General features: G+C 55.5%; 53 protein-coding genes (1 of these 53 only partly in view). 13 read left to right on the top strand and 40 right to left on the bottom strand.

Features of this window, described 5'->3' with window-relative positions:
* Nucleotides 1–385: 385 nt before the first annotated feature.
* Complete coding sequence (gene oprI / locus PSH81_RS08245; protein WP_003172710.1) at nt 386–637, top strand: outer membrane lipoprotei OprI; 252 nt, start codon at nt 386–388, stop codon at nt 635–637.
* Nucleotides 638–772: 135 nt separating this feature from the next.
* Here oprI and PSH81_RS08240 read toward each other — a convergent pair whose 3' ends face one another.
* The 3 genes from PSH81_RS08240 to PSH81_RS08230 form a co-directional block, all read right to left on the bottom strand.
* On the bottom strand, nt 773–1,741 hold the full coding sequence (locus PSH81_RS08240) for a L,D-transpeptidase family protein (protein ID WP_192298734.1): 969 nt from the start codon (nt 1,739–1,741) through the stop codon (nt 773–775).
* 85 nt (nt 1,742–1,826) lie between these two features.
* Nucleotides 1,827–2,117, bottom strand: coding sequence for a hypothetical protein (locus PSH81_RS08235; RefSeq protein ID WP_192298733.1), 291 nt, complete (start codon nt 2,115–2,117; stop codon nt 1,827–1,829).
* 58 nt (nt 2,118–2,175) lie between these two features.
* Nucleotides 2,176–2,781 (bottom strand): arylesterase, encoded by a 606-nt coding sequence (locus tag PSH81_RS08230; RefSeq protein ID WP_192298732.1) that lies wholly within the window; start codon nt 2,779–2,781, stop codon nt 2,176–2,178.
* Between the two features lie 10 nt (nt 2,782–2,791).
* On the opposite strand from PSH81_RS08230, the gene PSH81_RS08225 reads away from it, so the two are divergent.
* Nucleotides 2,792–3,475: an ABC transporter ATP-binding protein gene (locus tag PSH81_RS08225; RefSeq protein ID WP_192298731.1), complete on the top strand. Its 684-nt coding sequence runs from the start codon at nt 2,792–2,794 to the stop codon at nt 3,473–3,475.
* Entirely contained in the window at nt 3,475–5,985 is a 2,511-nt protein-coding gene (locus PSH81_RS08220) for an ABC transporter permease (protein WP_226455392.1), read from the top strand. The genes PSH81_RS08225 and PSH81_RS08220 overlap by 1 nt, the downstream gene beginning before the upstream one ends.
* A gap of 45 nt (nt 5,986–6,030) precedes the next feature.
* On the opposite strand, the gene greB is transcribed toward PSH81_RS08220, so the two are convergent.
* Nucleotides 6,031–6,504, bottom strand: coding sequence for a transcription elongation factor GreB (gene greB, locus PSH81_RS08215; protein WP_192298729.1), 474 nt, complete (start codon nt 6,502–6,504; stop codon nt 6,031–6,033).
* Between the two features lie 113 nt (nt 6,505–6,617).
* Nucleotides 6,618–7,604 (bottom strand): hypothetical protein, encoded by a 987-nt coding sequence (locus tag PSH81_RS08210; RefSeq protein ID WP_226455444.1) that lies wholly within the window; start codon nt 7,602–7,604, stop codon nt 6,618–6,620.
* 255 nt (nt 7,605–7,859) lie between these two features.
* Here PSH81_RS08210 and PSH81_RS08205 point away from each other — a divergent pair, with 255 nt between their 5' ends.
* The 3 genes from PSH81_RS08205 to PSH81_RS08195 are packed head-to-tail and all read left to right on the top strand — an operon-like array spanning nt 7,860 to nt 11,230.
* Nucleotides 7,860–8,786, top strand: a complete 927-nt coding sequence (locus PSH81_RS08205) for an ABC transporter ATP-binding protein (protein ID WP_192298728.1) — start codon at nt 7,860–7,862, stop codon at nt 8,784–8,786.
* Entirely contained in the window at nt 8,783–9,508 is a 726-nt protein-coding gene (locus PSH81_RS08200) for an ABC transporter permease (RefSeq protein ID WP_305392306.1), read from the top strand. Before PSH81_RS08205 ends, PSH81_RS08200 begins: the two co-directional genes overlap by 4 nt.
* A 12-nt stretch (nt 9,509–9,520) precedes the next feature.
* Complete coding sequence (locus PSH81_RS08195) at nt 9,521–11,230, top strand: Gldg family protein (RefSeq protein WP_305392305.1); 1,710 nt, start codon at nt 9,521–9,523, stop codon at nt 11,228–11,230.
* Here PSH81_RS08195 and PSH81_RS08190 read toward each other — a convergent pair.
* From PSH81_RS08190 to PSH81_RS08180, 3 genes are all read right to left on the bottom strand, one after another.
* A complete protein-coding gene (locus PSH81_RS08190; protein ID WP_226455389.1) occupies nt 11,227–11,535 on the bottom strand; it encodes a class I SAM-dependent methyltransferase in 309 nt (102 codons plus the stop codon). The two genes, PSH81_RS08195 and PSH81_RS08190, sit on opposite strands and share 4 nt — an antisense overlap.
* Before the next feature lie 282 nt (nt 11,536–11,817).
* A complete protein-coding gene (locus PSH81_RS08185) occupies nt 11,818–12,252 on the bottom strand; it encodes a DoxX family protein (protein ID WP_192298724.1) in 435 nt (144 codons plus the stop codon).
* A 103-nt stretch (nt 12,253–12,355) separates the two neighbouring features.
* The gene (locus PSH81_RS08180) at nt 12,356–13,777 is read right to left on the bottom strand and encodes a transglycosylase SLT domain-containing protein (protein ID WP_305392304.1); all 1,422 of its coding nucleotides are present in this window, start codon (nt 13,775–13,777) and stop codon (nt 12,356–12,358) included.
* A 236-nt stretch (nt 13,778–14,013) separates the two neighbouring features.
* Between PSH81_RS08180 and PSH81_RS08175 the strand changes: the two genes are divergently transcribed.
* From PSH81_RS08175 to PSH81_RS08165, 3 genes are all read left to right on the top strand, one after another.
* Nucleotides 14,014–14,820 (top strand): TatD family hydrolase, encoded by an 807-nt coding sequence (locus PSH81_RS08175; protein ID WP_305392303.1) that lies wholly within the window; start codon nt 14,014–14,016, stop codon nt 14,818–14,820.
* A 96-nt stretch (nt 14,821–14,916) separates the two neighbouring features.
* Nucleotides 14,917–16,398, top strand: a complete 1,482-nt coding sequence (locus PSH81_RS08170) for a methyl-accepting chemotaxis protein (protein ID WP_226455386.1) — start codon at nt 14,917–14,919, stop codon at nt 16,396–16,398.
* Between the two features lie 108 nt (nt 16,399–16,506).
* Entirely contained in the window at nt 16,507–16,869 is a 363-nt protein-coding gene (locus PSH81_RS08165) for an Mpo1-like protein (protein WP_305392302.1), read from the top strand.
* Nucleotides 16,870–16,872: 3 nt separating this feature from the next.
* Here PSH81_RS08165 and PSH81_RS08160 read toward each other — a convergent pair whose 3' ends face one another.
* The 3 genes from PSH81_RS08160 to PSH81_RS08150 form a co-directional block, all read right to left on the bottom strand.
* Complete coding sequence (locus tag PSH81_RS08160) at nt 16,873–17,670, bottom strand: acyl-CoA thioesterase II (RefSeq protein WP_305392301.1); 798 nt, start codon at nt 17,668–17,670, stop codon at nt 16,873–16,875.
* Between the two features lie 90 nt (nt 17,671–17,760).
* The gene (locus PSH81_RS08155) at nt 17,761–18,522 is read right to left on the bottom strand and encodes a CHAD domain-containing protein (RefSeq protein WP_305392300.1); all 762 of its coding nucleotides are present in this window, start codon (nt 18,520–18,522) and stop codon (nt 17,761–17,763) included.
* A gap of 42 nt (nt 18,523–18,564) precedes the next feature.
* The gene (locus PSH81_RS08150; RefSeq protein ID WP_017734442.1) at nt 18,565–18,843 is read right to left on the bottom strand and encodes a hypothetical protein; all 279 of its coding nucleotides are present in this window, start codon (nt 18,841–18,843) and stop codon (nt 18,565–18,567) included.
* Between the two features lie 197 nt (nt 18,844–19,040).
* On the opposite strand from PSH81_RS08150, the gene PSH81_RS08145 reads away from it, so the two are divergent.
* Complete coding sequence (locus PSH81_RS08145; RefSeq protein WP_305392299.1) at nt 19,041–20,078, top strand: patatin-like phospholipase family protein; 1,038 nt, start codon at nt 19,041–19,043, stop codon at nt 20,076–20,078.
* 121 nt (nt 20,079–20,199) lie between these two features.
* On the opposite strand, the gene PSH81_RS08140 is transcribed toward PSH81_RS08145, so the two are convergent.
* From PSH81_RS08140 to kdpF, 6 genes are all read right to left on the bottom strand, one after another.
* Entirely contained in the window at nt 20,200–20,889 is a 690-nt protein-coding gene (locus PSH81_RS08140; protein WP_226455382.1) for a response regulator, read from the bottom strand.
* A 37-nt stretch (nt 20,890–20,926) separates the two neighbouring features.
* Nucleotides 20,927–23,578, bottom strand: a complete 2,652-nt coding sequence (locus tag PSH81_RS08135) for a sensor histidine kinase KdpD (protein WP_226455381.1) — start codon at nt 23,576–23,578, stop codon at nt 20,927–20,929.
* A gap of 124 nt (nt 23,579–23,702) precedes the next feature.
* Nucleotides 23,703–24,248 (bottom strand): potassium-transporting ATPase subunit KdpC, encoded by a 546-nt coding sequence (gene kdpC / locus PSH81_RS08130; protein ID WP_226455380.1) that lies wholly within the window; start codon nt 24,246–24,248, stop codon nt 23,703–23,705.
* 136 nt (nt 24,249–24,384) lie between these two features.
* The gene (gene kdpB, locus PSH81_RS08125) at nt 24,385–26,442 is read right to left on the bottom strand and encodes a potassium-transporting ATPase subunit KdpB (RefSeq protein ID WP_305392298.1); all 2,058 of its coding nucleotides are present in this window, start codon (nt 26,440–26,442) and stop codon (nt 24,385–24,387) included.
* A gap of 12 nt (nt 26,443–26,454) precedes the next feature.
* The gene (gene kdpA / locus PSH81_RS08120; protein WP_305392297.1) at nt 26,455–28,149 is read right to left on the bottom strand and encodes a potassium-transporting ATPase subunit KdpA; all 1,695 of its coding nucleotides are present in this window, start codon (nt 28,147–28,149) and stop codon (nt 26,455–26,457) included.
* Between the two features lie 9 nt (nt 28,150–28,158).
* Entirely contained in the window at nt 28,159–28,248 is a 90-nt protein-coding gene (gene kdpF / locus PSH81_RS08115; RefSeq protein WP_003218754.1) for a K(+)-transporting ATPase subunit F, read from the bottom strand.
* Between the two features lie 413 nt (nt 28,249–28,661).
* Between kdpF and eat the strand changes: the two genes are divergently transcribed.
* Nucleotides 28,662–30,026 (top strand): ethanolamine permease, encoded by a 1,365-nt coding sequence (eat, locus tag PSH81_RS08110; RefSeq protein ID WP_192298711.1) that lies wholly within the window; start codon nt 28,662–28,664, stop codon nt 30,024–30,026.
* Nucleotides 30,027–30,137: 111 nt separating this feature from the next.
* A complete protein-coding gene (locus PSH81_RS08105) occupies nt 30,138–30,305 on the top strand; it encodes a DUF2897 family protein (RefSeq protein ID WP_008437727.1) in 168 nt (55 codons plus the stop codon).
* An 8-nt stretch (nt 30,306–30,313) separates the two neighbouring features.
* Here the strand turns inward: PSH81_RS08105 and PSH81_RS08100 are convergent, their stop codons facing one another.
* Together PSH81_RS08100 and PSH81_RS08095 are read right to left on the bottom strand one after the other, a co-directional pair.
* The gene (locus PSH81_RS08100; protein ID WP_226455377.1) at nt 30,314–31,162 is read right to left on the bottom strand and encodes a DUF1989 domain-containing protein; all 849 of its coding nucleotides are present in this window, start codon (nt 31,160–31,162) and stop codon (nt 30,314–30,316) included.
* A gap of 15 nt (nt 31,163–31,177) precedes the next feature.
* Entirely contained in the window at nt 31,178–31,822 is a 645-nt protein-coding gene (locus tag PSH81_RS08095) for a GntR family transcriptional regulator (protein ID WP_305392296.1), read from the bottom strand.
* A gap of 132 nt (nt 31,823–31,954) precedes the next feature.
* Between PSH81_RS08095 and PSH81_RS08090 the strand changes: the two genes are divergently transcribed.
* Nucleotides 31,955–32,533: a TetR/AcrR family transcriptional regulator gene (locus PSH81_RS08090; RefSeq protein WP_192298708.1), complete on the top strand. Its 579-nt coding sequence runs from the start codon at nt 31,955–31,957 to the stop codon at nt 32,531–32,533.
* Nucleotides 32,534–32,550: 17 nt separating this feature from the next.
* On the opposite strand, the gene PSH81_RS08085 is transcribed toward PSH81_RS08090, so the two are convergent.
* The 21 genes from PSH81_RS08085 to rpsA all read right to left on the bottom strand — a co-directional run.
* Nucleotides 32,551–32,883, bottom strand: a complete 333-nt coding sequence (locus tag PSH81_RS08085; RefSeq protein ID WP_305392295.1) for a helix-hairpin-helix domain-containing protein — start codon at nt 32,881–32,883, stop codon at nt 32,551–32,553.
* A 284-nt stretch (nt 32,884–33,167) separates the two neighbouring features.
* Nucleotides 33,168–33,776, bottom strand: a complete 609-nt coding sequence (locus PSH81_RS08080) for an HAD family hydrolase (RefSeq protein WP_305392294.1) — start codon at nt 33,774–33,776, stop codon at nt 33,168–33,170.
* On the bottom strand, nt 33,773–34,669 hold the full coding sequence (locus PSH81_RS08075) for an NAD(P)-dependent oxidoreductase (RefSeq protein ID WP_305392293.1): 897 nt from the start codon (nt 34,667–34,669) through the stop codon (nt 33,773–33,775). Before PSH81_RS08075 ends, PSH81_RS08080 begins: the two co-directional genes overlap by 4 nt.
* Nucleotides 34,666–35,733 (bottom strand): hypothetical protein, encoded by a 1,068-nt coding sequence (locus tag PSH81_RS08070; protein WP_305392292.1) that lies wholly within the window; start codon nt 35,731–35,733, stop codon nt 34,666–34,668. Before PSH81_RS08070 ends, PSH81_RS08075 begins: the two co-directional genes overlap by 4 nt.
* A 205-nt stretch (nt 35,734–35,938) precedes the next feature.
* On the bottom strand, nt 35,939–37,933 hold the full coding sequence (locus tag PSH81_RS08065; RefSeq protein WP_192298885.1) for a nucleoside-diphosphate sugar epimerase/dehydratase: 1,995 nt from the start codon (nt 37,931–37,933) through the stop codon (nt 35,939–35,941).
* Between the two features lie 70 nt (nt 37,934–38,003).
* Entirely contained in the window at nt 38,004–39,182 is a 1,179-nt protein-coding gene (locus PSH81_RS08060) for a DegT/DnrJ/EryC1/StrS aminotransferase family protein (RefSeq protein ID WP_226455371.1), read from the bottom strand.
* A gap of 83 nt (nt 39,183–39,265) precedes the next feature.
* Nucleotides 39,266–39,859, bottom strand: a complete 594-nt coding sequence (locus PSH81_RS08055; protein WP_226455370.1) for a sugar transferase — start codon at nt 39,857–39,859, stop codon at nt 39,266–39,268.
* A 96-nt stretch (nt 39,860–39,955) separates the two neighbouring features.
* Nucleotides 39,956–41,083: a glycosyltransferase family 4 protein gene (locus tag PSH81_RS08050; RefSeq protein WP_226455369.1), complete on the bottom strand. Its 1,128-nt coding sequence runs from the start codon at nt 41,081–41,083 to the stop codon at nt 39,956–39,958.
* Between the two features lies 1 nt (nt 41,084).
* The gene (asnB, locus tag PSH81_RS08045; protein ID WP_305392757.1) at nt 41,085–43,037 is read right to left on the bottom strand and encodes an asparagine synthase (glutamine-hydrolyzing); all 1,953 of its coding nucleotides are present in this window, start codon (nt 43,035–43,037) and stop codon (nt 41,085–41,087) included.
* Nucleotides 43,038–43,142: 105 nt separating this feature from the next.
* Nucleotides 43,143–44,228, bottom strand: a complete 1,086-nt coding sequence (locus PSH81_RS08040; RefSeq protein ID WP_305392291.1) for a glycosyltransferase family 4 protein — start codon at nt 44,226–44,228, stop codon at nt 43,143–43,145.
* A 76-nt stretch (nt 44,229–44,304) separates the two neighbouring features.
* The gene (locus PSH81_RS08035) at nt 44,305–45,333 is read right to left on the bottom strand and encodes an oligosaccharide repeat unit polymerase (RefSeq protein ID WP_305392290.1); all 1,029 of its coding nucleotides are present in this window, start codon (nt 45,331–45,333) and stop codon (nt 44,305–44,307) included.
* Nucleotides 45,334–45,461: 128 nt separating this feature from the next.
* A complete protein-coding gene (locus PSH81_RS08030; RefSeq protein ID WP_305392289.1) occupies nt 45,462–46,376 on the bottom strand; it encodes a glycosyltransferase family A protein in 915 nt (304 codons plus the stop codon).
* A 7-nt stretch (nt 46,377–46,383) separates the two neighbouring features.
* Nucleotides 46,384–47,646 (bottom strand): O-antigen translocase, encoded by a 1,263-nt coding sequence (locus PSH81_RS08025; protein WP_305392288.1) that lies wholly within the window; start codon nt 47,644–47,646, stop codon nt 46,384–46,386.
* Nucleotides 47,643–48,773 carry a DegT/DnrJ/EryC1/StrS aminotransferase family protein gene (locus PSH81_RS08020; RefSeq protein ID WP_305392287.1) on the bottom strand — a complete coding sequence of 377 codons (1,131 nt, stop codon included), beginning with the start codon at nt 48,771–48,773 and terminating at the stop codon, nt 47,643–47,645. The genes PSH81_RS08025 and PSH81_RS08020 overlap by 4 nt, the downstream gene beginning before the upstream one ends.
* A 92-nt stretch (nt 48,774–48,865) precedes the next feature.
* Nucleotides 48,866–49,270 carry an FdtA/QdtA family cupin domain-containing protein gene (locus PSH81_RS08015; protein WP_226455363.1) on the bottom strand — a complete coding sequence of 135 codons (405 nt, stop codon included), beginning with the start codon at nt 49,268–49,270 and terminating at the stop codon, nt 48,866–48,868.
* A 47-nt stretch (nt 49,271–49,317) separates the two neighbouring features.
* Nucleotides 49,318–50,343 (bottom strand): NAD-dependent epimerase/dehydratase family protein, encoded by a 1,026-nt coding sequence (locus PSH81_RS08010; RefSeq protein ID WP_305392286.1) that lies wholly within the window; start codon nt 50,341–50,343, stop codon nt 49,318–49,320.
* A gap of 57 nt (nt 50,344–50,400) precedes the next feature.
* On the bottom strand, nt 50,401–51,678 hold the full coding sequence (gene tviB / locus PSH81_RS08005) for a Vi polysaccharide biosynthesis UDP-N-acetylglucosamine C-6 dehydrogenase TviB (protein WP_305392285.1): 1,278 nt from the start codon (nt 51,676–51,678) through the stop codon (nt 50,401–50,403).
* Nucleotides 51,679–52,838: 1,160 nt separating this feature from the next.
* On the bottom strand, nt 52,839–54,119 hold the full coding sequence (locus PSH81_RS08000; RefSeq protein WP_192298692.1) for a GNVR domain-containing protein: 1,281 nt from the start codon (nt 54,117–54,119) through the stop codon (nt 52,839–52,841).
* A 530-nt stretch (nt 54,120–54,649) separates the two neighbouring features.
* Nucleotides 54,650–54,946, bottom strand: a complete 297-nt coding sequence (ihfB, locus tag PSH81_RS07990; protein ID WP_192298691.1) for an integration host factor subunit beta — start codon at nt 54,944–54,946, stop codon at nt 54,650–54,652.
* Nucleotides 54,947–55,180: 234 nt separating this feature from the next.
* Nucleotides 55,181–55,843 (bottom strand): acetyltransferase, encoded by a 663-nt coding sequence (locus PSH81_RS07985; RefSeq protein WP_226455359.1) that lies wholly within the window; start codon nt 55,841–55,843, stop codon nt 55,181–55,183.
* A gap of 316 nt (nt 55,844–56,159) precedes the next feature.
* Nucleotides 56,160–57,671: the 3' portion of a 30S ribosomal protein S1 gene (gene rpsA / locus PSH81_RS07980; protein WP_192298689.1), read on the bottom strand. It continues 177 nt past the right edge of the window; 1,512 of the gene's 1,689 nt are visible here — the last part of the coding sequence; its start codon lies beyond the right edge, outside the window; its stop codon occupies nt 56,160–56,162.

The raw sequence follows: 57,671 nt of genomic DNA, 5'->3' as shown, positions 1-57,671 counted from the left end.
GCCTGAACATTGCCGGCAGTTGAAGCTTGAGACGAACAGGCGCTCTTAAAGTCACCTCTACATGCGCAAAAGATGCCAGGCCGGGTTACGGTCAGCTGAACAAAAGAATCAACATCGATATATAAGTCTATACCGGCTTAGCCGAACCAACTCATGCGGGCCGGACCTCTCAGCCGGGCTCACATGGTCATTCGCTTGAAAAAAATTGAACAGTTTTTATACAAACCTCCAAAAGACTAGCCAAAATAGATTCGGCGCGAGAATTTTTTTTGCTTCTTGCGCTACGTCAGTTTACTTACTACAAGTAATGGGTAGTATGTACGCCGGCTATTAGCTCACTCGGAGAAAGTAGCCATTTAATAGAAAGTCCTTGAAGGGGAACACGATGAACAACGTTCTGAAATTCTCTGCTCTGGCTCTGGCCGCAGTTCTGGCTACCGGTTGCAGCAGCGTCTCCAAAGAAACCGAAGCTCGTCTGACTGCAACTGAAGACGCAGCAGCTCGCTCCCAGGCTCGTGCAGACGAAGCCTACCGTAAAGCTGATGAAGCTCTGGCTGCTGCTCAAAAAGCACAACAGACTGCTGACGAAGCTAACGAGCGCGCACTGCGCATGCTTGAAAAAGCTAGCCGCAAGTAATAATCCTTCGGGGTTGTTATCAAGCCGATCCATTTATGGGTCGGCTTTTTTATTGCCCGGATTTCAGCCCTGAATCCCAGGCAATAAAAAGCCCGCCGCAGCGCAAGGCCGTGGCGGGCTGTGGATCCAGCCAGTTTACTGTTGCAGATCGATCGGTGCGCTTGCAGCGACGGATGCGCCACCGGGCACGCCGATCTCAGTCGGCAAACCATCTTCCGCGGCGACCACATCACGGACCTGATCCCAGTTGACCCGCAGGTTATTGGCCATGTCTTCGCGCTTGAGCAAGGCGTTGATCACCGCCGTGTGCTTGTCGACCACCGACGGCGTACCGTCGTCATTCAATGGTGTATGCGCCTCAAGATAGACCTTGCCGCCAGCGCTGCCGAACTTGTAGGCGTCGTTGATGATGCGCACCGACGTGCCCACTGGCACCATGCCGGCCATTTCCAGCACGTTGTTATTGAACATGCGGAAACAGCCGTGGCTGGTACGCGTACCGATACCAAACTTCATGTTGGAGCCGTGGATCAGGTAACCCGGCGTGCCCAGGGTGAACTTGAAGGGCCCCAGCGGGTTGTTCGGCCCGGCCGGGACCACATTGGGCAGCGGATCACCATTGGCGGCGTGCTCGGCCTTGATCGACGCGGGTGGTGTCCAGGTCGGGTTCGGCGTCTTGGCAATAATGCTGGTATGGGCAATCGGCGAGCCCCAACCCTCACGGCCAATCCCCAGCGGGAAGGTATAGACGACGTTCTGCCCCTTCGGATAGTAGTAGAGGCGGTACTCGGCCAGGTTGATCACGATGCCTTCCCGTGGCCCCGGCGGCAGGATGAAACGCGTCGGCAGCACGATCTCGGTGCCCGCGCCCGGCAGCCAGGCATCCACGCCCGGGTTGGCCGCGACCATCTCCGAATACCCCAGGTCGTAGGTGGTGCCCAGGTCGGCAAAGGTGTCTTCGTACTTGGCCTTGATCACCTGGACCTGGCCCACGATGTCTTCACCCGGTGGCGGCAACGGCAATTGCAGGGCTAATGCAGGACCGGCCGCGCAAAGGGCAGCAAGAGACAGGCAGCAAGTTACGACGGAAAGGCGCGACAACATCCGGAAAATCCTTCGCAGAACGACGGGTAGGGAAAAAACTGATTGTATACGTGAAGCACGCAGGGAGCATCAATCCGCCCCGCTTCTACTCGAAGCGCAGCTCCGGCCAGATCAGCGGTGTACCGCGCTTCTGGGATTCGAGGATCGCCCGACACAACGGGCACAGCCGTTGGTCCTGGAAAATCGCACGGTCCACCGATGACCAACGGGGCTGAGCCGGCAGCAAGGTGCCGCACAGCGTGCGGTCGATCGTGCCGCCCAGCTCCAATTGCCGTGCCACCAGATGTACCCGGACTTCCTGGCAGGCGAACAGATCCAGCTGCTCGTCAGGCTCGATCAGTTGGTAGTTGAACAGGGACCAGGCAGGGCGTGACATCGGGGGCTCCAGATCGGGGGGGCGCCACCTTAGCCGAAAGCCTGCCGGTAGAAAAGCGTCATAACAGCGGTTTTAGCGTCGGCCAGACATTTTCCAGCAACTTGGCCTGGGCGCCGACCGCCGGGTGCAGGCCGTCGGCCTGCATCAACTCCGGGTGACCGCCGATGCCTTCAAGGAAAAACGGCACCAGCGGCACGGCTTTTTCCTTGGCGAGGCTGCCGTAGACTTCGGCAAACGCGTTGGTGTAGCGCGGGCCGTAATTGGGCGGCAGTTGCATGCCCAGCAACAGCACCTTGGCGCCAATCGCCTTGGAGTGGTCAATCATCGAAGCAAGATTTTGTTGCAATTGCGCCGGCGGCTGACCGCGCAGGCCGTCATTGCCGCCCAACTCGATCACCACCACGTCCGGCTTATGCTCTGCAAGCGCCGCCGGCAGCCGCGCGAGGCCTCCGGCACTGGTGTCGCCGCTGATGGAAGCGTTGACCACTTTATCGTCGAAACCTTCGCTCTTGAGCCGTTGCTCCAGCAAAGCGACCCACCCTTTGCTGGTATCCAGGCCGAAACCGGCACTGATACTATCGCCAACGATCAGGACTGTACCCGCCGCTGCGTTCTGGGCCATGCACATCAAGGCCAGGCCAGCACTCAAAAACCACATTCGCATCGGATTCTCCATGGGCGCAAGCATTCTCACCGCGCAGAACCTCAGCAAAGTGGTTCCCAGCGCGGAAGGTGAACTGACTATCCTGCACGAACTGAGCCTGGAACTGAACAAGGGCGATAGCCTGGCTATCGTCGGCAGCTCCGGTTCCGGCAAATCCACCCTCCTCGGCCTGCTGGCCGGCCTCGACCTGCCCAGCAGCGGCGAAGTTACCCTCGCCGGCCAAGCCTTGAGCACCCTCGATGAAGACCAGCGCGCGCGCATCCGCGCCGAACACGTGGGGTTTGTCTTCCAGTCATTCCAACTGCTCGACAGCCTCAACGCCCTGGAAAACGTGATGCTGCCGCTGGAACTGGACGGCCGCAAAGACGCCCGCGAACGTGCCCGCCACCTGCTCGAGCGTGTCGGCCTGGGCCAGCGCCTGACCCACTCGCCACGCCAGCTCTCCGGCGGCGAACAACAACGCGTGGCGATTGCCCGCGCGTTCGCCGCCGAACCGGACGTACTGTTTGCCGATGAACCCACCGGCAACCTCGACAGCCACACCGGCGAGCGCATCAGCGACCTGCTGTTCGAACTCAATAAAGAAAGCGGCACCACCCTGGTGCTGGTCACCCACGACGAGCGCCTGGCCCACCGCTGCCGGCGCCTGATCCGCCTTGAAGCCGGCCTGATGGTCGCGCCCCTGGAGCCTTGATGGCACGTTTGCCGCTGTTGCGCCTGTTCAGCCTGGCCATGCGCCAATTACTGCGCGATGCCCGCGCTGGCGAATTGCGCGTGTTGTTCTTCGCCCTGGTGGTGGCCGTGGCCGCCAGCACCGCCATCGGTTACTTCGGCGCACGCCTCAACGGCGCCATGCTGTTGCGCGCCACTGAGTTCCTCGGCGCCGACCTGGTGCTCGAAGGCAGCTCACCGGCGCGCCCCGAGCAAATCCGCACCGGAACCGAACTGGGCCTGGACCATGCACGTATCGTCGAGTTTTCCAGCGTTATCGCGACCGACAACGGCATCCAGCTGTCCAGCATCAAGGCGGTCAACGAGCAGTACCCGCTGCGCGGCGAACTGAAAAGCGCGGCCGAACCGTTCGCCGCTGAAACCCCCGGTGGCGGCCCGAAACCCGGCGAGGCCTGGGTGGAAGCGCGGCTGCTGACGGCGCTGAACCTCAAGGTCGGCGACAGCATCGATGTTGGCATGAAGACCCTGCGTCTGGCCCGCATCCTGACCTATGAGCCGGACCGTGCTGGCAACTTCTACAGCCTGACGCCGCGGGTGATGATCAACCTGGCTGACCTGGAGGCCACCGGCGTGGTCCAGCCCGGCAGCCGGGTCAGCTACCGCGAGCTGTGGCGGGCACCGCCCGACAGCACCGCCCTGCAAACCTATCGGGACTTGATCAAGCCGGGACTCGCCGCCAACCAGCGCTTGCAGGATTCACGGGACGGCAACCAGCAGATCGGCGGCGCCCTGGGCAAGGCCGAACGCTACTTGAACATGGCCAGCCTGGTGGCAGTATTGCTGGCGGGCGTGGCCGTGGCGCTGTCGGCCAACCGCTTTGCCAGCCGGCGCTTCGATGCCAGCGCGCTGCTGCGCTGTCTTGGTTTGTCGCGGCGTGAAGCGATGCTGCTGTTCAGCCTGCAACTGAGCGTGCTCGGCGTGCTGGCCAGCCTGGCGGGTGCCGTGCTCGGCTGGCTCGCGCAATTTGGCCTGTTCTACTTCCTGCATGACCTGCTGCCGGCGGACGTGCCACCCGGCGGGCTGCTGCCGGCCGTTGCCGGAATCGGCACCGGGCTGGTCGCCCTCGCCGGTTTCGCCTTGCCGCCACTGGCGGCCCTGGGCCGTGTGCCGCCGTTGCGAGTGCTGCGCCGCGACCTGCTGCCGATTCCATCCAGCACCTGGATGGTCTACGGCGCGGCCCTGTTCGCCCTGGGCCTGATCATGTGGCGCCTGAGCCTTGACTTGGTGCTCACCTTCGCCTTGCTTGGTGGCGGTGTGCTTGCCGCGTTGATCCTTGGCAGCTTGCTCCTGCTGTTGTTGCAAAGCCTGCGTAAGCTGCTGGCCCGCGCATCGCTGCCCTGGCGCCTGGGCCTGGGCCAATTGCTGCGTCACCCGCTGGCAGCCGCCGGCCAGTCCCTTGCGTTTGGCTTGATCCTGCTGTCCATGGGGTTGATCGCACTGCTGCGTGGCGAGTTGCTCGACACCTGGCAAAACCAGCTGCCAGAGGACGCGCCCAACTACTTCGCATTGAATATCCTGCCAGCCGACACCGAAGCCTTCAGTGCCCGCCTGCTCGCCCTGCAAGCCCAATCTGCGCCGCTGTATCCGGTGGTACCGGGGCGCTTGATCAGCATCAACGGCGAGGCGGTGCAGGCGATTGTCAGCAAGGACTCCAGCGGCGACCGAGCTGTGCAGCGGGACCTGAGCCTGACCTGGGCCGCCGACCTGCCGCCGGGTAACGTCCTGACGGCCGGTGCCTGGTGGTCGCAACAGCCGACCGATGAGATTCCAGGCGTGTCGGTGGAAGCCAAAGTGGCCGAGAGCCTCAAGCTCAAGCTCAATGACCACCTGGTGTTCACCGTCGGCGGCGAAAACCGCGAGGCGCGGGTCACCAGCCTGCGGACCATCAACTGGGACAACTTCCAACCCAACTTCTTCATGATCTTCCAGCCGGGTACCTTGAAGAACCTGCCGGCGACTTACCTGACCAGCTTCTACCTGGCACCTGGGCACGACCAGCAGATTGTCGACCTGTCCCGTGCATTTCCGGCGGTGACGATCCTGCAAGTCGAAGCCCTGCTGGAACAGCTGCGCAGCATCCTCGCCCAAGTGACGCTGGCGGTGGAGTACGTGCTGTTGTTTGTGCTGGCGGCGGGGATGGCGGTGTTGTTCTCCGGTTTGCAGGCCACCCTGGATGAGCGCATTCGCCAGGGCGCGCTGCTGCGCGCACTGGGTGCCGAACGCAAGTTGCTGGTCAAGGCGCGGCGCATCGAGTTCGGGTTGCTGGGCGCGGTCAGCGGGCTGCTGGCGGCGCTGGGCACGGAACTGGTGACGCTGGTGTTGTACCGCTACGCCTTTGACCTGGCCTGGCACCCTCATCCGTGGCTGTTGCTGCTGCCGGTGATCGGTGCCGTACTGATCGGCGCTGCCGGCGTATTCGGCACGCGTCGCGCGCTGAACGCCAGCCCACTGACCGTGCTGCGCGAGGGCTGAAACGCCAACGGCCCGCACCCTGCCCAGGGTGCGGGCCGTTCTGGCCTACTTCACATATTCGATACCGGTGATCCACCAGCACACTTCACCGCTTGGGGTCTGCACCAAGGCCTCATCGTCGACTTCCTTGCGAAGCAACGCCCTGGCCATGGGTGAGTCGATGGAGATGTAGTCCATGCGATCATAGATCTCGTCATAACCGACGATACGAAAGCGCTTGGTTTCACCCTGCTCGTTTTCGATGTCGACCCAGGCACCGAAAAACACCTTGCCTTCCTGCTCCGGCATGTACTCCACGACGCGCATGTCTTCCAGGCGCTTGCGCAGGTAGCGCACGCGGCGGTCGATCTCACGCAGCAGTTTCTTGTTGTACTGGTAATCGGCGTTTTCGCTGCGATCCCCCAGCGACGCGGCCCAGGTCACTTTGCGCGTGGTGTCCGGACGTTTTTCCCGCCACAGGTAATCCAGCTCTTTTTTCAGCGCCTCATGACCTTCTTTGGTAATCAGCTTGGTACTCAAACGCTTGCATCCCCAGGCAATATCCGTAGGTGCCGATGCGCCAGGGAATCAAGCCCCGGCGTCGACTGGCTGGCGTCGATGATAAATGAACCCTGGAAAGTAGCCAGACCAGACTATCGATCCAGCACCTGGTCCAGCTCGAGCAGCATACCCCGCAGACTCTGCCGCATGCCCGATGCCTGGGCAATCAACACATTCATCGCTTCAGCCTGCTGGCTGACAGCCACCGACTGCTCGTGCAATTGCGCACTGCGCTGTTCGACCTCCCGGGTCTTTTCCTCCAGTTGATGTTGCTCCTGCTGCAAGCGGCTCTGCCATTGCTCAAGCGCGGCCTCACGCTCGATTACCGCGCGCTTTTGCTGGGTCAACTCCTGCGCGACACGGGCGAGGTTATTCAACGTGCTATCCATCTCGAACAACACATTATTGTCCGCCGCCACCGGCAGTTGGGGCGGCACCGGCACCTCAGGCTCACTCGGCGCAACAGGCTCAGTCGACACATTGGCCTGCGATGTTTGCACAGGCATCGGTTGCGGCTCTTCGCTGTGGCATTCAGGTGCGTCCCCCTGGGCCGGCTCGGCTGGACTCACGACCCTGGGGCCAGAACTCATTTTTGATGAGAAACGAATGGAGGGCACGATCAACGTCGCGCTTTCGATCGCCGGTTGCGCGGGGCTGGACATTCCAAGGGTGATGACTTTCATCACCAGGGCTTTCTTGATGATCAGGGAGTGATGATCCTCCGGTCTTGCAGGAGGTAACTTGCAACCTTTCAAATCCACAAAGTGATAAGGAATCTGTGTATCCGTCAAGTCACCGGGATTCGTCCCGGAGGCCGCCCACGTCAATATTTGCTTGAAGACCTGCATTGCCAACTGCAACTCTTCCGGCGCATCAACAGCGCCCAAGTAATACCGCTCAAGTTTCTTACGCAAAACAGCAATATATACCCTGGAACTACCAGGCTCCGCTTCTTCATCCAAGCTATAAACCAGAAAATTACAACCTATCTGGGGTACAGCAAAACTACAAAGCAGTGCACCGTTGACCGGCGCATCCTCACCGGATCGTGCAAGAACAAGAGTACGTAGAAGCATCATGGTCATCGGACCTCATCACGGCGAATAAACATAAATTACACACCAAAAAAACAACTGCCATCTGAAACGTCACACACGCAACAATTGTTTCAGCACATCTCAAATACAAACGTAGGATTTGGCTTATAAATTCAAGACCGGATTTCAAAGCCCCCTCATTGAACGTAATATTTTTTAACCCGAGCCTGCACATACGTCAGCCAAAGTGCTTGTTGCTACCCCTCCATCGACAAACCGATCCAGCAGGACAGCCTAATGATTGCGATAAGTAATCTGACAAAAAAACTCGGCCCGAAAAGTGTGATCCAGCCACTCTCATTCTCTGCCCAACGCCAGGAATGTATTGGGCTATTCGGGCTCGAAGGTGCGGGCAAAACCACACTCCTGAAGCTGGTGGCCGGTTTGGTCAAACCCTGTGCCGGGCAGGTGAACATTCTCGATTTCAATACGCACACCCATCCGCTTCAAATAGGCCAGGCAGTGGGCTACCAACCTCAATCAAATCCCTGCCACCCAACTATGTCTGTCAGCCGCTTCCTGAATCTCCTGGCGACCCTGCGCAAATTGCGCGGGTCCGAAAAACGTTGGCACATCGAGCAGGCTGCGGCCCGCCTGGAGCTGTCGGCGGTACTCGACTACCCGCTCAACACGCTGCCCAACGACCTGCAACGCAAAGTTGCAATGGCCCAGGCCATCCTGCATGACCCCAGCGTGCTGTTGCTGGATGAACCCATCGAGGGCCTCGCCCCCCATCAGCAGGACAAGGTTCGGGCGCTGATCCAATCATTGGCCGAGGACATGACCGTGATCGTCGCCGCACGCGATGGCGAAGCGCTGTCCAACATCTGCACGCGCGCACTGGTCCTCGGAAAAGGGCGCCTGCTGGCGGACATGCCAATGCCCGAGCTTCAGCGCAGTTCCCGCCACTTCAGGGCCATCACCCTGGCGTCGGACGCGCCCCTGGACCTGCTGGCGCTGGCGGTTCTGCCCGGTGTTGCCGGTATCGAGGAACACCGCCATGCCCCTCGCACCGTCACGGTGCTCGCCATGCCCGGCCACTCCATCTACCCCGCCGTCAGCACACTGATCGCCACACGGCAATGGCCCATAACCTCGCTGACGCTGGAGACCGGCCGCCTGAACGATGTGGTCCACCAACTGAGCCAAGAGGCCTCGCTTTGAACCTGCTGCTGCCTGTTTTCAAACTCCAGCTGACCCGCTATCTGCGCGCACCGGCCACCTACCTGAGCATGGCAATGTTCCTGGCACTGTCCACGGCACTCGGATTGGACACCCTCGGGCTACTGGAACAAAACAGCAGCGATTTGCAAAACTTCTTTGAGTGGCACCCCTGGTTGTATCTGCTACTCATCCCGGCGCTGTCGATCCAGTTATGGACGGACGAACAACAGACCGGTCTCAGCGAACTACTTAAACTATTGCCTGTCAGCTCGGCAGAGCTGGTTATCGGGAAGTTTCTCGCAGCCTGGACTATCGTCGCCCTGACATTGGCGCTGACGTTCCCCCTCGTTGTGATGGTCAACATGCTGGGCACAGTGGATAACAGCGTAATCGCCGCGCAATATCTGGTCAGCGGTTTATTGGCGGCAAGTTATCTGTCCATCGGCTGCTTCATGTGTGCCCTCAGTCACCAACGACTACTGACATCTGTGCTGACACTGAGCCTGTTATTAACGATCAGCGGACTGTCATCAGTGCTTGATGCGCTGGAACATCAAGCGCCCATTTGGATAGTCGAAAGCCTCACCGCCCTGAGTCCACTCATACGTTTTGGGATGATTGATCATGGCGCATTGGCGCTGCACGACATGCTTTATTTCATCAGCCTGACAATTGCCTTGCTTGCTGCAACAACCATTGTTCTCAACTACAAAAAAAGCTGAGGGGGGCTATCGATGGGATCTGCACTGCGTGCCAGCATGACACTTATCGTCATAGCCTTACTGTTCCTGGCCTTCAACCTGGTATGGGCAGTCAAGCTGCCTGACCTGCGCTGGGACCCCTCAGCCTTGAAAACCAACACTCTTTCGCCTGCCGTGCTGCATCTGCTGGCCGCCCAGGAAAGCCCGGTGGACCTTTACTACTTCAACGCACGCCATCACCCGAAAAAGAGCGCTGCCAGCAAGCGCTACGCCGTTTATGTTGAAAAGATGCTCAAAGCGTTCGAAACCGCCGCAAACGGCATGATCAACCTGCACATCATCGACCCTGGCGACCTTTCGGACGATGCCTACAGAGCCGGGTTATACGGCCTCGACGATAGCGAAGGATTCTTCGGCCTCATCGGCACTCGCAATGGCCAGGCCGCGCGACGGATCGAATCCTTCAATCCCGACCGGGCGGCGCTGCTGGAATATGAAATCAGTCACTTGATCAGCCAATTGTCGCAACCGCAGCCCGCCACTATCGGCCTGCTGTCAGGACAGCCGATCAAGACCCCGGCCGCGGCGCTGCTGCGCGAACTGCATCGACATGTGAACCTCGTCGACCTGCCTGCCGAGCTCGACCGTATCCCCAGCCACTTCAAGACCCTGATGCTCGTGCACCCGCGCAGGCTGCCCGAGCAAACCTTGTACGCCATTGACCAATTCGTGCTGGGCGGCGGCAAGCTGATGATGTTCATTGATCCGCTTAGCGCCCTGGATACCGACGCCCCGCCCGCCAGCGCCAAGCTGGACGGGCTGCTGGCGAGCTGGGGCGTGCGCATGCCCGCCGACCTGGTGCTGATCGACAGCCGCTATGCCGCACATGAGCCTCCAGGCAGTGATCCGACCCGGTTGACCCTGCCAAGACAGGCCATGACCAGGAACGACGTCAGCAGTTGGCGCCTGGATTCAGTGACCCTTGCAAGCAGCGGCGCGCTCTTCGCGCTGCACAAAAGCCGAACCCGTTTCACTCCGTTGCTGCAAAGCTCCGAACAGTCGGCACTGCTGGACGCCAACAACCTTGCGGTAAACCGGCGTCCCGGCGAACCGCTGCCGCACCGTGAGCGCCATGTCATCGCAGCGCGCCTCGAGGGGCCTGCGTATTCGGCGTTTCCTGACGGCGTCGGCGAGCAGCCACCCGGGTTGCAGAAGGCCGCGCAGATCCATGTGGTGGTGGTCGCCGACACGGACATGCTCACGCTGAGCCCGACCCGCACACCGCAATTGAGCAATCACCTGTTTGTGCTGAACACTTTGGACAATCTTGCTGCGCCTGAGGCGCTCGCCAACATTCGCCCTCGCGCCATGGCGAACTACGGCTTGCACGTCGTCGAAAACCTGCAGAACACCGCTGCGCGTGCCTATCAGGACCAGGCCGACGAGTTGGAGCGACGCCTGGCCCAGGCGGAACAGGAATGGCAACGCTTGAACCCGCCCATCACAACCCTCGGCACCGAAGCGGTCGATACCAGCACCCAACTACAAGCGCTCAACAAGGAGCGCCTGCGCTTGGCGATGGAACTGCAAACGTTGAAGGTGGACGCATACAAGCCACTGCAGCGTTGGATACTGGGCGTGAAGCTGTTGGTGATTGTGCCGTTGCCGCTGCTGCTATGCCTGAGCGCCTGGGCGCTGTTTCGCTGGCAGCATCGCCGGCGGCCACTGCCCTTGCAGGTTTAACGACGAGCGATCAGCCCCTGCCGGGCAATGCGCGTGAGCTGGCGGATGACCTCTTGCGCGTCAGCGGCGCTGGGGGCCTGGATGACGGCCAGGTCAAAGCTGTTGTTCGCAAACCGCGCGAGGGAATCGCCGTCTTCGACAAACTGGATCAGGAACGCCGAAGGTCGGCCGGTGCGGCGTGGCCAGCCATCGAGATAACGCAGCAACGTCGGCTGGTGCTTGCCGCCCAGCAGGATTTTCGGATTGCGCTGGGTCAGGTCCGCAGTGATCGGGGCCAGGCGTATGAGGGGGTGCAGTGCATTCATCGTGTCGTGTCTCTGCCTCAAAAGTCTGCGGGCAGGTGAGAGGCAACACCGAACCAGCGCTTTAGCGGTATTTCGAAGCCTGCTCCTGAGTCGGAAACAGCACTTCTATCGGGACTGTGTACGCTGGACCGAGCATAAACAACCACCCATGGCGCCCCGCAATTAGCTGTTTAAATCGGCGCATGAGCGGGCATCCTAGAGAAGCCGACAGGGCCATGTCAAGAATTGCGCGCAACGAAAAGGCCCGCACGCGGCGGGCCTGTTCAGGGGGTTGCAGGTCTGTCAGTTGGCGATGGCGCGGTCGGCGGACAGCTTGCCGGCACCTTCAAACAGCACGGCCAGGGAGCCACCCAGCAAGGCCAGTGCAAACTCATAACCGTTGTTGGCCATAAACAAACCGTTGTGGATGTGCACCGAGAAGATTGCAACCACCGACAGAATGGTCAGCCCCAGCGCCGCTGGACGCACCAGCAAACCGATGATCAGCGCCAGGCCGGCAAAGAATTCAGTCCCGCCGGACAACAGTGCCATCAGGGTACCCGGTGCCAGGCCGATGCTTTCCATCCACTGCGCCGTACCCGCCAAGCCATAGCCGCCGAACCAGCCGAAGAGTTTTTGCGAACCGTGAGCGGCGAAGATAATGCCGACAACGATACGCAGGATGGTCAGGCCGTAGCCGGCGCGGGTGCTCAGGAGGTTTTTGATCAGTGGGCTCATGGTAAGAATCCTTTTTGAAGTAGGGGTTGGTTGGCCGCCATATTAATCAGTTTATGGAATGATAAAAGCCGAAAAAATGCCTTATTAATATCGATTAAATCGATCACTTCCGCGAGGCGACTTTCGGCGCAGGCGGCTCCAGGGATTCGCGCTCCCGATCGAACGCCAAGTAATACTTGTTGACGCTATTAACATAGCTGACACCCCCCATCCCCACCTGCTCCATGGCAATCCTCTCAACCTGGAAGAACCACTGGTTGGGGTTCAGCCCCCGCCGCTTGGCCTCGGTGCGCATCCCCTGCACCCGCTCCGGGCCCATGTTGTAAGCCGCCAATACAAACGCCATGCGCTCACGCTCGTTCAGCTTGGGGCTGGCGAAGAACTTGCGGCGGATCATCGCCAGGTAGCGGGCGCCCGCCTGCACGTTGCTATCGAGGCTCTCGATATTGTTGACGCCCACCCGCTGGGCCGCCGACGGGGTGATCTGCATCAGCCCAGTGGGCCCACCGCTATTGCGCGCGCCGGGGTCGAGGGCGGACTCCTTGAAGGCCAGCGCGGCAAGGTTCAGCCAGTCCATGCCCTGCTCGCGGGCGTGCTTCTGCAAGACCGGGCGCAGTTTTTCCAGGCGCTGGCGCTCGACCCGCGCCAGCGGGTTGCGCACTTGATAGAGGCGTCGATAGATGCGCTGGAACGCCACGTCCTGGTCGGATGGGGTGTGATAGGTCTTGAGAAATCGATCAATGCTGGCCCGCAGCATCGACGCGTCCTGGCGCACGAACCAGTATTCGTCGCCCGGCTCGCTGATGGCCACCTGCTTGTCGAAGCGCAACTTGGGCAGGATCTTCGCCCAGCGTTCGGCAATCGGCTTTTCCACAATGGTCAGGTGGAAAATACCCGCCTGTACCATCTCCAGCACGTCTTCCACAGCCAGGGTCGGGTCCACCCATTCCACCTTGATCGGTGGCTGTTTGTGCAAGGCCAGTTTCTGGTTGACCTGGCTGATCGCATCCGCCGCCGCGCTGCCGGTGGTCAAGGCCAGGGTGCGCCCGGACAACTGCTCCAACTTGGTGAACCGCCGCTCGCCCTTCACACCCACCAGCCACAACGGCACACCGCTGGCAATCGGGTCACTGGTGCTGATCTTGTGCGCGGCATTGACGTCGAGCAGCTCGCCGGGGGCGACCAGATCACCTTCGCCACGGGCCAACGCGCCGAGCAGTTGGTCCTTGGCCTTGGGGATGATCTTGAGGTTGATTTCCTGGCCATCACGGGCGTGGCCATTCAGATATTGCTCGAAGGCGCGCAGGCGATGGTATTCGACACCGATGGCCTGGCCCTGGATTTCACCGGAACTGTTGCGGCTCTGGTTGACCAACACCCGCAAGGTGCGGCTGGAGCGAATCTCGGCCAGGTCACGGACCTTGCCGGGCTTGGTCACTTCCAGCGGCCCGTCCAGGCGCGCGACCGCCGCCATGGGCAGCAGTAACGTCAGGCACAACACTAGCAACGCCGAGGGTCGGATCATCCGCTCTCCGGTAAGAATACTGGCCAACGTCCTCGCGAAAAACGAGGCGGTGGGAGTCAGAAACAGAGCACTTGAAGCGCTGAAAAAGCGCGCAACGGTGACACAGGGCGAAGCGTGAGGCCAACCGCGATGTCACTTGCGACGTTCAAAGACAGCGATAACTCGTTGTAGTTCTTCGATTTTCTTATAAATCTACAGCTCTGATATGCTTTCCGGCCGCAGGCGGAGATAGCACCATGCAACTCATTGATATCGGCGTCAACCTGACTAACCCCAGTTTCGACGAGAAGCACCAGGGCGTACTCGAGCGTGCGTACGCCGCTGGCGTGCAACAATTGGTCCTCACCGGCACCAGTGTCGAGGGCAGCGAACAGGCCCTGGAACTCTGCGCAAAGCTTGATGACAGTGGTCAACGCCTGGTCTGTACCGCCGGCATCCACCCTCACAGCGCCAGCGACTGGAACGGCGGCAGCGCCCAACGTTTGCGCAGTTTGCTCGGCGAGAGCCGGGTGCGCGCGGTGGGCGAATGCGGGCTGGATTTCAACCGCGATTTCTCACCGCGCCCGCAGCAGGAAAGAGTCCTCGAAGAACACCTGGCCCTGGCCGTCGAGCTGAAGCTGCCGGTGTTCCTCCATGAGCGTGACGCCAATCAGCGCCTGCTGGAGATCCTCAAGGACTACCGCGACCACCTCACTGCCGCCGTGGTGCATTGCTTCACCGGCGAACAGCAGGCGTTGTTCAGCTACCTGGACCTCGACCTGCACATCGGCATCACCGGGTGGATTTGCGACGAGCGCCGTGGGACGCATCTGCACCCGCTGGTCAGGGAAATTCCCCGAGGCCGCCTGATGCTGGAGAGCGATGCGCCGTACCTGCTGCCGCGCACCCTGCGCCCCAAGCCGAAAAACGGCCGCAACGAACCGGCCTACCTGCCCGAAGTACTGCGCGAAGTCGCCCTGCACCGCCACGAGACGCCGGACGACCTGGCCCAGCACAGCACCGCCTGTGCCCGCGCGTTTTTTCGGTTGCCTGCGGTGGAGTGATGCGGCCCATTGACCCATGTCAAAAGGGTATTGTTGAATAGCGGCACAATAATGGCACCTTGCCAATGCTGTTTCCGCTATCAGAGAAAACCTTCCATGGGTGCCTGGCTTAGCAACATCTCGCTGAAGTACAAATTCTGGGCCGTCAACGCGGTCGCCTTCATCACCACCTTGTTGCTGGTGCTGTACGCCGTACAGCTCGAACAACAGGCACGCAGCGACGCGTCCCAGGCCTCCGCGCAGGCGCAGGCGCGCTTGCTCAGCGCGTGGCCGGCTGACAAACCGCTGCCCAAGGGCGAGCACCTGCTGACATTTGCCCGAGGCCAAGTCCCACAACTGGCGGAGCAGGATCTGTCAGCCCTGGCCAGCGCCACCGGCTGGATCGAACTCAATCACATGCCCTGGCTCGGCGTTAACCCGCTGTTGGGCGCCGATGTGGTCGCGCGCGCCGACGGTCAATACGTCGCCGTGCTGGCCTACGCGCCCAGCCTGAGCCAGGTCTTCGAAGACCGTTTTACCAACTACGCCGTGGCCGTCGCGATCCTGATGCTGGCGATGCTCGGCGCTTCGCAGTTGCTGATCCGTTTCTTGCTCAGCCAGCTCAACACCCTCAAGGACGTGATGCTGCACGTGGAGAAAACCGGCGACCTGTCGGCCCGCGTGCCGTTGGCGTGCAAGGATGAAGTCGGCCAGATGGCCAGCGCCTTCAACGCCATGCAGGCCGGTTACCAACGGGTGGTCAACACCGTGGCGCGTACTGCCCAGCAACTGGATGACGGCGCCGCGCGCCTGGCCAGCAGCATGAACGACGTGCAGCACGGCATGCTCGGCCAGCAAAGCGAAACCGACCAGGCCGCCACCGCCATCAACGAGATGACCGCCACCGTCTACCACATCGCCCAGCACGCCGGCGCCACGCGGGATTTGTCCCAGACCGCCGACACCCTCGCCGGCAGCGGCCATGAAGTGGTGAGCCGCGTGCAACGCTCGATTGCCGGGCTGTCCACCGGCGTGCAACAGACCGCCGAAATGATCCAGAAACTCGCCGAGGACAGCCAGAAAATCAACGGCGTCGTCAGCGTGATCCACAGCATCGCCGAACAGACCAACCTGCTCGCCCTCAACGCCGCGATCGAAGCCGCCCGCGCCGGGGAAATGGGCCGTGGTTTTGCGGTGGTCGCCGACGAAGTGCGCAACCTGGCCAAACGTGTACAAAGCTCCACCGACGAAATCACCCGAATGGTCTCCGCGCTGCAAGCCGGCACCCGCGATGCGGTGGACTTCATGCAGGAAAGCTCCTTCAAGGCCGACGACTGCGTGCAACAAGCCCTTGAAGCGGGCGCGGCACTGGCCGAAATCACCAGCGCCGTGGCGCAGATGCGTGAAAGCAACACTCAGATCGCCGTCGCCGCAGAGCAGCAAAGCCATGTCGCCGAGGAAATGAACCGCGCGGTGGTGAGCATTCGTGACGTCACCGAAAACACCGTGAAACAAACCGTGGATTCGGCAACCACCAGCAACCAACTGGCGACTCTGGCCGGTGAATTGAGCAAAGCCATCGGGCAATTGAAGCTGTAAGCCATCCAAGGTTGGCTATAGCCCCTATAGCCAGCCTTGATTCGCCGCTGCGCCCGTCCCTGCCTAAACTCTGTTCAAGTTGTTTCAACGGACAGAGGATTTTTCAGCATGGGCAAACGTCATCCCAATCTCCCCGCCTGGCAATGGCGCAATTACCCACAGAACCATCAGCACCCGACCAACCTGGCGTTGCACCTGATTGCCGTGCCGCTATTCATCGTCGGGTTCCTGCTGATTGTGTCCGGCGTGTTCAGCCTGAGCCTGGCGAGTTTTGCCATTGGCGTGGTCGGTATCCTCGCCGGCCTGGCCTTGCAGCGTCACGGGCATAGCCTGGAAGCCCAGGCCAGTGAACCCTTCAGTGATCGCAAAGACGCCGTGCAGCGGTTGGTGGTCGAGCAATTCGTGACCTTCCCGCGTTTTGTCTTCAGCGGTGGCTGGTGGCGCGCCTGGCGGCAGCGCCATCGGCACTGAGGATCAGGCGAACACCACCACGGTCTGGCGGCTGATGGCGATCAGCGCACCGCTCGGGCTCCACAGCGCGGCGGCGGCATGGCCATAGCCGTCACGGGCGTGTTCGACGCTGACGTAGTACTGGCACCAGTCGAGGGTGGTCAAATCCTGCAACGGCTGGATGAACTCGATGGTCCAGGTCAGTGTGCTGCCCGGCGCCGGCTTTTTCAGGTGCGGCAGCAACGCCGGGGGCCAGGCGTCGACCAGGGCGAGGATGTGCGCTTCGGTCAGCGGTTCCTCTTTTACATCCCCACGCAGTCGGACCCAGCCGCCCATGTCGCGGGATTTGTTACCGGTAAACGGCAGACCGCCGACGCTCCAACGCATCGCCAAATGGCGCATGAACTCCGGCGTGACGCCCTTGATGTAAGGCAGTTCCTGGCACTCATCCCAGTGCTTGAACACCGGCGGCGCTTCGCTCTCCACCGTGATTTCCGACGCGCGGGAGCCACCGAAACTGGCCTGTACCAGGGTCGCCACTTCACCGTTCTGCACCACACGGCCGAGCAACTGGCTGACGGCCTTGCCTTCGCGCAACACTTCGACTTGATAGCTGGCCGGCACATCCGGCGCTACCGGCCCGACGAAGGTGACCGCCAGCGAGCGCAACGGCCGATCCGCCGGCACCTGGGCGCGCAACGCTTCGTACTGCAAGGCGGCGACCAGGCCACCAAACGTGGCACGGCCTTGCGCCCATTCGGCGGGGATGGTGACGTCCTGCGGGTGGCTACGGGCGGCGTCGAGCAAATCACTGAAACGCATGGCGACCTCACATCAAAAGAAACAGATGGGCGATCTTAACCAGCGGGCCCGCCAGGCACAGCGCCTATTCCGGCCAAAAGCCGGACCGGTTCAGAAACAATCCGCGCTGAGCTTATCCAGCACGCGATCCGCCTGCCCTTGCGCCTTGGCCATGGTGCGTTGCCACACCGCCACGCAAGGCTGCAAATCCGCCTGCTGCTGGGCCTGGGCCAGCCACTGCCAGCAGTCGTGCCAATCGCCCAGGGCGGCTTGGGCTCCCTTGAGGCGAGGCAGGGCTTTGGCGGGGAGTTTGTCCAATTCGGGATACGCTTCGGCGGCGTAACGCACACGCTTGATCAACAAGCGCAGGCGATGGCGATCGTGCTCGGGGTCTTTCAACGCGGCGCCAAGTGCCTGCCATTGCTTGGCCAGGCGCTTCTCGATACGCGTGCGCAGGCCCTTGAGCAGTTTTTGATGTTCAGAGGCGCGGATGAAGCGCGGAAAGGCATCGAGGATCAGCAGCAAGTGCGACAGCTCCGGGCCTTGTGCCACCTGCCGATACGCCTCGGGTTGCAAGCGCAGGCGTCGATCGGCGGCCAGGTGATGACCGTGCTGGTGCAAATACGCCGCCAGCACCTCGCGGTCACGCAACGGCGTGGTCAACTGGCCGACCGCACTGGCGGCCGCCTCCAGCTGTTCCACCCCCGGCAGCCCGCGCAAGGGGCGCAACAGGCTGCGCAGGCGGCGCACGGTGGTGCGCAGATCATGCAGGGCTTCATCGTCGGTGACGGCGGCAAGACGAGCCTGGCAGCTCAGCAACCCAACTTCCAGGCCAATGACCTGAGCGACTAACTGATCGACCAACGCTGACATCCTGCCCTCACTCCCCGATGAAAAATCCTATTAGCGCCCGGATCAACGCCCGGCGCGCGACTCACGAATATAGAAACGCGCTTTTTCGGCCTTGTTGGCGCAGCCTTCAAACGCTTCGAACTGTTGCTGAGTCTTGGCGCCGGTCAACAGCGACAGAGCCTTGGAGTAACTGACCGTACCGGCGAAACCTTCGGCCTTGGCCAGGTCCAGCTCATGCCAGGCGGCATCCAATTGCGTGCCGCAGCTGTCGCGGTACGCGGTTTTCCCGGCACAACCGGCCAGGGCCAACACGATCACAGGCACACACATCCAGGCTTTCATCGATGACACCTCAAAATAAAGAAAAACAGTCGTACGTTGTAGACGTTGCCTACTTGGAAAAGTGCCTTGTCCCTAGCCTGAAATCGATCCTACCTATTGCCAGAGCATACCCGAGCCTTATCACTCCCGCAGCGAAGATTGAAGCCGCCCCCTCAATAGGTGCATTGTGGGCACCTGCCTTCTGTAGGACATGGACCATGAAGAAACGTGTTGCCTTGGTGCTGGGCTCCGGCGGGGCCCGGGGCTACGCCCATATCGGAGTGATCGAGGAGATCGAACGGCGCGGCTACGACATTGCCTGTGTCGCTGGTTGCTCCATGGGCGCCGTAGTGGGCGGCATCTACGCCGCCGGCAAACTGGATGACTACCGCAGTTGGATCGAAAGCCTCGATTACCTCGACGTGTTGCGCCTGGTGGACGTGAGTTTTCGCCTGGGGGCGATCCGAGGCGAGAAGGTCTTCGGCCAGATCCGCAAGATCGTCGGCGAGTTGAACATCGAAGAGTTGCGCATCCCCTACACCGCCGTCGCCACCGACCTCACCAACCAACAGGAAATCTGGTTCCAGGAAGGTTGTCTGCACCAGGCCATGCGCGCCTCGGCGGCGATCCCCAGCCTGTTTACACCCGTGATGCAGGGCAACCGCATGCTGGTGGACGGCGGCCTGCTCAACCCGCTGCCGATCGTGCCGGTGGTGTCGAGCCATTGCGACTTGATCATTGCGGTCAACCTCAACGCCACCAACCAGAAGCACTACCAATTGCCGGTGATCCAGCGCCCACCAGCGTTCAAGAGCCGTTTCAACAGCCTGGCGAAATCCCTCGGTTCGCACCTGCCCTTCCGCCGCAAACAGGCCGAACAGTTGATGAAGCTGGAGCAAGAGGCATTGCAGGCCGAAGCCGCAGACATCAACCCCTGGCTGGACTCGGCGGAACCCGAAGCCCAACAACCCGCCGCCGCCCCGGAAACCGCCGGAGCACCGAAGTCGGCGACCGGTTCGTTCATCATCGACAACGTCGGCCCGGCGTCGTTGCTGGACTTGATCAACCAGAGTTTCGAGGTGATGCAGACCTCGTTGGCGCAATACAAGATCGCCGGGTATCCGCCGGATGTGTTGATCAACGTGCCGAAGCGGGTGTGCCGGTTTTTCGAGTTTTACAAGGCGCCGGAGTTGATCGCGTTGGGGCGGGAGATTGCGCGGGATACGTTGGATCGATATGAGAGCGAGCAGGGCTGAGGTTTCTGGTGTTGCTGATGGCGCCATCGCAGGCAAGCCAGCTCCCACACTCCAATGGTGAACGCTTTCAAAATGTGGGAGCGGGCTTGCCCGCGATGAGGCCGGCCCAGCCACCAAACATCTAGGCGCCCAACAACCGATACCCCACCCCCGCCTCCGTCACGATAAACCGCGGCTGCGTCGGGTCATCCGCCAACTTCTGGCGCAGATGCCCGACCACAATCCGCAGGTAGTGACTGTCTTCGGTATGGGTCGGCCCCCAGATGTCCTTGAGCAATTGCTGCTGGGTAATCACCCGCCCCGGATGACGCGCCAGTTGTGCCAGTACCGCGTATTCCTTGCGGGTCAAGGCCACCTCGGCACCGTCCAGCAGTACACGGCGATAGGCCAGGTCGACGGTCAACGGGCCGAAACTCAACGACGCTTCCTGAGCCTCGCCCGTCGGCACCTGGCGCAACAGCGCACGCACGCGGGCAAGAAACTCCTGGATGCCAAACGGTTTGGTCACGTAGTCATTCGCGCCACCGTCGAGGGCCTCGACTTTCTGCCCTTCGCTGGCCCGCACCGAAAGCACCAGCACCGGCACCATCGACCATTCGCGAAACTCACGCAGCACCTGCTGGCCGTCCATGTCCGGCAGGCCGAGGTCGAGCACCAGCAAGTCCGGCTTGTTCAGCGCGGCCTGGGCCAGGCCTTCATTGCCGGTGCCGGCCTCAATCACTTTGTAGCCCTGGGAGGCCAGGCTGATGCGCAGGAATTTGCGGATCTGCGGTTCGTCATCAATGACCAAAATCGTCGCGGTCTGGCTCATGGTGTCCAATCAGAATCGGCGGAGAAAACAGGGTAGCTCATGCCTCGCGCTCAAGGCCAGGCTGGGTCGGCAACGGTAGGAACAAGGTGATGCAGGTGCCGCGCCCGTCGATACCTTCGGCCACGCTGATATGCCCACCGTGCGCGCCGACCATGCCCTGGCAGATCGCCAGGCCGAGGCCGGTGCCCTGCCCGCCGCGATCACCCCGGGCGGCGGTGTAGAACATGTCGAAAATTTTCGCGCGCTCGTCCTCGGGAATCCCCGGGCCTTCGTCGGCAACTGCAAAAAACAGCTGGTTATCCGACACCCCCGCACTCAAGTCCAAACGCCCGTGGGCGGGCGAAAACCGTGCGGCGTTTTCCAACACATTGACCAACGCCTGCTCGATCAGCGCCGCGTGCACGTAGAGCAAGGGCAACCCCGATGGCACCTCAGTGCGCACCTGCAATGGCGCCAGCACGGCGCGCAGCCGGCCAAGCGCGCTGCCGACGATGTCACCCGGCGCCACCCAGTCACGCGCCAGCTTCAGCGCACCGTGGCCCAGGCGTGTCATGTCGAGCAGGTTCTGGATATAACGGTCGAGACGCTCGGCCTCATCGCGGGTACCTTCCAGCAACTCGCGGCGATCCTCCAGCGGAATAGCTTCACCGAGGGCCAGCAGGCTGTCGATGCTGCCGCGCATGGCGGTCAGCGGCGTGCGCAAATCGTGGGACACCGACGCGAGCAAGGCGCTGCGCAGTTGCTCGGTTTCACCGTGCAGGCGTGCCGATTCCAACTCCTGCGCCAGTTGCGCACGGGCCAGGGCTTGCGCCAGCGGCTGGCTCAAGGCCGTGAGCAAACGGCGACGCTGGCCGCTCAACTCCAGGCCCGGCTTGGGACTCACGCCGAGCAAGCCCAACGGGCCCTCTTCACCCGACAGCGGCCACCACCACCAACGCCCGAACGGCAAGGTACCGGTGCCCATGCCGGCCGGCTGGTCGTGTTGCCAGGCCCAGTCGGCGGCGGCGCGTTCGGCCTCGGTAAGGGTCAGCGGGCCGCCGGTCTCGATGGTCCAACCGCCCTGGCCGTCGCGGTTGACCAGGCATAAGTCGAGGTCGCTCCAACCTTCCAGGTGATGGGCCGCCGCACTGATCACCGCCTGGCGATCGGTGGCGGCGGTGAGTTTGCGCGACAGGTCGAGCAACTCGCTGGTTTCTTCCTGGGTGTCGCGCAGCGCCTGCAACTGCCGGCGTTGACGCGCGGCGAGGTTGCCGGTGAGCGCCGCCATCAGCAGGAAAAACAGCAGCGTCAGCACATCTTCTTCACGCTGGATCGCGAAGGAAAAATTCGGCGGGATAAACAGGAAGTCATACGTCAGAAACGACAGCGCCGCACACACCAGCGATGGCCCCAGACTGCTGCGCACCGCCACCAGCAGCACGGCAGCGAGGAACACCAGGGAGATATTCGGCAACGGCAACACGCTGGCCACCGCCCAGGCCAACGCCGCCGCCACCACGGTGGCGGCAACCGCCAGGCCGTAGTCGAACCACACCAACCCACGTACATCCGGCAGGCGTGGCGGCGCGGGGACGTCGTCGCTGTCGAGGACGTTGATTTCCAAGCCCCGCGCATTGCGCAACAGACGCGCCGCCAGACCACCGCCGAACACGCGACGGTGCCAGCGCATCCGCGACTGTCCCACCAGCAGCAAACTGGCGCGGCGTTCGGCGGCGTGCTGGATCAGGGTCTTGGCCACTTCCCCCGCACGCAGCAACACCACTTCGCCGCCGAGGCGCTCGGCCAGTTGCTGGGCGTTTTGCAGGCGCAGACGCGATTGCTCATCCCGCGCCCGGCCGTTGTCGATATGCACCAGGCTCCACGGCAGATGCCGACGCTGGGCCACGCGGCTGGCATGGCGCACCAGGCGTTCGGCCTGGGCATCGCCGTCCACGCCGACCAGCAAGCGCCCGCGCACAGCCGGTGCGGCCTGGCCGAGCTGGCGATAGCCTTGGGCCAAGTCATCGTCGACGTGGGCGGCGGCGGTCTGCATCGCCAGCTCGCGCAGGGCCATCAGGTTGGTCTGGGTGAAGAACGCGTCGATGGCGGCGCGGGCTTGTTCCGGCACGTACACCTTGCCGTCGCGCAGGCGCTCGAGCAGCTCACGGGAAGGCAGGTCGATCAACAGCAGTTCGTCGGCCTCTTGCAGCACCCAGTCCGGCAGGGTTTCGCGCACTTGCACGCCGGTGATGCCGCGCACTTGGTCGTTGAGGCTTTCCAGGTGTTGGACGTTGACTGTGGTGAACACGTTGATGCCAGCGGCGAGCAGCTCCTGGATGTCTTGCCAGCGCTTTTCATGCCGGCTGCCAGGGGCGTTGCTATGGGCCAGTTCGTCCACCAGTACCAGCTTGGGTTTGGCGGCGAGCAGGCCGTCGAGGTCCATCTCTTCGAGCATCACGCCGCGGTATTCGCTGCGCAACAGCGGTTGCTGCGGCAGGCCGCTGAGCAGCGCTTCGGTCTCGGCGCGGCCATGGGTTTCGACCACCCCGGCGATGAGTTTGACGCCCTGGCGCAGCTGCGTATGGGCGGCCTGGAGCATGGCGTAGGTCTTGCCCACCCCCGGCGCGGCGCCGAGAAAGACTTTGAGCCGGCCACGGCCGTTGCGGGGCAGATCGGCTAACAAGGCATCGGCGCGGCCGGAGTCGCTCATGTAGGGGGTTCCTTCAGGTGTTTATTTACAGTCTTTAAGGCCGTCATCGCGGGCAAGCCCGCTCCCACAAGGGATTGCATTGCAAATGTGGGAGTGGGCTTGCCCACGATGGCGGTTTCACTGCTTACAGTTTTTCCAGGGCCATGTTCAATGCCAGCACATTCACCACCGGCGGGCCCACCAACGGGCTTTCAATGTGCTCATCCAACAAGCGCTGCAAGGTCGACACCGGCACATTCCGCGCCGCCGCCACGCGCGCCAGTTGATAGGCAATCGCCTGTGGTGGCAAGTGTGGATCAAGACCGCTGCCAGAGGTAGTCAGCGAGGCCAAAGGCACCGGCCCCTGGCTTGGCACCAGTTGTTTACTCGCGTCCTCGAAGATACGCGTGGCCAATGCCGGGTTGCTTGGGCCGAGGTTGCTGGCGCTGCTGGAGACCGTGGCAAAGGCACCCGCGGATGGGCGCGGGTGGAACCAGTTGTCACCGCTGAAATCCTGGGCGATCAGGCTGGAGCCGCGCACCTTGCCGCTGGCGTCGTACACCAGGCTGCCGTTGGCCTGCTCGGGGAAGGCGACTTGGGCGACGCCAGTGACCACCAGTGGATAGGCGACGCCGGTAATCAGGGTCATGAGCACCAGCAGGCTCAGGGCCGGGCGGATGATGTTAGCCATGTTCAACTCCTTAACAAATCGAGAACCACCGTGGCGAGGGCGCTTGCCCCCATTCGGCTGCGCAGCAGCCGCAAAACGTGGGACCGTTACGCGGTCCAACGGGCGCAAGCGCCCTCGCCACAGACAGTCATAGGGCTCAAACCAAGTGCAGTGCGGTCAGCAGCATGTCGATCGCCTTGATGCCCACGAACGGCACCAAAATCCCGCCCAGGCCGTAGATCAACAGGTTGCGCCGCAGCAACGCCGCCGCGCTCGCCGCTTGCACGCGCACACCGCGCAGCGCCAGGGGAATCAGCACCACGATGATCAGCGCGTTGAACACGATGGCCGAGAGGATCGCGCTCTGCGGGCTTTGCAGATGCATCACATTGAGCACGCCCAGTTGCGGATAGATCGAGGCGAACAGCGCCGGCAGGATCGCGAAGTACTTGGCCACGTCGTTGGCGATGGAAAAGGTGGTCAGCGCGCCACGGGTCACCAGCAGTTCCTTGCCGATCTGCACCACGTCCAGCAGCTTGGTCGGGTCGCTGTCGAGGTCGACCATGTTGGCGGCTTCGCGGGCGGCCTGGGTGCCGTCGTTCATCGCCATGCCGACGTCCGCCTGGGCCAGGGCCGGGGCGTCGTTGGCACCGTCGCCGCACATGGCGACCAGGCGGCCGTCGTTCTGCTCGTGGCGAATGCGCGCGAGTTTTTTCTCCGGGGTGGCTTCGGCCAGCACGTCGTCCACCCCGGCTTCAGCGGCAATCGCGGCGGCGGTCAGCGGGTTGTCGCCGGTGACCATCACGGTGCGAATCCCCAGCTTGCGCAGTTCGGCGAAACGTTCGCGGATGCCGGGTTTGACCACGTCCTTGAGGTGGATCGCGCCGAGCAACTTGCCGTCGGCGCACACCAGCAATGGCGTGCCGCCGCTCTGGGCGATCTTGTCGATTTCCCGTGACAGCGCCGGGGCCAGTTCACCGCGTTGCTGGCCGAGGAAGGCGAGCAGCGAATCCACCGCGCCTTTGCGGAACACACGGCCTTGATAGTCGACCCCGGACAAACGGGTTTCGGCACTGAACGGTACGCCGGTCAGTTGCTCGGGCGACGGTTCGGCCTGGGGGTGCAAGGCGCGCAGGTATTCGACGATGGATTTGCCTTCGGCCGTGTCGTCCGCCAGGGAGGCAAACAGCGCGCCTTCGGCGACTTCCTTGCCGCTGACGCCAGGGGCCGCGACCACCGCCGCGCAACGACGGTTGCCGAAGGTGATGGTGCCGGTCTTGTCCAGCAGCAACACGTGCACGTCCCCCGCCGCTTCCACCGCACGGCCGGATTTGGCGATCACGTTCAGGCGCACCAGACGGTCCATGCCGGCGATGCCGATGGCCGACAACAGGCCGCCAATGGTGGTAGGAATCAGCGTCACCAGCAGTGCGACCAAGAACACCAGCGGCAAGCTGCCACTGGCGAAGTGGGCGAACGGCTGCAACGTCACCACCACCAGCAGGAAGATCAGCGTCAGGCCGATCAGCAGAATATCCAGCGCCACTTCGTTGGGGGTCTTCTGGCGCTTGGCGCCTTCGACCAGGGCGATCATGCGGTCCAGGGTCGACTCGCCAGGGTTGGCGGTGATGCGGATCAGCAGCCAGTCCGAGACCAGCCGCGTGTTGCCGGTGACGGCCGAGCGGTCGCCACCGGATTCGCGGATCACCGGTGCAGATTCGCCGGTGATCGCCGCTTCGTTGACCGCGGCGATACCTTCGATGACCTCGCCGTCACCGGGGATCATTTCCCCGGCAGCGACGCGCACTACATCGCCTTTACGCAGGCTGGTGGCCGGCACCACCTTGAAGCTGCCGTCGGTTTCCTTGCGCCGGGCGCTGAGGCCTTCGCTGCCAGCCTTGAGGCTGTCGGCGCGGGCCTTGCCACGCCCTTCAGCCAAGGCTTCGGCGAAGTTGGCGAACAGCACGGTGAACCACAGCCACACGGCGATTTGCACAGCGACGAAGGTCGGCACGGTGGTGTCCGGCACAAAGCACAACACGGTGGTGAGGATGGCGGTCAGCTCGACCACCAGCATCACCGGCGAGCGTTGCAACTGGCGCGGGTCCAGCTTGACGAACGCCTGGACCAGCGCCGGGCGCCACAGGGCAGAGATAGCGGTTTTGGCGGGCTCCTGGGCTTTCACCGGAGCTGCGTTTTTTGCAGGCATATTCATTTTCATATCCCCTTAGAAGCCCATGCTCAGGTGTTCAGCAATCGGGCCTAGTGCCAGCGTTGGCAGGAACGTCAGGCCGCCCACCAGCAAAATGGTTACGGTCAACAGGGTCACGAACAGTGGGCCATGGGTCGGAAAGCTGTTTTGGCCAATCGGTGCAGCCTTCTTCATCGCCAGGCTGCCGGCCAGGGCCAGCACCGGGAGGATGTAGCCGAAGCGCCCGATCAACATGCCCAGGCCAAGCATCAGGTTGTGGAACGCGGTGTTGGCACTGAAGCCAGCGAACGCCGAGCCATTGTTGGCGCTGGCCGAGGTGTAGGCGTAGAGCAACTGGCTGAAACCGTGGGGGCCGGGGTTGCTGATGGCACTCGCCGGGCCAGGCAGGCTGGCCGCAATGGCGCCAAGCACAAGCACGCCCACCGGCATCACCAGCAAGGTGACGACGAGCAATTGCACTTCCTTGGCCTGGAGTTTCTTGCCCAGGTATTCGGGGGTGCGGCCGATCATCAGGCCAGCGAGGAACACGGCGATCAACACGTTGAGCAGCATGCCGTACATGCCGGCGCCGACGCCGCCGAAGATCACTTCGCCGACCATCATGTTAACCATCGCCACCATGCCGCTCAGCGGGTTGAGGCTGTCCTGCATGCCGTTGACCGAACCGTTGGACGCCGCCGTGGTGGTCACCGACCAGAGCACGATGCCGGTAGTACCGAAGCGCGCCTCTTTGCCTTCCAGCGGTGCGGTCTGCTCGACGGCCGGGGTGTTCAGGGTCGGGTTGGGCTGGTACTCGGACCACAACGACGTCGCGCCGCCGATCACGAACAGCGCAAGCATGCAGCCAAGAATTGCACGGCTCTGACGCAGGTCCTTGACGTAGTGACCGAAGGTGAACACCAGCGCCACAGGGATCAGGATGATCGACGCCACCTCGAACAGGTTGGCCCACGCGGTCGGGTCTTCAAACGGATGCGCCGAGTTGACGCCAAAGAAGCCACCACCGTTGGTGCCCAGTTGCTTGATCGCAATCTGGCTGGCGGCCGGGCCCAGGGGGATCACTTGATCCACGCCTTGCAGCGTCACCGCGTCAATGTAATGGGCGAAGGTTTGCGGGACGCCCTGCCAGACCAGCAACAGCGCCAGCACCAGGCACAGTGGCAGCAGGCCGTAGAGGGTGGCGCGGGTCATATCGACCCAGAAGTTGCCCAAGGTCTTGGCGGATTTACGGCCGATCCCACGGCACAAGGCGACCAAGACGGCCAGGCCGGTGGCGGCGCTGACGAAGTTCTGCACGGTCAGGCCAGCCATCTGGCTGAGGTAGCTCAGGGACGCCTCCCCGCTATAGGACTGCCAGTTGGTGTTGGTCATGAAACTGACGGCGGTGTTGAAGGCAAGGGTCCATTCCTGACCCGGCAATTTCTGCGGGTTCAGTGGGAGATAGTCCTGGAACAGCAAGATCGCGAACAACAGCAAGAAACCGGCGAGGTTGAACGCCAGCAGGGCCAGCGCGTATTTCTGCCAGCTCTGTTCTGCCTGCGCGTCGACACCGGCCACGCGATAGCAGGCGTTTTCCACCGGCCCCAGCACCGGGCTCAGCCAGGTGCGCTGGCCTTCCATCACCTTGTAGTAGAACCGCCCCAGGAACGGCGCGGGCAGTAGCACCAAGGCAAAGAAGGCGATGATCAGCCAATAGTCATAACTGTGCATGGCCAGCTCCTAGTTCCGATCCGCGCGTAACAGCGCAACCAGCAGATAAATGAACAGCGCCACGGCCAATAGCAGTGACACCCCGTCCAGAACGCTCATGGAAGTCTCTCCGTTTAGCGGCGTGTTGCCGCGTGTGGGGTAATTGTCCGCAGGAGTGGCGTAAAGGAACGAGAGCGAGGGTATGGGCGGGGCGTAAAGACGGCGTAAAGAGTGGGTTTATGCGGGGGTTACAGGGGGGCTTTCGGTGTCTGGGCGGGCCTCTTAGCGAGCAAGCCCGCTCCCACATTTTGATGGGTGCTTGCCTGGCGAACGCGGTCGAGTGTGGGCGCGGGCTTGCTCGCGAAAGCGTCGGTTCAAGCACCGCCGCACTTATCTGGTGCAACCCTGGCGGGATTCAAACGCCAAACCATTCCCCCCACGACAGTTGCGCGGCTTTACGACAATGATTCTCAGGCTGGCATGGCCGCTGCAACACCTTGAATCATTCCAAACCGTTCAGGGAGCGCAGCACGATGAACACACAACTCAAACCCACCTTGGGCACCCTGCATTTGTGGGGCATTGCCGTCGGGCTGGTGATTTCCGGGGAATACTTCGGCTGGAGCTATGGCTGGGGCGTGGCCGGGACCTTGGGCTTCTTGGTGACGTCGTTGATGGTCGCCGCGATGTACACCTGCTTTATCTTCAGTTTCACCGAGCTGACCACCGCAATTCCCCACGCTGGCGGGCCGTTTGCCTACAGCCGCCGGGCGTTCGGAGAGAAAGGCGGCTTGATTGCCGGGCTGGCGACTTTGATCGAATTTGTCTTCGCCCCGCCCGCCATCGCCTTGGCCATCGGCGCCTATCTCAACGTGCAGTTCCCGGCTCTCGACCCAAAACACGCGGCCGTCGGCGCTTACATCGTATTCATGGGCCTGAACATCCTCGGGGTGAAACTCGCCGCCACCTTTGAGCTGGTGGTGTGCGTGCTCGCCGTGGCCGAGTTGCTGGTGTTCATGGGCGTAGTCGCCCCGGCGTTCAGCTTCAGCAACTTCGCCCTGAATGGCTGGGCCGGTTCCGACACCTTCGGCGCACCGGCCATTGCCGGGATGTTTGCGGCGATTCCGTTTGCGATCTGGTTCTTTCTCGCCATCGAAGGCGCGGCCATGGCCGCTGAAGAAGCAAAAGATCCGAAGCGCACTATTCCAAAAGCCTACATCAGCGGCATCCTGACCTTGGTGATCCTGGCCATGGGCGTGATGTTCTTCGCCGGTGGCGTGGGCGACTGGCGCACCCTGTCGAACATCAACGACCCGCTGCCCCAAGCGATGAAAACCGTGGTGGGCGACAGCTCCGGCTGGCTGCACATGCTGGTATGGATCGGTTTGTTCGGCCTGGTGGCCAGCTTCCACGGCATTATCCTCGGCTACTCGCGTCAGTTCTTCGCCTTGGCTCGCGCCGGTTACCTGCCATCTTTCCTGGCCAAGCTGTCGCGTTTTCAGACGCCGCACCGCGCCATCATCGCCGGTGGCGTGGTCGGTATCGCCGCGATCTACAGCGACGGCCTCATCAACCTGGGCGGCATGACACTGACCGCCGCGATGATCACCATGGCAGTGTTCGGCGCCATCGTGATGTACATCATGAGCATGCTCAGCCTGTTCAAGTTGCGTAAGACCGAGCCGCTGCTGGAACGCACCTTCCGCGCGCCGGGTTATCCGATTGTGCCGGGCATCGCGCTGGTACTGGCGGTGGTGTGCCTGGTCGCGATGGCCTGGTTCAACGCACTGATCGGGCTGATCTTTCTGGCCTTCATGGCAGTCGGGTTTGCCTACTTCCAGTTGACTGCACAAAACCGCGCCGATGCCCCGGCGGATGCGATGTTGACCGGGCTCTGATCTACTTGAGGCAGAACGGGCCTACACTGAACTACTCAGAAAGCCCGTCACTCAAAGCAGTTATTACCGTGGGAAAATTCTCCCACGGCAATCTGCCTCAAGGAGAGCCTTATGCCGTGGTATGCGTGGTTGATTTTAGTGGTAGCGATCGGATCGATCGTCGGTGGCTTGCTGATGCTGCGGGACAGCGCCAACAAAGTGGAACTCACCGACGAACAACGCAAGCGCGTGGCCGAACGCAACGCCCAGGCGGATGCCAAGGACGCGCAGGATCGCTGAGCCTTGGGTTACTCCCAGGCAGCCTTGGCAATCTGCAAACCGTGCTGCCCCTTATAGGCAGCACGTTCCGGCTGGCTCCAGCCATCCAGCAGCGCCTCGTCCAACCGATAGATCTCGACACCCAGCGGACGGCACACCGTCAGGGGGTCTTGGGCGTTGGGCCCCCACATCGGCAGTGACAAGTCCCCGCCCGGGCATGTCGAAAGCGCGCACAGCAGATCAATCTCGGCAAAGAACTCCAGGTAATCGCCCTTGCGCGCCGGGCATGCCTTCATGAAATACATGTCGTCATGATTGAGGCCGGTGCACTGGAAAATATTCAGCACGTCATGCACGTCGAATTCCGTCAGGCCGTGGGGCAATACCGCACGCGTCAGGTTCGAATGGCAGTGGTGGTGGAAATCCTCGCCGGTGAGCATGCGGTTCACATAGGGATCGCAGCGCGTGCCAAGCAAATCGTGCAGGCGCCCGCCGTGTTCATCGATGCCATAGCCCGCCAGGCTGTCATCGGTGATCGTAACCAGCGGCCGTAGGAACGGCAGGTTCGACCACAACCGGTCATGGGTACTGACATGCGCACCCTGCAACTGCCGCGTGCGTGCCGCCCAGAGGCGCTCGCGCGGATCGTTGGCGTTCCATACATTGAAATCCCCCACCTGCGGACCGACCGGCGTAGTCACCCGGAACACATGCCCTGCCGGCACCTTCCACGCCCTCCCCGTGCGAATCGGCACCTCGAATTGTTCGATCAACGTGCGCTGGTCGGCACGCTCACGAATCCGCTCATAAAACGCGGTGTCGACCTGCAACGCCGAACCTTTGCTGACCTGATAGGCGGCCGGATAGTCTTTGTACATGATGGGGTTCCTCGATCAGGGTTGGGTGAACAGGGCCAGTGACAGACGTTCCGAATCATCCAGGTACACGCTCATCGCTTCGCCTGCCGCCGGTTTGTGCTCCTGGACCAGTAACGTGTAAATCTCACGATCACGCTCCAGCCAAGGCGACTGGAAGCGCTGCTCGTCGGGCGCCGCACAAAACACCAGGCGAAGCTGCGCGATCACCTGGGCGAAAAATTCATCAAGCAAGGGGCTGCGCATCAAGCCGACAATCTGCTGGTGGAACACCAGGCTGTGGGTGGCCACGGCTCGCCAATCCTCACGCTCCCGCGCCAGGCTGGTGGCATCGATGGCGTTCTGCATGCGCTCAGACTGATCGGATGTCAGCGCGCGGCTTTGGGCGATGGCCTGCAGCTCCAGGGTACGTCGGACGACAAACAAATCGCGCACCTCGTCGCGCTCCAGGCGCCGGACCATGACCCCCTTGTTGCGCACATAACGGGTCAGGCCCTCCTGCCCCAAACGGTGCAACGCTTCGCGGATCGTATTGCGCGACGCGTTGTACCTCTTGACCAATTCCACCTCGACCAACGCCATTCCAGGTAACAACCGCCCGCCGATGATATCGGCGCGCAGCTCCAGAGCGATCTGGTTGGCCAGCGACAAACTGAGCGTCATCTTTACCTCGTGATTGTTGAACAATCTGCGCTGTAGACGTAATCACTTTTCATGCCAACCTGCAGGCCTGTGTGCAGATGCGTAATAACGTTCAACTTGGTTAAACTTCCCCCTCGTTCCCGAGGCCGCCTTATGCGTTATTCCCGAGACCACAAAGCCAAGACTCACCAACGCATCATCAAGGAAGCGTCCGTGCGCTTTCGCCGCGATGGCATTGGCGCCACCGGCTTGCAACCCTTGATGAAGGCGCTGAACCTGACCCATGGCGGGTTCTACGCACACTTCAAGTCCAAGGACGAACTGGTGGAAAAGGCCCTCCTCGCCTCGGCGGCAGAACTCGATGCGCATTGCGAGACACTCTTCAGCCAGGAGCGGCCGCTGGACGCGTTCATCGACAGCTACTTGTCGGACTGGCACCAGGTCTCCCCGGACCAGGGTTGCCCGCTGCCAACCATGTGCTCCGAGTTGGGGATGAGAGGCCAGCCTAGTCCAACAACGGACGCTGTACTCGACGCACGGCTCAAGCAGATTGAAACAGCGCTGGGTGAAGGCCGCGGTGATGCGCAGAGCCTGGTGGTGATGTCGACACTGGTGGGCGCATTGGTGCTGGCCAGGAGTGTCGAGAATCCGCAGTTGGCGGCGCGGATCATGGCGGTGGTGCGCGATACCTTGAAGGCGCAGATACAGGATGACGAAAAGGCCGGTCAATGACCGGCCTCCCTGACGCCTCAGTTGATCGACAGCCTTTCGCGATTCTTCCCCAGCAGCGCCTTGCCGATCCCCTTCACTTCCAGCAACTCATCTACCGCCGTGAACGGCCCATTGCTATCGCGGTAGGCGATGATCGCCTTGGCTTTGGCGGCACCGATGCCAAACAGATCCCGACGCAGGGTCTCCGCGTCGGCGGCGTTCAGGTTCACCTTGGCGGATTGCTCGGCCTTGTTGATCTGCGCGGAAATGGGCGCTGGGGCTTCGGGTTTGATCGAAGGGGCGGCGGTGGTGGTGACGGAAAGTGTGGTGAGGACAGCGAAGATCAGGGAAGAGATGTAGGTGTTTTGCATGGGTGACGCTCCTTGGGATCAATAAGAGAAAAGCAGCTTTTCCGAAGCTGCTTTTCAAACTTAGGTGATGTGGGGGATTCGTCAAAGAGGGTTGAGTTACAGGGTGTAAATTTAAGTATTCGAAAGGTGCTTCAGGAAATAAATAGTCATAGAAAATTATGCAAACCTGAATAAAGGCTATTATTTCGACTCTACCAAATAAAATCAGAAGCAACTTAAAAACTCAAAAACACTCCATGAATCCTTATAACTAAATTGACCGTCGAGCCGATAGCGCTCTGATACTAAAGCGCAAAGTCGATGACCGACTCGACAACTCGACTCGGACAGTATTTAAGTAAAGCCTCACGCTTCATAAAACCGGTCAATACAGCACAGGTACTCATACCGAGCGCAGCACCCACCTGTATATCTTTCCCTGTATCGCCAATCACCCAATCAGCCGAACTCAAATCCTTGACGTTTTGCGAAATCAAAAAATCTTTTGTATTGCGCTGTTCGGTAACCATCACACTTTCAAAATACTCGAGCAACTTCAGACTTTCCAGTTGCACATAGACAGGGTCAACCAACTGACGCGCCGTGCAAACATACAATTTCGCCTCACTTTTCAACCGCGATAACGCAGCATGCACACCGGGAAAATTCGTATCTATCGAAAGAAATTCCGGACTTTCAATTAAATCCATCCATCGCTCACGAAACTCTATAACCTGCGTTTCTCCAAGGCCGAATTGACGCGACAAAATCGCCTCATTTGAAAGCCCCGCAAATTTAAAATCCCAGTACTGAATATAATCAAGCCGTGACTTCGGAACCAACTTTTGGAAAAGCTGATATAGGCGAAGACGCGAGTCGATCAGCGTGCCATCGAGATCAAATATAATATTCACTTGAGGCTCTCGAAGTAAGCAAACTCGGCGTTCAGCCCCAACAAGAAAGGTGTCTCTTGAGGTAGCAAATATTTCTTTAACAACGTTGTATCAAAAACAAAGTCGCGCTTAACACCCGAAAATTCGCGCCGAACTATTTCAACGGGCCGACCACTGATTGCAACCAACTCATCCAATACTGTTTTGATTGATACGGCGGTACCACCGACGATGTTAATGACAGAAACCTGTTCCGCCAAGTCAACCGCAGCGAGCAGCGCCGTAACGACATCATCAATATAAATGAAACTTCTTAACTCAGCCCCATCCCCGTACAACTCAACAGGTCCGCCTGCCAGGATACTTGTGATAGTTTTGGGTAGGAATTTCGCGTATTTCTCCTCACCTGGTCCGTAGACGTGGCCGACACGCAGAATTGTATGATTAATTTTTTTCTCACGGGCAAACAGTGAAACCATTTGTTCGCAGTAAAGCTTAGACCACCCATACAAGGTCGCAGGCACAGTGGGTGTAAGCTCCGATATCGGAGTGGCGGATGCATACACATCGAGCGTGCTGACAAACAATATCCTGCTCAGTTTACTAAAGGGTAATTTCAGCAACTCTTCAGTGAAATAAACATTACCGTTACACGCACTAAAAATATTGGCTTCGCCGCCACTTTTCGGAGTATAGGCTCCCGCATGGATCAAAACATCGACATTTTCGATCCTGGCAAGGTCCGCGGCCTGCAAACCGAAACCGGGCAATGATTTATTATAAACAATGCTATAACAGCCCTCGATTTTCCGAGAACTGAACGCAGTGACACTATCCTTCCCCCACAGCGTGATTGCCGCATCTAATAGCCGCTCGCCAATAAAACCAGACGCGCCGGTAATTAAAATATTCATATGAAGATAATCTCATCTCGAATACCTTGCTCGGTAGTCAACCTTGGAGGCGTATCCATACCGCGCAGCCACATAAGGTCATTTGGCAAAGGATTGATGATGGACTCTAGCTGTGGAAACTCCCCGTGCAGTGCAATATCCTTGAAAATCTCAGGCATATTCAAACCTGCCTCGGTAAAAAACTGCACGGTTGTGAAAAATCTGGAAATATTGATTTCAGTAGGATTTGGCACACCATCAAAACCATACGCCATGTCCACACCAAATATTCCATGCGGCTTTTCTGAAACAGCCTTTATACAGTTAATTGCTACTTCAGTGGCTTTATCGTTAGCGCAGGTAACCCCAACTTTCGTGACACCTGTAACACCAGAAATACTTCTATTGCCATGAGTCCAACTTCTACGCTCACGTGATTGCGCTACAACCAAATCACCTTCGTGCCAGATAGAAAGCCATGTAATAGTGTTGGGTGTGAGCAACTCAGCAGCTACAAAATCCCCCCAACCGTTATAATGATCAATCCACGACTTAGCCAAGGCAAAGTCATTGGTAGGTATCGCCCCCTTGCCACCGCCCCCAATAGAGGACGCACGCAACCAAATTTTACGGTCAACATTCCCGAGGGATTTGAATGCCTCTCGCAGATCCTGCTCGTCGTTGATCATAATATTGCGGGGCACTGTAATGCCTGCGCGCTTGAAAGCTTCATAAGACTTATGCTTATGCACGCACGTATCGATAACTTCATGACTGGGCATAAACAACTTTGTACCCGTTGCAAGAATTTCATCACGTATCAAAGAGGCATGAAAAATCTCAAGATCGTTCTGGAAGTGAACTAAATCTGGCTTCTCGGCATTTAATAGTTGAATCAGCTTGCCCTGGTACTCTGGCGTGTTGGCGTACGGAATATAAAACTTCTTACTTGCCTTTGACAACGCGAGGTCCGAAGGCTCCGACCCCATTCCAATAACCGTATCGCCTTTGGCCCCCATCAAAAGTGAATTGATCACGCCCTCGGACGGTGCCCCACCAGCCCCTGCGATAAGTATTTTAGACATTTCAGACTCCAATCTATGAGGCACAAAACCAAAACTGTGCAAAATAAGTAAACTGTAAAATTAAAAGAGCTAGATATTCAGAGAACATCCTTACCCTCCAACCTGAACACACTAGCTACTTAAGAAGATCATGTCGATCCTCGACAGTGAGCAGACAATCATTCGCATCAATGCCACTGTGCTACGCCTCGGCAGACTATAGCCATTATGGTTCCTGTCGACGTTGTTGATAAACCCAATCGACTATCTCGCCGTCTGGTGAATATCCGCTCACCGTATCACGAAGTAGTTGTCGTACCCGACCATAGTCATCGTGATGAATCGCGTCGAGTAGTTCACTCAACTTTGTCTTCAGGACATCCCAGGCGATGTGATCCTCACTGGCACTCATAATCATTGGATGCTGAGTACCGACTACGTTATCGCCGATCAGCAATTCCTCATAAAGTTTCTCTCCGGGCCGCAGACCGCTGAACTCTATTGCAATGTCTCCATGAGGATTTTTCTCAGACCGCAGACTCAAGCCTGAGAGGTGAATCATTTTTTCCGCCAATTCAACGATCCTAACCGGCTCCCCCATGTCGAGTACAAACACATCGCCGCCCTGCCCCATCGAACCAGCTTGAATAACCAACTGGGCAGCCTCAGGAATGGTCATGAAATACCGGGTAATTTTAGGATGGGTAACCGTTAGCGGCCCCCCAGACTTGATCTGTTTATGGAATAAGGGAATGACTGATCCGGATGACCCTAGCACATTGCCAAAACGAACCATGGTGAAGCGTGTTTTATTGACACGAGAGACGTTTGCCTTTTCACCAAACATCACAGGCGCCACTTCCTGACTGAGGGCCTGCAGCGTCATTTCGGCCAACCGCTTGGTACTGCCCATAACGTTAGTTGGCCGCACCGCTTTATCAGTAGAAATCAATACGAAATTGGCAACTCCGGCCTGCAGAGCTGCCTGTGCAGTATTCAAGGTACCGATTACATTATTCAGTACCCCTTCAGCAATATTATGCTCAACCATCGGCACGTGCTTGTAAGCCGCAGCATGATAAACAGTATCTACATGCCAGGTTTTCATCACGTCCAGCAGTTTCGCTGGATCACGAACAGATCCTAGGATCGGTAGGACTCTAACAATCAGCGACTCGCGCGCAATGCGTTGCTCCAACTCAGATAAAATGCAATAAAGATTGAATTCACTGTGTTCAAACATCAACAGAGTAGTCGGACGAAGCTCCAGAATCTGCCTACATAGCTCAGAACCAATCGAACCACCAGCACCGGTAACCAAAACCGTTTGCCCTTTAATGCAATGCTCCAGTAGTTCCGCTTGGGCCGGGACCGCATCACGTCCTAAAAGATCGGCAATATCGACTTCCTGAATGTCGTCAACCTTTACACGACCGCTCGCAAGGTCCATGAATCCGGGAACGCTACGCACATGCAGAGGATACTTCTCAAGAAGCCCCAAGATCTCACGACGGCGACCACGATTGGAAGAAGGGATCGCCAATAGAATCTCTTGAGCACCTGTAGCATCGATCATTCGCTGAATATGACGCGGTTTGTATACCTGCAAGCCCGAAATGACACGATCGGAAATACTGTCGTCATCGTCAATGAACGCTACAGGCCGCATTACACGACCCATTCGTAAAGCAGCAACTAGTTGGTTACCCGCGGCACCGGCACCATAAATCGCAACTCGCGGAAGACCGTTTTCTCGACTGGTAAATGGAACATGCTGAGCAGCCGCGAACCAATCACCCAAGAAATACTGTCGCATCGCCAAGCGCAAACCGCCCACCATTATTAGACTTAACCACCAGTAATTAAAAATAATGGACCTTGGAATAACACTCTGATGATTACTGAACCAATAAACAATCACACCCAGAATAAGAGATGAGAGACAAACAGCTTTGATGATAGCGATGAGCGCATCATTACCGAAGTACCGCATCACAGCGCGGTACATTCCAAACCGAATGAACAAGGGGATGGCGACGACCGGCGCACAGACGAACAACCACAGATGCAGCCTGACCGGATTGGTCATTTCGTCTATTCCCAGGCGCACTACGAACGCAAGCCAAAGCGCACTCCAGACCAAAATCACATCCGTGATCACCTGCAAGACCCGCTTTTGTCTTCGAGGAAGACTCAGCAAGTACGCCCGTATGCGATCCATATACCCCTTGAACACTATTTTGCTCCCAGCGAAATCTTCATTCTGACCATCATTGCGCCATCTCACACAATTATTGGATTGATGCCTCACCCACTATGTCTGTCAATACTCTGCAAGTCATCTGAATTTCACTTGCCGTCAACGTTGGATGGACGAGAAGCATCAAACTCGTCTCACCTAGCTCTTTGGCGTTGGGGAGCCTTTTTGCCGGTCGCCAGCCGGTGTTGTCGAATGCTTTTTCGAGATAGACCTCAGAGCACGATCCTGAAAAGGCAGGAACGCCGCGTGCCGCGAATTCGCTCAAGATACGATCACGGGACCAGCCGTCTCTTAAACGTTCTGGGCGTACAAAGAAATAACACTTATAGGCAGCGTGCACATCACCTTCAGGAAAGTCCGGGACTCTCAACGCAGGCAACCGACGTGCAGCCGCCCAAATGCTCTGCGCATTCTGTGCACGCTGAGCGTGCCATGCCTCCATCCGGCGCAACTGAATACGACCAATTACAGCCTGCACCTCAAGCATACGCCAATTGGTACCAAAACTTTCGTGTACCCAGCGAAAACCAGGGGCATGGGAGCGCTCGTACACAGCCTCCCAACTCTTGCCATGATCCTTGTACGACCACATCTTCGCCCAAAGATCGCGGTCGTTAGTCGTGACCATGCCACCTTCGCCGCCGGTGCTCATGATTTTATCCTGACAGAAGGACCAGGCTCCGATATGGCCTATGGAGCCAACTGGCCGGCCCTTATAATAAGCCCCGTGCGCCTGCGCACAGTCCTCAATGACTTTCAAGTCATGTTCGGCAGCAAGGCTCATGATTGGATCCATATCACATGGCCAGCCTGCAAGGTGTACACAGATCACTGCTCGTGTACGTGGAGTAATCACTGCTTCAACAGACTTCGCTGTGATGTTTTGCGAGTCAAGATCCACATCAGCGAACACAGGGATGGCACCTGCATTCACAATGGAAGAAACAGACGCAAGGAATGTTCTGGAGGTTACGATGACCTCATCACCGGAACCAATGCCTAGAGCTACCAGCGCTACGTCCAACGCAACAGTCCCGTTTGCGAGCGCAACAGCATGATTGACGCCCGACCAGGTAGCGAATTCCGCCTCGAACTGACGCGTTTCCTGCCCCGTCCAATAGTTGACCTTATTTGATAGAACCACATCGCGGACAGCGTCTGCTTCCTCTACCGTGAAAGAAGGCCAGGGAGAAAATGTTGTTCCTAACATGGAAACTCCTTATGTATTTATAAAAGCAAAAGCATGCGACACTGATCGGCTAATTTACAGCGCCCAGGTGCATCAGTCCTTTTTCACTTAGTGCCTGTAAACTTATTCATTGTTGCTACGCCGTCAGCACTAATACCCTCTCTGACGAAAACCTTCTTAACAGTCATCATAATTATCTTAAGATCCATCCAGAGCGATCTTCTTTCAACATACCAAATATCGAGTTTAAATTTTTCTTCCCAGCTAAGGGAGTTACGTCCATTTACCTGAGCCCAGCCAGTGATGCCAGGTCTTACATCGTGGCGCCGATACTGCTCAGCACTATACAAAGGCAAATATTCCATCAATAACGGCCTAGGGCCGACGATACTCATGTCCCCCTTGAGTACGTTCAGAAGGCTAGGCAATTCATCAAGGCTGGTGGAGCGCAAGAAGCGACCGAACCTAGTCAGGCGATCAGAATCGGCCAGCGGAACTCCATCTTGATCGCAATCATCACGCATAGTACGAAATTTGACCAACGTAAAGGGTTTGCCATTCAGCCCCGGTCTGACCTGCTTAAACAGCACCGGCGACCCAAGCTTCTTCCTGACGAACCAAGCCACGACAATCATGACTGGAGCAAATAAAAAAAGACCGCATACAGATGCAAAAATATCAAATGAACGCTTAAGCATAATCTACCCAGTAGAGAAATAAGGCTGGCTTCAACCCTGAGCTAACAAAAACACGAAAACCATAGGTTCCAAGCCACATCCTATGATTTACAAGCACTAAATACCCATTCCATCCAACATAACTTCGTTGACCTTTTTCACGTCATACTTAATCTCGCACAAATGCCGGGACTGCTTGCCCATCGTCTGGATGAGCTCGGGGCACTCGACGAAACGCAACATCGCCGCAGTGAGTTCACTGACGTCCTTTACTGGTATCAAGAACCCATTTTCGCCGTCAATAACAGTCTCTCTGCAGCCTGGTGCATCGGTGGTAATAATAGGCCTGCCCATGGCCATCGCTTCAAGTACTGTACGAGGAGTTCCCTCACGATAAGAGGGTAGAACATACACGCTTGAATCAGAAATTGCGGGGCGGACATCTTTCAGACGCCCAAGAAACTGAACTGTACCGTCAGCAATCCAGGCGTCTAATTCGTCAGGTGAAATCTTGTCGGGATTTTCGTCGATCCATCCTACAATCTTGAATACAACGCCCTCATGCTTGGCCTTAACGGCCCGGGCGGCCGCAACGAACTCGCGTACCCCTTTATCGCCAAGAAGTCGGGCGATTAAAAGAAAACTGACCGATCCGGGGAGTGGTACGACACCAAAATTGCTAAGATCGACACCTGAGCCGTTTACCACCGTAGACGGTGTCTCGGAAGCGATTAATCGCATCTCCTTGAAAAGCGCCTCATCATCAGGGTTCTGAAAGAAAACCCTCGTAGCAGGTCGCAGCGCCAATGCATACAAATGCTGCACCAGCGACTGGAGCAATCCGCGTCCACCACTCCCCGGATTAGTCGCGTGTTGAAACGCGTAACCTAAGCCGGTAATAAGCGCAAAACGACGGCGAACTCTCATCAGGCGCGCGGCCAGCAAGCCATAGATTACTGGTTTCACTGTGTAAGCCAGGACGGCTTCTGGATTGACGCGCACCATTAGCTTACAAAGCGAGATAAACGCCATGAGATCTGCGAACGGGTTCGTTCCCACACGCTGCAAAGGTATTTCGTATACTGTTATACCTTTACTTTCCAGATCTGCTCTAACGGCACTTCCAGCGGGTAACCCTGGAGCAGCAACACTCACCGAGAGACCTCTCGCAAGCAAAGCGTCCAACAAAGGTCCCCGAAAATTAATCAATGAGTCCGCGTAGCTAGCAATCACAAGAATTTTCATATCATTGTTCCGCCAACCACGCCTGAAACATCAAAATGTCCCACAAATGATGTTGCCAATTTTTCCGCCCACTCAAGTGCTCCGCCCACTTACGGCGAATCGGCTCTGGGTGAAGATAACCTTCTCGACGGAGCCGCGATTCATCCAAGAGCTCCTCAGCCCACTCTCGTAAAGGTCCTCTCAACCAACTGTCCAGCGGGATGCCGAAACCTTGCTTCGGGCGCTCGATAAGATCTTTAGGAACGTGACGGTACAGCACCTCTCGTAACAACCATTTGCCTTGACCGCCACGTATCTTGTATTCCAACGGCATCCGCCAGGCCAGCTCAACCACTCGATGATCAAGCATCGGCACCCGAGATTCAAGGCTCACAGCCATAGACGCGCGGTCCACCTTGACGAGGATGTCATCAGGCATATAAATCTGTGCATCCATTGCCATCATCCAATGCTCAAAGCTATCGGCGGCAGGCCATTCATTTTTATTTGTAAAAAGCGTTTGAGGTTCACACGCACCAATAACCACACTGGCAGGATCGTCCCAGTGACTATTCAGTTGATGATAAAACGCTTCACCACTGGTAAGCCCAAGTACCGATGCGAGCTTGTGAGCCTTATCTCCTGGGGTTGCCAAATGCATCCGCTCTGGTAACAGAGGTTTAGTTAATGCAAATAGGCGATCCCAGCTAGCAGGAGAAAGAGAACGCAAGATTTGGGAAGCGCCACTACGCGCAAACCCAGGCAAACGGTGCATGCGCTGCCAAACTTTACGCGCGGTCAAATAACGATTATAACCACCAAATAACTCATCGCCACCATCGCCACTAAGAACTACAGTCACGTCTTGTCGGGCCATTTGACTAACAAGAAAAGTTGGAATTTGGGAGCTATCACTGAAAGGCTCAGAATAAATCGACGCCAATCCAGGAATAACTCGAAGTGCATCTTGAGGACGAACATAAAGTTCGGAATGCTCTGTGCCCAGATGCTTCGCTACTGCTTTAGCATATATGGCTTCATCATATGCAGCCTCATCGAAACCGATAGTAAACGTGCGAACCGCACGTGTACTTTGGGCCTGCATCAATGCAACAACCACACTACTGTCGACACCACCACTCAGGAACGCACCGAGAGGTACATCAGCAAGCATCTGTTGACCGATACTATGTAGAAGTGTGCTTTCCAATGCATCCGTAGCCTCAACTTCGGAACCTGGAAAGGGGTTCGCGAGCCCTGCTTCTACGACACTATTTACAGACCAATATGCATGAGGACGAGCATCTTTAGCTGCACTCGGGTTACCCAAATTCAGCGTGATATAATGACCAGGACGAAGCTTGTTGATATTTTTGAAAATGCTGTAGGGGGCAGGAATACAGCTGTAGCGCAACATAAGCGCCAAGGAATTACGGTCAACTTCTGCCTTGAATCCTGGATATGCTTTTATGGCACTCAACTCGGATCCAAATAAAAGAACATCTCCTTGCCAGCCCCAATAAAGTGGCTTTTCACCCATACGGTCCCGTGCGAGCGTCAGTATTTGCTCATGCCTGTCCCAAAGTGCAAACGCAAACATCCCCACCGACGCCTTTAGGGCTTTTTCAACCCCCCATCGAACTAGGCATTCAAGCAAAACCTCAGTATCTGAATGCCCGCTCCACGCCACAGAGGCACCTTCATCAGCTAGCTGACTACGGAGCTGGTTATGATTATAAATTTCGCCATTGAACGTCAGGACGTATCGTTGATCTGCTGAGTGCATGGGCTGGTGGCCAGCACTCGTGAGATCAACTATCGCCAAACGTCGATGCCCAAGTGCAAGACCGCAGTCATCAATCCAAACGCCCGCGTCATCAGGTCCACGATAAGCTATGGCGTCGTTCATTTTTGAAATGCAATCGTAAAGCTGAGCGGGCTTAGAAAGGTCAAAAAGACCACTTATTCCACACATTGTTAACGAATCCTGAATTTGAGCACTTGGACGAAAAAAACGCACACAGATCTTAAAAAATCAAATGAACATGAGCACAAACAACACCAGAGCCGGCCAACGCTGTTATGCATGGTCGAGGCTTTCTCCCGCACGTCCAAGTATATCTCTAATCCGAGGAGCTTGAATCTGTAAGGAAAAAGTTTGCTCGACAGCATGACGCCCGTTCCGCCCATAACTGGACCGCAGTTTTTCGTCACTCAACAGCTTGCCCAAACAATCTCGCCAATCAGAAAGATCCACCGCCAACATACCGCACTGATTCCCCTCGACGATGTCGACGTTTACACCAACCGGCGAAGCAATGACTGGCACACCGCAAGCCATGTATTGAATGAGTTTATATCCACATTTCCCTTTTTCCCAGTCTCCATCAACGAGAGGCATTATTCCAATATCCAATAGCTGAATAAAGCCCGTTTCAGCATCCTCGCTCCAAGGATGAAGCTCTATATCGACACCTTCGAATTCGCTAAGAACTCCTGCCCCCGCCCCCATGAGTACCAGGCGAGCGTCGTACGTCTCACACGCTTCCCTGAGCGCATCACGAATCTGGACAACGTATTTTTCGGTTGAGGGCGACCCAATCCATCCAATCGTAAGTTTCCTATTTCGTTGCGACGCTTCCCCAGAATATCTTAAATAGTCAACAACGGTAGGAACAACTTCAATGCTTGACGCACCAGCATTAGCCGCCCTTTGGGCCAGATAATTATTTCCAGCGACTACACAATGCGCGTATCGCATTACAACATCAATTTTCGAGCCTAACAGCGCTCTAACAAAAACGTTTTTTGACAAATCATAGTTATGAAAAATAGCATCATCGTAGTCAACAACGTACGGAATACCCAAAACTTTTAGCAACCGCTCCACTGTGGCGGGCAAGAAAGGAAATATTTCCTTCTCGATCCAAATTACATCATATTTTCCCACTTGGAAAAGAACCAAAAAACGCGCTATATACCGCTTGAGCGTCAGCCAATGGGAGCGGCCTCGCCCCTGATAAAGGGACTCTAAATATTGGTCATCAAAAAGAGTTTGAACTTTTACCTGGACGCCATCACTTTCCAAGTAAGGCAAATACTGTAGCGCTCTAAGTCGGGTACTGGCGCCCATACGAGAGTATTTTGACAACAACAAAACCTTCATATCAACCAAAACTCCAAACCATCACAAGCAAACTTTGAAAGGCACAACCAACCATTGCCCACCACAATCAATAGCACTAATTCCGCCCAATGAAACGACCAGCAAACAGCGGAATAAATATTAACGCCAAATACAAATACGTGGTTAACGAGAACTGCCAGGCGTAAAACATCATAATCAACGCATACATGTAACAACTCAGCAAAGCCAGGTAATAACCTTTCCGCTTCATCGCCAACACTCGTAGCAGAGCAAAAACGCCACCGAGAAATGCCATACTGACTATGACTGCTGGAGTTCCTCCAGCTAGATACGGAGACGCCGCGTAGGTAAGAACGTTGAAATCACGGTCAGTAAGCCCAAGATCGAGCGGTGCGCACGAATACAAGCCGAGCGAGATAATGTCAATTAACTTACCAAACACAAGATCAGCGCAACCTAAATACTCCCTCCCCTCAGTCCATACCGAAAACGCCGTCACCGCATAGGAAAAGTACTTTAATAAAAAATCATAGCTATTGTCCCCGCCGGTTTTCCCAGTACCAATAGCAACGATAATAAACAATGCGACCAGCAGGGCAAATGAAACGAGTAGCCCCTTGAGCTTGACCCACCCCTCGTTAATCGCCGTATACCCGATCGCAACAAACAAAAAAAGCATACTTGTTCTTTCGGCCATGCTAAATGCAGAGACCAAGTAAATCGAAGCGGCAATAATGCAAGGAAACGCCCTTTTCCTCTGCGCATAGTAAAGTGCCAACGCCAAAGAAAACAACGCGAAGTGCTGCGCACCGTAGGAAGGCTGATGCTCCCATGTATTTGCAATTCGCAGTGCCAACAAAACACTATCGTACTGCCCACTCATCCCGACGACAATAATCTTATAAAGGCAAAGAACAAGGCCAACAAAAGACAAAACCCAGTAGAGCTGTATAACAAACAAATAAGGTACAGAGACCTCCTTCTTGGGCGTTATAAAATTCGTCAACAACAAGAACGCATAAACTAAAAAATAAAGCACAACAAACGAAAGCACGCCCAACAAATATACACTATGCCCCCACTCCCACTCTTGCTCTAATGCAAAAATATTTGCGGCAAACATCAACGTCGTTATGAACAATAAAATGAAGACAGGGGACACTAATGCGTTCTTAAAATATTTTCCCACTTAAGCCACCGTCTAGAGAAACGCAAATACTTTGACGAAACCAACATACCACTATTGAACCTTTACGCAATAAATCTAGCGCAAATCTTGCGACATAGCAGCTCAATCATAGCAGGTAGTGCACTCAGAACATATTTCGGTTTTGAAGCAGCAAGCATCGCACGTATTGCGCTAAAATCTCGAACTTTAATTGCGGACAATATATAGGAAGCAAGTACACGAGAAATCGCCTTGACCTTTATTGACTCCGGTGCTAAAGATGCAATAACAGCCGAAACCATAGAATATTGTCTTCTTATATTTTTATAACTATTAGAACTATGCTGCCGATATCCAACCACGCAAAACTCAGGAGCGAAAAAGAAGTCAGTGTTCAGTAGAGGATATTTCAATAACATTTTTACAAACGTCGGATAGTCATCCAGCACCAAGTTCGAATCCCATCCACCAATCGCTCTTAAAGCCTCGGTCCTAAAAACTGTCGATTGCAAAAGCAATGGAGAAGGGTAATTCAAAAATAAACTGCGCGCGATAGACTCAGGTGGCAACCTGAAAAATACATCCTGAGCGCGCCCATAGACGGGAATTTTTTTTTCCGGCGCATCATCATAAAATGCATATCCACCACCCACGATAAATTTTGCATCTGGATTATTGATTAATTCTCTGACGCTTTTACTAATACCCTCGGCATTAGGTAAATCGTCAGATGCAACCAAGTAGAAAAACTCTGTAACCGCTGCATCAAGCCCTAGGTTCAACGACGATACAAGTCCAGAATTTTTCTTACAGACAAGCTCAATTGAGTGATCATTCAAACGCTCCATATACTCTTTAACTACACCCACAGTTCCGTCTGTGGACCCATCATCAACAACCAATATCTTCCGCCCAGGAATATCTACTGATCTAGCCGCGTCCAAACAGTCAACTATATAATTTTCATGATTGTAAGAAGGAATCAAAAGAGTAATCATTACAAGCTCAATCTAATTTATTTAATGACTTAAGTTTATGGGACATACAAACCCCCATCACAACCCAATAAGCAGCATAGTTAAGCGCATAAGCGATCGTCACGCCCTGCAGGTCAAACTGATGAGTAAAAACCCAGGACAGCAGCACAAAAGAGCACGAAAAAACAACTTCCGTAATCATAAAGAGCTTAAACATTGCTTTACCCAGCATTAAATAGGCCAGGACCCAACTGCCGATTTTTAATACATCGCCCAGCATTTGCCAAGCAAACAAATCGATCATGGGCAAGAACTCAGGGGTGAATAATAGACTTACAATTAGCTCGCGAAGTAAGTATATGATTAACGCTCCTGCTGCAGCCACAGGTAAAATTATCTTATAGCCCTTGATTATCTCGGCACGAATCTGATCGGAATTCTTAAGCTCTGAGAACCGCGGCAAATAATATACACTCAGGGTCGTGGTAATCAGCATCAAATAAGCCGCACTTAATCTGGTCAGCGCCTCCCAATAACCTGCAGCCTCCCAACCGAAACTTTGCCCAATGTGATTGCGAACCAGAATTTGGCTAAGAGGAACACATGCTACCGAGGTCAATGACATCGCCGTATACTTAGCCAAATCACGCGCAACCCCCGAGTCAATTCGACCTAGAAAGTATTTAAACTTAAACCAAGGCGCGCGATAGGAAAGCCACAACGTAACAAAAAAACTCAACGACTGATAAACAGCCAACGCTACCAGAGCGCCATATAATCCCCAGGCAATTGCCATGCAACTGGTCACTGCTAACGCGAACAAGCTTCCGGCTATATTCGATATGACGTAGCGACCTATCTCCTTCTTACCATTTAAAACGGCAAGCAACAAAGCATTCAAAACGAATAGTACCAATGTTATCGCGAACCAAACAAAGACACTACCGAGAGCACGATCATTTAAGAAAAACAGCGCCAATTCTTTATTAAATACGACAACAGCAACACCAGTAATGACCGAACTCAGCAAAGAAATACTTCCCGCAGTCCTCCACACTGTATGCTGTTTAACCTCATCCTCGAAATGCTCAGCAGTGTACTTAGTCACACCAGCATTAATCGCACCACTTGCAAACGCGGTAATCATTTGCACCGCGTTTTGGAATTGTCCGAGGGCCGCATACCCAACCGGCCCGACGTAAATCGCAAGAATCTTATTGATACCCAACAATGTGAGCATACGAACCGCAACTGCTATTCCGTTGAGCAAGCTAGTTTTGAGAAACGTCATTCTATCGTAGCGCCAATATAGCTATTACACGCAAGGATAACTAACTTAATATCGTCCATACCCATGTTTGGCGAGATTGGCAAACTAATAACCTCAGCATGAATATCCTCAGTAACCTCAAAGTTTAGGTCGGACCATTCTGCATAGGCTTGTTGCTTATGAGGAGGGATAGGATAGTGTATCAATGTCTCTACATTGTTGGAGCGCAAATGCTCTTGAAAGGCCTTCCGATCCTTGCAACGAATAACGAACAAATGCCAAACGTGCCCCGAGTAATTTTCAACATCAACCGCGTCCGAAAAAGGCAACTGCAGTAATTCATTCTTTATCCCTGCTATATAAGCAGCCGCTACGCTTCGACGATTATTGGTATCACGATCCAAATACCTAAGCTTCACGCGCAGCATTGCTGCTTGCAATTCATCCAGGCGGCTATTAACGCCTTTGAATAGGTTGTTGTATTTTACTTTTGACCCATAATTCCCTAAGGCACGGATCGTCTCTGCTAGGTCTTCATCATCGGTAGTTACCGCGCCCGCATCACCTAACGCGCCAAGATTTTTTCCGGGATAAAAGCTGAAGGCTGAAGCATCTCCCCAACTTCCAGCTTTTTTACCATCGACACTCGCGCCATGAGATTGCGCGGAGTCTTCCAGTACTAAAAGATTATGTTTTTTTGCTATCGCCATTACAGCGCCCATGTCACAAATACGGCCATACAAATGAACCGGAAGTATCAACTTTGTGCGACTAGTTAGAGCCTGCTCCACATTTTTGGGGCACATATTAAATGTTTCGGGATCGGGCTCAACCAAAACAGGAACTAAATTATTCTCAGTGATCGATAAAATACTAGCAATGTAAGTGTTCGCAGGCACGATAACTTCGTCACCATCCTTCAAGCGCCCCATCACTTTCCATGCTCTTATAGTCAGCGTCAACGCGTCCAAGCCGTTCGCAACGCCGACACAATGCTCTACACCACAATAATTAGAAAACTCGGACTCAAATGCACTGACTTCCGCTCCAGAAATATACCATCCAGAGTCGATCACTCGAGTGCACGCATTTATCAACTCGTCGCGATATGCAGAATTAATACCTTTTAAATCGAGAAAGCCTACCATTTGAATAATCCAATTAATTTCCTGAAGAAACTTGCACGACTGTCAACCACCGAACAAGCCTTTAATATAAAATACGTATAAAAAATTATATGTTATTTTTTACAAGCACCTTCCAAAAACTCATCATAATCTCGAATATAGTCTGCTTCGTCGTAGGCTGCACTCGCCAGAACCAAAAGTACGCACTGCTCACTAAAATCGTGCATTTCGCGCCACACCCCACCTTCGATGAGTATTCCCTTTGTCGCGCAATCGAGCCAGACATCTTCACGTGTGATGCCATTATCTAAAACCATGCGGCATTTGCCCACCAAGCATATTGCAACTTGTTTTAGGCTTCGGTGAGCATGAAAACCGCGACTGACGCCCTCAGCGGTCCGATAAATATAATAAACCCGCTTTATTTCGAAAGGAACGATCTTACCTTGCTCAATAGAAACAAGACTGCCTCGTTCATCACCTAACGTTTGAAAATCTATCCATTTTACAAGACTCATCACGCCCCTCCCATCACAGCCATATATATCAGTGAATCATGAAGTCATTAGTTTAAAAACTTAACATACCAAGGCATCGCCTTCTCCACTCCTCCGTCTATAGAGTAAGTAGGGGCATACCCCAGCTTAGTTTTTATTTTACTGATGTCTGCTTGCGAGTGCCTGACATCACCATCACGAAACTCCCGATATACCGGATCTTTTGTATAAACCACTCCATTCAAATTCAATTCATTTTTCATCGCAACAAACAAACTATTGAGCGTTGTACGACCACCGACAGCAACGTTATAAATCTGATTTCTCGCGTCATGATCTTCGGTAGTTGCCGCGAGTATATTTGCCTGAATAGTATTCTCGATAAAACAAAAATCCCTGCTTGTCTCTCCATCTCCATTGATGAATATAATTTCATCCTTGATCATGGATGCGGCCCACTTTGGAATAACTGCCGCATAGGCACCATCAGGATCTTGCCGTTTGCCAAACACATTAAAGTAACGAAGACCTATACTATTAAAGTTATAGCAGCGTGCAAACACATCGGCGTACAACTCGTTCACGTATTTTGTAACAGCATAAGGGGATAGCGGATTTCCGATAACGTCCTCTACTTTTGGTAACCCGGGATGATCACCATAAGTCGAACTGCTTGCAGCATAGGTGAAGCTACTGACACCTGCATCACGCGCAGCAAGCAGCATGTTAAGGAAACCGTCAATATTGGTCTGATTAGTGCTGATGGGGTCGTTCAGAGATCTTGGAACCGAACCTAATGCGGCTTGATGAAGCACATAATCGACAGCGTGACATGCTTCACGGCAACAATTTAAATCTCTAATATCGCCTTCAATAAACTTCAAACGCATCCATTGCTCATCACTTACAGACCGTTGGACTTCTTTTAGATTTCGATGATGACCCGTAGAGAAGTTATCCAGCCCAATAACGTGCTGATTGAGCTTAAGCAACGTTTCAAGAAGATTTGAACCTATAAAGCCCGCGACACCAGTAATGAGCCAGGTCTTCGGCGCACGGATAAGTGATTCCAGTACATTTTCATAACGAGTCATTGGTTGCGCTCCTAAAATTTTATACCGACCCTAGTAAGTCAAGCCTTCCTTGCTTGATTACAAGCGTATATCGGATTGGGCTCGATCTAAAAGATATTTCAAGTCGTATAGAATATGTTTCGCCTTTCCTAAAGAGCGAATACGTTCTGCGCCCATTGCTCGAAACTCGTTGTGCGCTACTGCTAGTACTATTGCATCATAACTATCAGTCACCGGAACCGCTATTGGACTAATGGAATATTCATGCTGAGCCTCTGACGGATTTACCCATGGGTCATACACATCCACTTCAATGTTGTACTCACCTAATTCACGCACAATATCCACTATTCGAGTATTGCGAAGATCGGGGCAATTCTCCTTGAAAGTCAAGCCCATGATGAGCACTTTTGCTCCATCAACGTGAATACGCTTTTTAAGCATAGCCTTTACTAATTGCGAAACTACATATGCACCCATACCGTCATTCAGACGGCGCCCAGCCAGAATAATTTCTGGGTGATAGCCTATCGACTGAGCTTTATGAGTCAAATAGTAAGGATCAACGCCAATACAATGTCCGCCTACCAGACCTGGACGGAAGGGTAAAAAATTCCACTTCGTTCCAGCAGCCTCTAGGACAGCTTCAGTATCTATCCCCATCTTGTTGAAAATAATAGCCAACTCGTTAATAAGTGCAATATTAAGGTCACGCTGCGTATTTTCAATCACTTTGGCAGCTTCGGCAACTTTTATGCTGCTTGCCTTATGAGTTCCTGCGGTAATAATTTGTCGATATAAAGCATCTACTATATCCGCCACTTCCGGAGTAGAACCTGATGTGACTTTTTTAATAGTCGTTACGCGATGTTCCTTATCGCCAGGATTGATGCGCTCTGGACTGTAACCGGCGAAGAAGTCGACGTTAAATTTCAACCCTGAGTATTTCTCTAGCACCGGAACGCAGTCTTCTTCGGTCGCGCCTGGATAAACAGTTGATTCATAAATAACCAAATCCCCCTGTTTAAGCACTCGTCCAATTGTTTCTGATGCCTTAATCAATGGCGTTAGATCTGGCTGATTATACTGATCAATCGGAGTTGGCACGGTGACAATAAAAACATTACATCCTTTCAGTACATCTGACTTAGCACTGAAGCTTAAATGCTTTGCTGCTTTTAACTCGTCGTCATTTACTTCTAATGTGCCATCACGCCCTTCATTCAGAGCATCAATTCGAGCTTGATTTATATCAAAGCCAATAACCGAACGATGCTTTCCAAACTCAACAGCCAATGGCAAACCGACGTACCCCAAGCCAACAACAGCGAGCTTTATATCTTCAAGTGACAGCATGTATTTATTCCGTGATAAATGTTTAAAATAATCGCTCTATGTTTTTTTCGTTGAAAAATCTCTTCAATATGAGCAACTCAATTAGAAAATCTCTCTGATCATCGATTAAAGGATTTTTCTGACATTGAATGCTCACATGATTGGGACCACTTTAGAGCATTCAAACACCACAACAGATCCCAAAACATTGATGCCGTGCCGTACACAAACCCAAATTTCAACACGCTACCGCCCCGGGATTTAAGCCCTCGATGCGGCGCTGAGTAACGAGGGCTCCCCTACCTCCGCGGTATGGGCATGCGAGCTCGTTGCCGACAGAAAAAAACTCTGACCAATTCAACACATTGATTAGCAAAACCACCCGGCGCCATCCATCTGACGTCATGAAAATGGAATCACGATAAGCTGTTGTGCTATCCAATATGAGCATTTCCTTAACCATAGCGTATGTAGAAGAATCTCTAAAGCGACCTCGGTCGTTGAAATTTCGAATCACGCACAAGCCCGCCGCCCAAGGAGAAGGAGTAAAAGCAACTGCCAGCTCAACCCCTTGCATACATTTTAGTGAACCCTATGCAGGTCAACGAGGAGGCAAATCAAGAGCCCCCCCCCCGACAAAAGCCATTTACTGGCGATCCATCCAGTAAGCATTTCGCTCCAAACGCAGGCACAACCCAGATATTTCACTTGCCCCGAAGGTTTTCATCGGCAAGTTCGCTCCCCTCAGGCCTGCGCTTAACCCAATTCCAATGATTCGTACTGACAGCATGATGGCTATTGGACACGACCCTTAACCGTTCATTCCAATAAATCATTAACTAACATCAATTTCCTATGAGGTTATTGCATCAGCTATCGATATGAGGATTTTTCTGACAGGGATGCAGACCCGAACCGGTGCATCACCAAAACATATCCAAAAAACGGCCGGCCACTCACCCGCCGACCTAGACCTGTGATATTAAGCGAATGATCCAGTGCTGCAAACTCAATTCAACCAACGGCACCGCTTCGGAAATAGTGGTGAACGGTGACCAGGTCAGCCACAATGATGAATGATGGCATATAGCCAATAGCCACACCTTCTACGCTACCGACTTCAAAAGACCTGACAAGGCTGCTATCGCATCCCCCTCAGGTATTCAGAGCATCAACATGACTTAGCTTGACTGTCGCTTTCTGAGAAAAAGAAATTCGCGCAGTGCTGCAAAGACAACACCAAATATTAAGCCCAACATAAGCCCTAGGACAATTATTAGTGCTTTTTTGGGTTTTATGGGGCTTAGGGGTTCTATTGCTTGCTTATCGATAGTGACCAGTTTGATTCTGGACATATCGATATTTAAATTCTGCAAGCGAACAGCTTCTGCGCGCATAGGGGCTACTCCGCTCAAGAATAGCTCCTCATTTTTCCGCTGATTCAAAACATCTATCTGCCGATTTGACTGCAGCAGTTGAAGCTCCTTAGCGATAAGCGAGACTCTTTTTTCCGAGAAATCATCTGACTTACGCTGCAATAACGCAGTGCGCTCTGCCTCCAAAGCCTCAACCCCCATAAAATAAAGAGGTATTTGTTGATTATTGATTTCTGTACGCATGATATTGGTGGAACTATCATGAATGGCATCACCAAAAGAAGATGGCGTTGCAGGCTTTCGGATGCCAAGTGATTTTGCGATCACAATAGCTTCGTTCAACTGCGCCACTCTTTCCATACGGTTGGTTTTTAACTGGACTCTAAGCGCACTGAGCTCGTCCTGCAATTGAGCACGCTTTACGAGGTCAGACTCTACAAGCAAAGCAATTTTGGCTTGTTTCTCTGTCTCATAATTGGCGCGAGCTGCATCCAACTTTCCGTTTAGCTCTGCCATCCTATTTTTGACGATAACTTCAAGATCAGAACCGATTTGTTCACGCTCATTTGAGATTGCATAATCAATGAGGCCATTCAATATCGCTACACCGTCTATATCCTTCGGATAAGTCATCTCAAGTTTAATATAGGCACTCAACGAATCTGCTTTCTTAGTATCTGGCAATATTAGCTTGATCGAGTTACGATTAAACTCTTCGAAACTTTGCTCTAGCGTTCGACCGGGCTGCACAAAATTCTTGAATAAATTCGGGTTAGCACGAAAAAAACCTAAACGAATATCGTAAGATTCAAGGGCCGCACCAACTTTATTCAAAGCCTCAGAAGGTGGGAGTTTATAGATTTCTGAACGATTCAAAGCGTCCAGTTCATTAATTGCTGAAGGTCGGAGAACACTCGTAACCTGAAACTCGGGAGTGGCTACAAAAGCGTATAGAACCGCTATCGCAGTCGAGAGCGCTGAAACCAGCAAAATCAGCTTCTTTTGCCGCCATATGGATCGGAAAAATGCTGCAAATTGAATGTCTTCAGCCGGGGAAATCTGCGGGGTGCGAAAGCTACTACTCACAACAAAAACCTGCCTTCAAGAATGAAACTGCGGGCTCGTTATGCAGGCATTTTGTAGCTCTTTAGCGTGTCATCTCGGCTATAACTCCCACCTAGCTGTTAAAGCCCACAAAAAGCCTGTTCTCGAGAACAATTAGCATTTTGACATCTAACGACAACAATACAAGTCTTGACAAGGCTGTAGGAGAATTCCTTCAAGCGAATTGCTCAATAGTCCTGTAGCAGAATCAACCACCTCGCCCAGCGAATGGGGTCGCTCTGTGCTCAGCCCCAGCGACAACTTCAATCTCGGCGACGACTCGCCTTCAGAACCACAGCAATCGCTGGCCCGACGATCATTCCCACGATTAGAAAGAGGATCATGAAGGCAGAAACCGCCAAGCCAGGCGTACGCCACCCCAGAAATGACAATGTAACGCTTTGCTGGTTCTCCAAGACAAACGTCGCCACTGCCAGCACGAGCGACAATACAATCAGAACCTTGAAAACGCGTGCAAATGCACCCGACGACCTCCTCGGCAGCAGACTCACTCAGAGACCCTCGTCTTCATCTTCATTCACGCGATCCCGCAGCTCTTTGCCCGGCTTGAAGTGAGGCACAAACTTCCCGTCCAGGCTAACAGATTGCCCGGTTTTTGGGTTACGACCCACACGAGGTGCCCGATAATGAAGTGAAAAGCTACCAAAACCTCGAATTTCAATACGGTCACCAGTAGCCAAGCATTGCGACATTTGTTCAAGCATAGTCTTGATAGCCAGCTCTACATCCTTGGATGAAAGTAGCCCTTGATGGGTGACAATTCGTTCGATCAACTCCGACTTCGTCATATTTTTCCCTTCTTTTTCAAGCAGCTAGATCAGCGCTCCAAAGGTTTTAGCACGACTTGATGCTTTTGAAAAGCCCGTCCTCCGACTTCAGTTGGCATACCGACAAAAAATCGCGCAGCACCGCTACTGGAAAATTTCTACCCTCACTCCAAGGCACCCAAGCTCACCCCTGCCTGATTACCCCAAGAAATATATGGAGGCAATCAGTTACGTCGAACTCAGGCACAACTCGCCTCACAAGTACTTTTCGCCTCGCCCTCTGGACCTGATAGTTTTTGCCGGCGAACCGTATGCAACGGTGTAAGGAGGTACATCCTCCAACACCATCGATTGGCCACCAACGACTGCGCATTCGCCTATGCTAATACCATGACGTAAGCTTGCGCCGATCCCCACAGCTGCGAGCCTACCCACCCGGCAGCCGCCCCCCGTGCTGACACCGGGTGCCAGACTGGAAAAATCCTGCATTGTAGAATCGTGATCCAAAGATGCTTTTGTATTAACAATACAAAAATTACCTATTTCGCAGCTCGGATTTACAATCCCTCCCGCCATTATTACCGTACCCACGCCTATAGAAACATCACGCCCAATAATTGCGCTGGGATGTATGGCATTGACAAACATTAAGCTAGGGCACAATCCTGCAACTCTAGTTGCCACATCCTCCCTTACGGCATTATCTCCTATAGCAATAACTATTCCCTTGATACTGTGCTGTGCGACGAGCGTCGGGAGGTCCGATTCACACCCAAGAACCTGGTAGCCAAGCGTTTCAGCACCGGGCGCTCTAAAATCGTCTACGAAGCCAAGAATTGCATAGCGCGCCTGTTTTTCGACAATATCGATAATGACTTTGGCGTGACCGGACGACCCCAAAATTACAATCTTTTCCATACTCAACTCCTAAACTGACCGACTACCGAGGGAGTGCTACGACAGCCTCGCGATTCGATTCAATACCACCAGACAATATCACCACTACTTATTGAAAGTACTTATCACAATAACTATCAGCTAATTATTTTGCGCGCTTCTATACACTCAACCTCGACCAGCTTCCAAAAGCTTAACGTTTCCGCAACTTTCAAGTACGCTCATTACTAAATGAGCATCATAGCTAGAATACATTTATTCTGATTTGGCGATCCAACGAATTTCAGGCACAAAAAAGGGCGACCGAAGTCGCCCTTTTTCTAAAGCCTTACAGAACTTAGTTCTGCTTAGCCATTGCTTGACGCAACAGAGCAGCCATAGTGGTGTCAGCTGCTGCTTCGCCTTCCGGAGCCGATTTCAGGCTCTGGATTGCTTCTTTCTCTTCAGCATCGTCTTTCGACTTGATGGAGAGCTGGATTACACGGCTCTTGCGATCAACGCTGATGATCTTGGCTTCTACTTCCTGGCCTTCTTTCAGAACGTTGCGCGCGTCTTCAACGCGGTCACGGCTGATTTCGGAGGCTTTCAGAGTTGCTTCGATATCGTCGGCCAGAGTGATGATGGCGCCTTTAGCGTCAACTTCCTTCACGATGCCTTTAACGATTGCGCCTTTGTCGTTGTCCTGAACGTATTCAGAGAACGGGTCGCTTTCCAGCTGCTTGATACCCAGGGAGATACGCTCGCGCTCTGGGTCAACCGACAGGATAACGGTGTCCAGCTCGTCGCCCTTCTTGAAACGACGAACAGCTTCTTCGCCAACTTCGTTCCAGGAGATGTCGGACAGGTGAACCAGGCCGTCGATGCCGCCGTCCAGACCAATGAAGATACCGAAATCGGTGATCGACTTGATGGTGCCGGAGATTTTATCGCCCTTGTTGAACTGGCCAGAGAAATCTTCCCATGGGTTAGATTTGCACTGCTTGATGCCCAGGGAGATACGACGACGCTCTTCGTCGATGTCCAGAACCATAACTTCCACTTCGTCGCCGACTTGTACGACTTTCGAAGGGTGGATGTTCTTGTTGGTCCAGTCCATTTCGGAAACGTGTACCAGGCCTTCAACGCCTTCTTCCAGCTCAGCGAAGCAGCCGTAGTCGGTCAGGTTGGTAACACGCGCGGTTACGCGAGTGCTTTCTGGGTAACGGGCTTTGATAGCAACCCATGGATCTTCACCCAGTTGCTTCAGGCCCAGGGAAACACGGTTGCGTTCGCGATCGTATTTCAGAACCTTCACATCGATCTCGTCGCCAACGTTGACGATTTCAGATGGATGCTTGATGCGCTTCCAAGCCATGTCGGTAATGTGCAGCAGGCCATCGACGCCACCCAGATCGACGAATGCGCCGTAATCGGTGAGGTTCTTGACGATACCTTTGACTTGTTGGCCTTCCTGCAGGGATTCCAGCAGAGCTTCACGCTCGGCGGAGTTCTCTGCTTCCAGGACGCTGCGACGGGAAACGACAACGTTGTTGCGCTTCTGATCGAGCTTGATGACCTTGAATTCGAGTTCCTTGCCTTCCAGGTGCGTGGTGTCGCGCACTGGACGAACGTCGACCAAAGAACCTGGCAGGAACGCACGGATGCCGTTAACGTCGACAGTGAAGCCGCCTTTAACCTTACCGTTGATAACGCCCTTGACCACTTCTTCAGCTGCGAAGGCTGCTTCGAGAACAATCCAGCATTCAGCGCGCTTGGCTTTTTCACGGGACAGCTTGGTTTCACCGAAACCGTCTTCAACCGAGTCCAGAGCAACGTGAACTTCGTCACCGACATTGATAGTCAGGTCACC

It is taken from the genome of Pseudomonas sp. FP2335 (assembly GCF_030687535.1).
Lineage (GTDB): Bacteria > Pseudomonadota > Gammaproteobacteria > Pseudomonadales > Pseudomonadaceae > Aquipseudomonas.
The sequence above is the reverse complement of the archived record's forward strand: the minus strand, read 5'-3'. Positions and strand labels throughout refer to the sequence as shown.

Excerpts from the sequence above, each read along its gene's own strand:
- PSH81_RS08085 (WP_305392295.1), bottom strand. The coding sequence starts at position 32,883 with ATGCAAAACACCTACATCTCTTCCCTGATCTTCGCTGTCCTCACCACA.
- PSH81_RS08050 (WP_226455369.1), bottom strand. The coding sequence starts at position 41,083 with ATGAAAATTCTTGTGATTGCTAGCTACGCGGACTCATTGATTAATTTT.
- PSH81_RS08065 (WP_192298885.1), bottom strand. The coding sequence starts at position 37,933 with ATGGATCGCATACGGGCGTACTTGCTGAGTCTTCCTCGAAGACAAAAG.
- PSH81_RS08185 (WP_192298724.1), bottom strand. The coding sequence starts at position 12,252 with ATGAGCCCACTGATCAAAAACCTCCTGAGCACCCGCGCCGGCTACGGC.
- PSH81_RS08090 (WP_192298708.1), top strand. The coding sequence starts at position 31,955 with ATGCGTTATTCCCGAGACCACAAAGCCAAGACTCACCAACGCATCATC.
- PSH81_RS08135 (WP_226455381.1), bottom strand. The coding sequence starts at position 23,578 with ATGAGCGACTCCGGCCGCGCCGATGCCTTGTTAGCCGATCTGCCCCGC.
- PSH81_RS08190 (WP_226455389.1), bottom strand. The coding sequence starts at position 11,535 with ATGAATGCACTGCACCCCCTCATACGCCTGGCCCCGATCACTGCGGAC.
- PSH81_RS08160 (WP_305392301.1), bottom strand. The coding sequence starts at position 17,670 with ATGCGTTTCAGTGATTTGCTCGACGCCGCCCGTAGCCACCCGCAGGAC.
- PSH81_RS08235 (WP_192298733.1), bottom strand. The coding sequence starts at position 2,117 with ATGTCACGCCCTGCCTGGTCCCTGTTCAACTACCAACTGATCGAGCCT.
- PSH81_RS08210 (WP_226455444.1), bottom strand. The coding sequence starts at position 7,604 with ATGATGCTTCTACGTACTCTTGTTCTTGCACGATCCGGTGAGGATGCG.
- PSH81_RS08140 (WP_226455382.1), bottom strand. The coding sequence starts at position 20,889 with ATGAGCCAGACCGCGACGATTTTGGTCATTGATGACGAACCGCAGATC.
- kdpC (WP_226455380.1), bottom strand. The coding sequence starts at position 24,248 with ATGGCTAACATCATCCGCCCGGCCCTGAGCCTGCTGGTGCTCATGACC.
- PSH81_RS08060 (WP_226455371.1), bottom strand. The coding sequence starts at position 39,182 with ATGTTAGGAACAACATTTTCTCCCTGGCCTTCTTTCACGGTAGAGGAA.
- PSH81_RS08025 (WP_305392288.1), bottom strand. The coding sequence starts at position 47,646 with ATGACGTTTCTCAAAACTAGCTTGCTCAACGGAATAGCAGTTGCGGTT.
- PSH81_RS08165 (WP_305392302.1), top strand. The coding sequence starts at position 16,507 with ATGGGCAAACGTCATCCCAATCTCCCCGCCTGGCAATGGCGCAATTAC.
- PSH81_RS08020 (WP_305392287.1), bottom strand. The coding sequence starts at position 48,773 with ATGGTAGGCTTTCTCGATTTAAAAGGTATTAATTCTGCATATCGCGAC.
- PSH81_RS08225 (WP_192298731.1), top strand. The coding sequence starts at position 2,792 with ATGGGCGCAAGCATTCTCACCGCGCAGAACCTCAGCAAAGTGGTTCCC.
- ihfB (WP_192298691.1), bottom strand. The coding sequence starts at position 54,946 with ATGACGAAGTCGGAGTTGATCGAACGAATTGTCACCCATCAAGGGCTA.
- PSH81_RS08015 (WP_226455363.1), bottom strand. The coding sequence starts at position 49,270 with ATGAGTCTTGTAAAATGGATAGATTTTCAAACGTTAGGTGATGAACGA.
- PSH81_RS08170 (WP_226455386.1), top strand. The coding sequence starts at position 14,917 with ATGGGTGCCTGGCTTAGCAACATCTCGCTGAAGTACAAATTCTGGGCC.
- eat (WP_192298711.1), top strand. The coding sequence starts at position 28,662 with ATGAACACACAACTCAAACCCACCTTGGGCACCCTGCATTTGTGGGGC.
- PSH81_RS08155 (WP_305392300.1), bottom strand. The coding sequence starts at position 18,522 with ATGTCAGCGTTGGTCGATCAGTTAGTCGCTCAGGTCATTGGCCTGGAA.
- PSH81_RS08220 (WP_226455392.1), top strand. The coding sequence starts at position 3,475 with ATGGCACGTTTGCCGCTGTTGCGCCTGTTCAGCCTGGCCATGCGCCAA.
- oprI (WP_003172710.1), top strand. The coding sequence starts at position 386 with ATGAACAACGTTCTGAAATTCTCTGCTCTGGCTCTGGCCGCAGTTCTG.
- PSH81_RS08195 (WP_305392305.1), top strand. The coding sequence starts at position 9,521 with ATGGGATCTGCACTGCGTGCCAGCATGACACTTATCGTCATAGCCTTA.
- PSH81_RS08070 (WP_305392292.1), bottom strand. The coding sequence starts at position 35,733 with ATGTCTAAAATACTTATCGCAGGGGCTGGTGGGGCACCGTCCGAGGGC.
- PSH81_RS08175 (WP_305392303.1), top strand. The coding sequence starts at position 14,014 with ATGCAACTCATTGATATCGGCGTCAACCTGACTAACCCCAGTTTCGAC.
- PSH81_RS08010 (WP_305392286.1), bottom strand. The coding sequence starts at position 50,343 with ATGACTCGTTATGAAAATGTACTGGAATCACTTATCCGTGCGCCGAAG.
- kdpA (WP_305392297.1), bottom strand. The coding sequence starts at position 28,149 with ATGCACAGTTATGACTATTGGCTGATCATCGCCTTCTTTGCCTTGGTG.
- PSH81_RS08055 (WP_226455370.1), bottom strand. The coding sequence starts at position 39,859 with ATGCTTAAGCGTTCATTTGATATTTTTGCATCTGTATGCGGTCTTTTT.
- kdpF (WP_003218754.1), bottom strand. The coding sequence starts at position 28,248 with ATGAGCGTTCTGGACGGGGTGTCACTGCTATTGGCCGTGGCGCTGTTC.
- PSH81_RS08040 (WP_305392291.1), bottom strand. The coding sequence starts at position 44,228 with ATGAAGGTTTTGTTGTTGTCAAAATACTCTCGTATGGGCGCCAGTACC.
- PSH81_RS08105 (WP_008437727.1), top strand. The coding sequence starts at position 30,138 with ATGCCGTGGTATGCGTGGTTGATTTTAGTGGTAGCGATCGGATCGATC.
- kdpB (WP_305392298.1), bottom strand. The coding sequence starts at position 26,442 with ATGAATATGCCTGCAAAAAACGCAGCTCCGGTGAAAGCCCAGGAGCCC.
- tviB (WP_305392285.1), bottom strand. The coding sequence starts at position 51,678 with ATGCTGTCACTTGAAGATATAAAGCTCGCTGTTGTTGGCTTGGGGTAC.
- PSH81_RS08100 (WP_226455377.1), bottom strand. The coding sequence starts at position 31,162 with ATGTACAAAGACTATCCGGCCGCCTATCAGGTCAGCAAAGGTTCGGCG.
- asnB (WP_305392757.1), bottom strand. The coding sequence starts at position 43,037 with ATGTGTGGAATAAGTGGTCTTTTTGACCTTTCTAAGCCCGCTCAGCTT.
- PSH81_RS08180 (WP_305392304.1), bottom strand. The coding sequence starts at position 13,777 with ATGATCCGACCCTCGGCGTTGCTAGTGTTGTGCCTGACGTTACTGCTG.
- PSH81_RS08150 (WP_017734442.1), bottom strand. The coding sequence starts at position 18,843 with ATGAAAGCCTGGATGTGTGTGCCTGTGATCGTGTTGGCCCTGGCCGGT.
- PSH81_RS08095 (WP_305392296.1), bottom strand. The coding sequence starts at position 31,822 with ATGACGCTCAGTTTGTCGCTGGCCAACCAGATCGCTCTGGAGCTGCGC.
- PSH81_RS08075 (WP_305392293.1), bottom strand. The coding sequence starts at position 34,669 with ATGAATATTTTAATTACCGGCGCGTCTGGTTTTATTGGCGAGCGGCTA.
- PSH81_RS08240 (WP_192298734.1), bottom strand. The coding sequence starts at position 1,741 with ATGTTGTCGCGCCTTTCCGTCGTAACTTGCTGCCTGTCTCTTGCTGCC.
- PSH81_RS08205 (WP_192298728.1), top strand. The coding sequence starts at position 7,860 with ATGATTGCGATAAGTAATCTGACAAAAAAACTCGGCCCGAAAAGTGTG.
- PSH81_RS08030 (WP_305392289.1), bottom strand. The coding sequence starts at position 46,376 with ATGATTACTCTTTTGATTCCTTCTTACAATCATGAAAATTATATAGTT.
- PSH81_RS08145 (WP_305392299.1), top strand. The coding sequence starts at position 19,041 with ATGAAGAAACGTGTTGCCTTGGTGCTGGGCTCCGGCGGGGCCCGGGGC.
- PSH81_RS08035 (WP_305392290.1), bottom strand. The coding sequence starts at position 45,333 with ATGTTTGCCGCAAATATTTTTGCATTAGAGCAAGAGTGGGAGTGGGGG.
- PSH81_RS07985 (WP_226455359.1), bottom strand. The coding sequence starts at position 55,843 with ATGGAAAAGATTGTAATTTTGGGGTCGTCCGGTCACGCCAAAGTCATT.
- PSH81_RS08230 (WP_192298732.1), bottom strand. The coding sequence starts at position 2,781 with ATGCGAATGTGGTTTTTGAGTGCTGGCCTGGCCTTGATGTGCATGGCC.